The 56,900-nt window shown below is 60.0% G+C and carries 57 protein-coding genes and 1 tRNA gene (1 of these 58 running past the window's edge); 37 read left to right on the forward strand and 21 right to left on the reverse strand.

The features are described from left to right. Both ABH15_RS11460 and ABH15_RS11465 read left to right on the forward strand, forming a co-directional pair. The coding region (locus ABH15_RS11460) for a hypothetical protein (RefSeq protein WP_206633454.1) at nt 1-597 on the forward strand (597 nt) is incomplete at its 5' end. A gap of 26 nt (nt 598-623) precedes the next feature. After that, nucleotides 624-884, forward strand: coding sequence for a hypothetical protein (locus tag ABH15_RS11465; protein ID WP_128694526.1), 261 nt, complete (start codon nt 624-626; stop codon nt 882-884). A 34-nt stretch (nt 885-918) separates the two neighbouring features. Here ABH15_RS11465 and ABH15_RS11470 read toward each other — a convergent pair whose 3' ends face one another. The 6 genes from ABH15_RS11470 to ABH15_RS11495 all read right to left on the reverse strand — a co-directional run bounded on the left by ABH15_RS11470 (nt 919) and on the right by ABH15_RS11495 (nt 8,131). Beyond that, the gene (locus tag ABH15_RS11470) at nt 919-3,165 is read right to left on the reverse strand and encodes an efflux RND transporter permease subunit (protein WP_128694527.1); all 2,247 of its coding nucleotides are present in this window, start codon (nt 3,163-3,165) and stop codon (nt 919-921) included. A gap of 195 nt (nt 3,166-3,360) precedes the next feature. Beyond that, nucleotides 3,361-3,984 (reverse strand): hypothetical protein, encoded by a 624-nt coding sequence (locus ABH15_RS11475; RefSeq protein WP_128694528.1) that lies wholly within the window; start codon nt 3,982-3,984, stop codon nt 3,361-3,363. Nucleotides 3,985-4,072: 88 nt separating this feature from the next. After that, nucleotides 4,073-5,014, reverse strand: coding sequence for a UbiA family prenyltransferase (locus ABH15_RS11480; protein WP_241648100.1), 942 nt, complete (start codon nt 5,012-5,014; stop codon nt 4,073-4,075). Nucleotides 5,015-5,066: 52 nt separating this feature from the next. Then, nucleotides 5,067-5,963, reverse strand: coding sequence for an ion transporter (locus tag ABH15_RS11485; RefSeq protein WP_128694529.1), 897 nt, complete (start codon nt 5,961-5,963; stop codon nt 5,067-5,069). Nucleotides 5,964-6,043: 80 nt separating this feature from the next. Further along, nucleotides 6,044-6,568 (reverse strand): hypothetical protein, encoded by a 525-nt coding sequence (locus ABH15_RS11490; RefSeq protein WP_128694530.1) that lies wholly within the window; start codon nt 6,566-6,568, stop codon nt 6,044-6,046. A 738-nt stretch (nt 6,569-7,306) separates the two neighbouring features. Then, complete coding sequence (locus ABH15_RS11495) at nt 7,307-8,131, reverse strand: helix-turn-helix transcriptional regulator (RefSeq protein WP_128694531.1); 825 nt, start codon at nt 8,129-8,131, stop codon at nt 7,307-7,309. 255 nt (nt 8,132-8,386) lie between these two features. Here ABH15_RS11495 and ABH15_RS11500 point away from each other — a divergent pair, with 255 nt between their 5' ends. The 9 genes from ABH15_RS11500 to ABH15_RS11540 all read left to right on the forward strand — a co-directional run bounded on the left by ABH15_RS11500 (nt 8,387) and on the right by ABH15_RS11540 (nt 16,126). Then, nucleotides 8,387-8,962, forward strand: coding sequence for a dihydrofolate reductase family protein (locus ABH15_RS11500; protein WP_241648101.1), 576 nt, complete (start codon nt 8,387-8,389; stop codon nt 8,960-8,962). Between the two features lie 178 nt (nt 8,963-9,140). Further along, a complete protein-coding gene (locus ABH15_RS11505) occupies nt 9,141-11,786 on the forward strand; it encodes a PAS domain S-box protein (protein ID WP_128694532.1) in 2,646 nt (881 codons plus the stop codon). Between the two features lie 219 nt (nt 11,787-12,005). After that, the gene (locus ABH15_RS11510) at nt 12,006-12,593 is read left to right on the forward strand and encodes a class I SAM-dependent methyltransferase (protein WP_128694533.1); all 588 of its coding nucleotides are present in this window, start codon (nt 12,006-12,008) and stop codon (nt 12,591-12,593) included. Nucleotides 12,594-12,596: 3 nt separating this feature from the next. Beyond that, entirely contained in the window at nt 12,597-12,857 is a 261-nt protein-coding gene (locus ABH15_RS11515) for an AbrB/MazE/SpoVT family DNA-binding domain-containing protein (protein ID WP_128694534.1), read from the forward strand. A gap of 56 nt (nt 12,858-12,913) precedes the next feature. Continuing rightward, nucleotides 12,914-13,897: an ATP-binding cassette domain-containing protein gene (locus ABH15_RS11520; protein ID WP_128694535.1), complete on the forward strand. Its 984-nt coding sequence runs from the start codon at nt 12,914-12,916 to the stop codon at nt 13,895-13,897. A 2-nt stretch (nt 13,898-13,899) separates the two neighbouring features. Further along, entirely contained in the window at nt 13,900-14,649 is a 750-nt protein-coding gene (locus tag ABH15_RS11525; RefSeq protein WP_128694536.1) for an ABC transporter permease, read from the forward strand. Between the two features lie 48 nt (nt 14,650-14,697). Next, the gene (locus ABH15_RS11530; protein ID WP_128694537.1) at nt 14,698-15,231 is read left to right on the forward strand and encodes a MarR family winged helix-turn-helix transcriptional regulator; all 534 of its coding nucleotides are present in this window, start codon (nt 14,698-14,700) and stop codon (nt 15,229-15,231) included. Nucleotides 15,232-15,323: 92 nt separating this feature from the next. Further along, nucleotides 15,324-15,872 (forward strand): GNAT family N-acetyltransferase, encoded by a 549-nt coding sequence (locus ABH15_RS11535; RefSeq protein ID WP_206633455.1) that lies wholly within the window; start codon nt 15,324-15,326, stop codon nt 15,870-15,872. A gap of 59 nt (nt 15,873-15,931) precedes the next feature. Further along, nucleotides 15,932-16,126 (forward strand): rubredoxin, encoded by a 195-nt coding sequence (locus tag ABH15_RS11540; protein ID WP_338323537.1) that lies wholly within the window; start codon nt 15,932-15,934, stop codon nt 16,124-16,126. A gap of 25 nt (nt 16,127-16,151) precedes the next feature. Here ABH15_RS11540 and ABH15_RS11545 read toward each other — a convergent pair whose 3' ends face one another. Then, nucleotides 16,152-16,589: a GNAT family N-acetyltransferase gene (locus ABH15_RS11545; protein ID WP_128694538.1), complete on the reverse strand. Its 438-nt coding sequence runs from the start codon at nt 16,587-16,589 to the stop codon at nt 16,152-16,154. Between the two features lie 90 nt (nt 16,590-16,679). Here ABH15_RS11545 and ABH15_RS11550 point away from each other — a divergent pair, with 90 nt between their 5' ends. The 7 genes from ABH15_RS11550 (at nt 16,680) to ABH15_RS11580 (ending at nt 23,770) form a co-directional block, all read left to right on the forward strand. Further along, nucleotides 16,680-17,315: a hypothetical protein gene (locus ABH15_RS11550; RefSeq protein WP_128694539.1), complete on the forward strand. Its 636-nt coding sequence runs from the start codon at nt 16,680-16,682 to the stop codon at nt 17,313-17,315. A gap of 183 nt (nt 17,316-17,498) precedes the next feature. After that, the gene (locus tag ABH15_RS14030) at nt 17,499-18,854 is read left to right on the forward strand and encodes a PAS domain-containing sensor histidine kinase (RefSeq protein WP_241648102.1); all 1,356 of its coding nucleotides are present in this window, start codon (nt 17,499-17,501) and stop codon (nt 18,852-18,854) included. 460 nt (nt 18,855-19,314) lie between these two features. Beyond that, on the forward strand, nt 19,315-20,439 hold the full coding sequence (locus tag ABH15_RS11560) for a chloride channel protein (RefSeq protein ID WP_128694541.1): 1,125 nt from the start codon (nt 19,315-19,317) through the stop codon (nt 20,437-20,439). Between the two features lie 372 nt (nt 20,440-20,811). Further along, complete coding sequence (locus tag ABH15_RS11565) at nt 20,812-21,816, forward strand: radical SAM protein (RefSeq protein WP_128694542.1); 1,005 nt, start codon at nt 20,812-20,814, stop codon at nt 21,814-21,816. Between the two features lie 272 nt (nt 21,817-22,088). Continuing rightward, the gene (locus ABH15_RS11570; RefSeq protein WP_128694543.1) at nt 22,089-23,291 is read left to right on the forward strand and encodes an aldo/keto reductase; all 1,203 of its coding nucleotides are present in this window, start codon (nt 22,089-22,091) and stop codon (nt 23,289-23,291) included. Between the two features lie 9 nt (nt 23,292-23,300). After that, nucleotides 23,301-23,597 carry a TetR/AcrR family transcriptional regulator gene (locus ABH15_RS14160; RefSeq protein WP_128694799.1) on the forward strand — a complete coding sequence of 99 codons (297 nt, stop codon included), beginning with the start codon at nt 23,301-23,303 and terminating at the stop codon, nt 23,595-23,597. Next, nucleotides 23,558-23,770, forward strand: coding sequence for a hypothetical protein (locus ABH15_RS11580; protein ID WP_128694544.1), 213 nt, complete (start codon nt 23,558-23,560; stop codon nt 23,768-23,770). Before ABH15_RS14160 ends, ABH15_RS11580 begins: the two co-directional genes overlap by 40 nt. Here ABH15_RS11580 and ABH15_RS11585 read toward each other — a convergent pair. Then, entirely contained in the window at nt 23,751-24,026 is a 276-nt protein-coding gene (locus ABH15_RS11585) for a hypothetical protein (RefSeq protein ID WP_128694545.1), read from the reverse strand. The genes ABH15_RS11580 and ABH15_RS11585 overlap by 20 nt on opposite strands. A gap of 94 nt (nt 24,027-24,120) precedes the next feature. Continuing rightward, nucleotides 24,121-25,119, reverse strand: a complete 999-nt coding sequence (locus ABH15_RS14115; protein WP_128694546.1) for a protein-S-isoprenylcysteine O-methyltransferase — start codon at nt 25,117-25,119, stop codon at nt 24,121-24,123. Between the two features lie 220 nt (nt 25,120-25,339). On the opposite strand from ABH15_RS14115, the gene ABH15_RS11595 reads away from it, so the two are divergent. Beyond that, nucleotides 25,340-28,603: a PAS domain S-box protein gene (locus ABH15_RS11595; protein ID WP_128694547.1), complete on the forward strand. Its 3,264-nt coding sequence runs from the start codon at nt 25,340-25,342 to the stop codon at nt 28,601-28,603. On the opposite strand, the gene ABH15_RS11600 is transcribed toward ABH15_RS11595, so the two are convergent. Continuing rightward, complete coding sequence (locus ABH15_RS11600; protein WP_128694548.1) at nt 28,577-28,831, reverse strand: hypothetical protein; 255 nt, start codon at nt 28,829-28,831, stop codon at nt 28,577-28,579. The two genes, ABH15_RS11595 and ABH15_RS11600, sit on opposite strands and share 27 nt — an antisense overlap. 444 nt (nt 28,832-29,275) lie before the next feature. On the opposite strand from ABH15_RS11600, the gene ABH15_RS11605 reads away from it, so the two are divergent. Continuing rightward, nucleotides 29,276-29,761: a PEGA domain-containing protein gene (locus ABH15_RS11605; protein ID WP_164913746.1), complete on the forward strand. Its 486-nt coding sequence runs from the start codon at nt 29,276-29,278 to the stop codon at nt 29,759-29,761. Between the two features lie 570 nt (nt 29,762-30,331). On the opposite strand, the gene ABH15_RS11610 is transcribed toward ABH15_RS11605, so the two are convergent. The 7 genes from ABH15_RS11610 to ABH15_RS11640 all read right to left on the reverse strand — a co-directional run bounded on the left by ABH15_RS11610 (nt 30,332) and on the right by ABH15_RS11640 (nt 37,285). Further along, a complete protein-coding gene (locus ABH15_RS11610; protein WP_128694550.1) occupies nt 30,332-30,751 on the reverse strand; it encodes a HEPN domain-containing protein in 420 nt (139 codons plus the stop codon). Further along, nucleotides 30,748-31,293, reverse strand: coding sequence for a nucleotidyltransferase domain-containing protein (locus ABH15_RS11615; RefSeq protein ID WP_128694551.1), 546 nt, complete (start codon nt 31,291-31,293; stop codon nt 30,748-30,750). The genes ABH15_RS11610 and ABH15_RS11615 overlap by 4 nt, the downstream gene beginning before the upstream one ends. A gap of 255 nt (nt 31,294-31,548) precedes the next feature. Continuing rightward, complete coding sequence (locus ABH15_RS11620; protein ID WP_128694552.1) at nt 31,549-32,478, reverse strand: hypothetical protein; 930 nt, start codon at nt 32,476-32,478, stop codon at nt 31,549-31,551. Between the two features lie 412 nt (nt 32,479-32,890). Next, entirely contained in the window at nt 32,891-33,925 is a 1,035-nt protein-coding gene (locus ABH15_RS11625) for a DUF1848 domain-containing protein (protein ID WP_241648104.1), read from the reverse strand. Between the two features lie 69 nt (nt 33,926-33,994). Continuing rightward, the gene (locus tag ABH15_RS11630) at nt 33,995-35,233 is read right to left on the reverse strand and encodes a hypothetical protein (RefSeq protein WP_128694554.1); all 1,239 of its coding nucleotides are present in this window, start codon (nt 35,231-35,233) and stop codon (nt 33,995-33,997) included. 236 nt (nt 35,234-35,469) lie between these two features. Next, nucleotides 35,470-35,554: transfer RNA gene (locus ABH15_RS11635), tRNA-Leu, on the reverse strand. Between the two features lie 45 nt (nt 35,555-35,599). Next, nucleotides 35,600-37,285: an AMP-binding protein gene (locus ABH15_RS11640; RefSeq protein WP_128694555.1), complete on the reverse strand. Its 1,686-nt coding sequence runs from the start codon at nt 37,283-37,285 to the stop codon at nt 35,600-35,602. Nucleotides 37,286-37,412: 127 nt separating this feature from the next. On the opposite strand from ABH15_RS11640, the gene ABH15_RS11645 reads away from it, so the two are divergent. Continuing rightward, a complete protein-coding gene (locus tag ABH15_RS11645; RefSeq protein ID WP_128694556.1) occupies nt 37,413-37,967 on the forward strand; it encodes a TATA-box-binding protein in 555 nt (184 codons plus the stop codon). 18 nt (nt 37,968-37,985) lie between these two features. Here ABH15_RS11645 and ABH15_RS11650 read toward each other — a convergent pair whose 3' ends face one another. Genes ABH15_RS11650 through ABH15_RS11660 form a run of 3 tightly spaced genes read right to left on the reverse strand, consistent with a single transcriptional unit; the run spans nt 37,986 to nt 42,207 of the window. Then, a complete protein-coding gene (locus ABH15_RS11650) occupies nt 37,986-40,715 on the reverse strand; it encodes a DEAD/DEAH box helicase (protein ID WP_128694557.1) in 2,730 nt (909 codons plus the stop codon). Beyond that, the gene (locus ABH15_RS11655; RefSeq protein WP_128694558.1) at nt 40,663-41,424 is read right to left on the reverse strand and encodes a metallophosphoesterase; all 762 of its coding nucleotides are present in this window, start codon (nt 41,422-41,424) and stop codon (nt 40,663-40,665) included. Before ABH15_RS11655 ends, ABH15_RS11650 begins: the two co-directional genes overlap by 53 nt. A 9-nt stretch (nt 41,425-41,433) precedes the next feature. Next, the gene (locus ABH15_RS11660; RefSeq protein ID WP_128694559.1) at nt 41,434-42,207 is read right to left on the reverse strand and encodes a hypothetical protein; all 774 of its coding nucleotides are present in this window, start codon (nt 42,205-42,207) and stop codon (nt 41,434-41,436) included. Between the two features lie 177 nt (nt 42,208-42,384). Here ABH15_RS11660 and ABH15_RS11665 point away from each other — a divergent pair, with 177 nt between their 5' ends. The 12 genes from ABH15_RS11665 to ABH15_RS11720 all read left to right on the forward strand — a co-directional run bounded on the left by ABH15_RS11665 (nt 42,385) and on the right by ABH15_RS11720 (nt 53,454). After that, nucleotides 42,385-43,353, forward strand: a complete 969-nt coding sequence (locus ABH15_RS11665; RefSeq protein ID WP_128694560.1) for a replication factor C small subunit — start codon at nt 42,385-42,387, stop codon at nt 43,351-43,353. 10 nt (nt 43,354-43,363) lie between these two features. Then, nucleotides 43,364-45,466 (forward strand): minichromosome maintenance protein MCM, encoded by a 2,103-nt coding sequence (locus ABH15_RS11670; protein ID WP_128694561.1) that lies wholly within the window; start codon nt 43,364-43,366, stop codon nt 45,464-45,466. Nucleotides 45,467-45,635: 169 nt separating this feature from the next. Beyond that, nucleotides 45,636-45,989 carry a dihydroneopterin aldolase family protein gene (locus ABH15_RS11675; protein WP_128694562.1) on the forward strand — a complete coding sequence of 118 codons (354 nt, stop codon included), beginning with the start codon at nt 45,636-45,638 and terminating at the stop codon, nt 45,987-45,989. Beyond that, nucleotides 45,961-46,791, forward strand: coding sequence for a TatD family hydrolase (locus ABH15_RS11680; RefSeq protein WP_128694563.1), 831 nt, complete (start codon nt 45,961-45,963; stop codon nt 46,789-46,791). The genes ABH15_RS11675 and ABH15_RS11680 overlap by 29 nt, the downstream gene beginning before the upstream one ends. 46 nt (nt 46,792-46,837) lie before the next feature. After that, a complete protein-coding gene (locus ABH15_RS11685) occupies nt 46,838-47,131 on the forward strand; it encodes a DUF424 domain-containing protein (RefSeq protein WP_128694564.1) in 294 nt (97 codons plus the stop codon). Between the two features lie 4 nt (nt 47,132-47,135). Next, nucleotides 47,136-48,179 carry a 60S ribosomal export protein NMD3 gene (locus ABH15_RS11690; protein ID WP_128694565.1) on the forward strand — a complete coding sequence of 348 codons (1,044 nt, stop codon included), beginning with the start codon at nt 47,136-47,138 and terminating at the stop codon, nt 48,177-48,179. Between the two features lie 2 nt (nt 48,180-48,181). After that, nucleotides 48,182-49,051 carry a class I SAM-dependent methyltransferase gene (locus tag ABH15_RS11695; RefSeq protein WP_128694566.1) on the forward strand — a complete coding sequence of 290 codons (870 nt, stop codon included), beginning with the start codon at nt 48,182-48,184 and terminating at the stop codon, nt 49,049-49,051. Continuing rightward, nucleotides 49,048-50,187, forward strand: coding sequence for a bifunctional phosphopantothenoylcysteine decarboxylase/phosphopantothenate--cysteine ligase CoaBC (gene coaBC, locus ABH15_RS11700; RefSeq protein WP_128694567.1), 1,140 nt, complete (start codon nt 49,048-49,050; stop codon nt 50,185-50,187). Before ABH15_RS11695 ends, coaBC begins: the two co-directional genes overlap by 4 nt. Then, a complete protein-coding gene (locus ABH15_RS11705; protein WP_128694568.1) occupies nt 50,169-51,026 on the forward strand; it encodes a pantoate kinase in 858 nt (285 codons plus the stop codon). Before coaBC ends, ABH15_RS11705 begins: the two co-directional genes overlap by 19 nt. A 2-nt stretch (nt 51,027-51,028) precedes the next feature. Further along, complete coding sequence (locus ABH15_RS11710; protein WP_128694569.1) at nt 51,029-51,760, forward strand: 4-phosphopantoate--beta-alanine ligase; 732 nt, start codon at nt 51,029-51,031, stop codon at nt 51,758-51,760. Further along, nucleotides 51,747-52,763, forward strand: a complete 1,017-nt coding sequence (locus ABH15_RS11715; protein ID WP_128694570.1) for an AAA family ATPase — start codon at nt 51,747-51,749, stop codon at nt 52,761-52,763. Before ABH15_RS11710 ends, ABH15_RS11715 begins: the two co-directional genes overlap by 14 nt. After that, entirely contained in the window at nt 52,738-53,454 is a 717-nt protein-coding gene (locus ABH15_RS11720) for a class I SAM-dependent methyltransferase (RefSeq protein ID WP_128694571.1), read from the forward strand. Before ABH15_RS11715 ends, ABH15_RS11720 begins: the two co-directional genes overlap by 26 nt. Here ABH15_RS11720 and ABH15_RS11725 read toward each other — a convergent pair. Continuing rightward, nucleotides 53,451-54,788 carry an AIR synthase-related protein gene (locus tag ABH15_RS11725; RefSeq protein ID WP_128694572.1) on the reverse strand — a complete coding sequence of 446 codons (1,338 nt, stop codon included), beginning with the start codon at nt 54,786-54,788 and terminating at the stop codon, nt 53,451-53,453. The genes ABH15_RS11720 and ABH15_RS11725 overlap by 4 nt on opposite strands. A gap of 98 nt (nt 54,789-54,886) precedes the next feature. Here ABH15_RS11725 and thiD point away from each other — a divergent pair, with 98 nt between their 5' ends. The 4 genes from thiD to ABH15_RS11745 all read left to right on the forward strand — a co-directional run. Next, a complete protein-coding gene (gene thiD, locus ABH15_RS11730) occupies nt 54,887-55,696 on the forward strand; it encodes a bifunctional hydroxymethylpyrimidine kinase/phosphomethylpyrimidine kinase (RefSeq protein WP_241648106.1) in 810 nt (269 codons plus the stop codon). 192 nt (nt 55,697-55,888) lie between these two features. Further along, nucleotides 55,889-56,329 (forward strand): Lrp/AsnC family transcriptional regulator, encoded by a 441-nt coding sequence (locus ABH15_RS11735; protein ID WP_128694573.1) that lies wholly within the window; start codon nt 55,889-55,891, stop codon nt 56,327-56,329. A gap of 15 nt (nt 56,330-56,344) precedes the next feature. Next, on the forward strand, nt 56,345-56,623 hold the full coding sequence (locus tag ABH15_RS11740) for a hypothetical protein (protein ID WP_128694574.1): 279 nt from the start codon (nt 56,345-56,347) through the stop codon (nt 56,621-56,623). Nucleotide 56,624: 1 nt separating this feature from the next. Further along, on the forward strand, nt 56,625-56,900 hold the 5' portion of the coding sequence (locus ABH15_RS11745) for a hypothetical protein (protein ID WP_128694575.1). The gene runs 171 nt beyond the window's last position; 276 of the gene's 447 nt are visible here — the first part of the coding sequence; its start codon is at nt 56,625-56,627; the stop codon falls past the right edge of the window.

Consider the following 56,900-nt stretch of genomic DNA (forward strand, 5'->3'; position numbering starts at 1 on the left):
AACGTGACCGACAACCAGACCATGGGCAACGTGACCGACAACCAGACCATGGGCAACGTGACCGACAACCAGACCATGGGCAACGTATCGACGATGCAACTCCAGCTCTACGAGGGATGGAACTTCATCTCGATCCCGACCGAACTCACAGAAGGGAACGATACGATAGAAGCCGTCTTCCAGGATGTCGATATGGCGGGACGGGAAGTGTACAGGTTTACCCAGGCTTCAGGCTGGGAAACGCTCGCAAATGACACCGTCCTTGAGGTGCTGGATGCCTACTGGGTCTATTCGAGCGAAACGACGAACGTCACCTTAAACGTCAGCACCGATCCGGTGAATGTTCCTGCGAGCAAGGATCTCGCCGAAGGCTGGAGCGGTATCGGACTTGCCGATACACAGCCCCGATCGGCGAACGAAACCCTGCAGTCGGTCGAGGACAACTGGGTCTACCTGCTCGGATACAATGCCGAGACTCAGCAGTACGAACAGGTGATCATCAACGGTGCGCAGGGTGAGAACCAGACGATGGTTCCGATGAAAGGCTACTGGCTCTTCATGCGGGATCCGGGCAGCCTCGGCGCCCTCACCGTATAACCCCACACATTTTTTCGGTGCGAACCATGGACGGGAGTCTCCGCGCTACCGGCATGCATCTGCTCCTCGCAACCCTCATCATCGCGGGCGTTGCAGTTCCACCGGCATCGGGCCAGCGGATTGTCTCCGACGACGGTGCGGCATCCTTATCGATCCCGCCCGGCGGGATGGTGAAAGGCGATGGCACCACGGCAGGTAGCGCGACACGGCTCGATGCGCTCAGCAGACCGGAGGTGCTCGCGACTGCAGCTCTTGCTCTCCTCTTCTGGGTGAGGCGGAGACGATAGACTGTGACTGCCGGCCGTCACGAACAAAAAAGGGTTACCCGGTCGGCTGTTCCTCGTGCGCCGCCCCTGCCGGGGCACTCTTCGAGAACCGCCCCATCAGGGAGAGGACGGCAGGCATCACGAGGATCGCGCCTATCAGCGAGAATCCGACGGTAATGACCGTCACCACGCCGAAGTTCTTGATGATATTGAACGTCGAGAGCAACAGGGCTGAGAACCCGAAGACCGTTGTCATGCCCGAGACGGTGATGGCAGTTCCGATCTTCTGCACGGCCTGCCGGATGGCCTCGACCTTTTCCCTTCCACGCGCACGTTCCTCCTGGTAGCGCTCCATGATCAGGATCGTATACTCCGAGGCCACACCGATCGTCATCGACCCGAGTGTTGCCGTCATCGGCGAGTAGTCGATCCCGAGGATGAACATAATCGCGCCGTTCCAGCCGACGATGAATATAATGGGGATGATCGGGGAGATGGCCGTAAACTTCCGGTAGACAAAGATCAGGAAGAGCAGGATCAGCCCGAACCCGAGGAGGGTCATCGTGGTCTTGCTCTCCGAGATATCGTTCATAAGGTTCGTAAACATCTCGAGCATCCCTGTCGGGGTTGCGGTGATGCCCGGCGGCGGACTCATCCAGGCGATATCGTCAGTCATCCGCTCTACGAGCGAGAGGGCGACATCGTTCTCCATCTCCACGAGCCCGAACTCGATTATCGCCTCGGTATTGCCGCTGATATACTGATCACGCGTCGCTTCCGGTATACGCTCAAGCACCTCGGCCGCTTCGCGATCCGTTGCGGGCATGGTGCCGTTGTTGTACTGCAGAACATAGGTGACAATGCTCGTGGCGGACGTTATCTTGTCATTGTGCGCCAGTTCATAGTCCTGGAACTCCTTCATCCAGGTCAGGCCGTCAAGCTCCGTCACCCCGTAACCGCGGACGAAGATCGGCATGCTCTCGGTCGACCCCATCACCCGCGAGACTTTATGCAGATCGACCACCGCCGGCATATCGGAGGGGACGAAGGTCTCCTCGTCGGAGTTGATGGGAATCCGGCTGTCAAGCTGGACGCCAGCGACGGCAACGATACCGAGGATAACGATGAGAGGTATCGGATTCTTCGCGATCTTTCCGGCGACGTTCCCGAGGAAGCGGTCGTAGACCTCCATGGTCGCACCGCCGGCGACCCCTCCCGTGGCTTTCGGCCGGTACTTGATCAGGGTACCGAAGGTCGGGACGATGATAAGCGCCGCGAGGTAACAGCTGATAACCCCGATGACACAGATCAGCCCGAAGTCACGCACCATCGGCACCGGCGAGATCCACATGGCGATGAAGCCGAGCGAGGTTGCCACCATCGCGTAGAAGATCGCAGGCCCTGAGTTTGCCACGGTGGTGACGACCGCCTGCGGTATCGTCGAGGACTGCATCTCTTCGTCGAACCGGGACTGGAATTGGATGGCGTAGTCGATCCCGATACCGATCAGCACCGGAAACGCACCGATGACCACCATACTGATCGGGATACCCACAAGTCCCATGATGCCGAACGTCATGATAAGGCCGGCAGCGACGACGAAGACCGGCAGGAACCGGTAGCGGACGTGGCCGAAGAGAAGGGCAACGGCGAGCACCATCAGCAGCATGGCCGCTCCGATGAGGACGCCCATACTGGTGCCCATCTCTTCGCTCATCTGCTTGCTGAACGCGGCATCACCGGATACGGTCACCTTTACGCCTGGCGGCATATCGGAGAGGCGGATCCGCGACTCCATATCGTTGAGCACTTCCGTCTTGACCTCCATCGTGAGGCCGGGTTCAAGCGTGACGATACCGACCGTCATCAGATTCGACGGGGCGAACCGGTTGAGTTGTTCTGCGGGCACGCGCTCCTTGGCGGCGATGATGTCCGCTTCCGAGGTGGGGAGGACGCCTCCGTTGACCTGCTTGACGAGATCGACGATGCTCGATGTTCCGGTGACGTGCCGTGCGCCGGCGATCTCCGCCTGGAGGCGGTCGAGGTATGCCAGCGTCTCCGGGTCGAGGATATTATCGGACTCGACGAGCAGCATCACCGCGTCGGATTTGAACGTATCCGTATACGTATCGAGCAGAGCACCCCGCGTGGTGTCCTTATCGATGTAGGTATCGCTGCCCGTCTGCATCGTAGTCTGGCCCATGCCGTATATCGCGATGACAAAGACGAGCATGAAGACTGCCGCTACGGCCAGAGGCCTGCGATTGATCAGATCGGCGATCAGATGAAATAGTGACTTCACGCACTTCCTCCGCTTGGCAGTAGGGTTGACCACGAGGACTCATAAAGGGTTTGTTGCGAACGAGACAACAGATCGGAGTATGGCAGCAACGCATGTTTCCGCCTCCTGCTTCTGCGAGTGCGGTTCTGCCTGAACTGCGGTCCGGGAGCGGCCGGAAACCGGGCTGTGAGATGGGAGAAAAGGAGGAACCGGGGATTATCCCAGGCTCCCGAGACGCTGATAGTCAATCGCGTTGGCGAACGCCTCAAGGTCGCCTGCCGTCCCGTCCTCGACAGAGACGATCACAATGAACCGGTCATTCACCCCGACCCATCTGCCGTAAGAGGCCGGCTTTGAGTAGACTTCCCAGGAGGGATAACCGCCGGTCGTGCCCTGCCGGTAGTAGCCTTCGGTCGTCTCGATGGACGTGAGCGTATCCCATACCGCCCACTGCCCGACCTCCTGATAGGCAGAGTCCTGGATCGAGACCGTCGCCGTCACGTCACCTTTGGTGTAGTCGCGTGCGGCCCAGCTCCACGCCGCGTCGGCAGCGTTCATGCTCCCGCCGACCGGTTCGTCCGCCGTCCAGCCGGCAGGTGCGGCAGGCAGGAGCGCGATGAGGCTTTCGTAGTCGACTGCAGTAGCAGTACCTGCAGCGGAGGCTGAAGAGCCCGCCTCTGCCGTCGGCACCACGGCTTCACCGACCGGTGTTACGGTCGGATTCGTCGTCGTTACCGGCTCTTCCGTCGGGCTCGAGGTGCAGCCCGCGGTAAGACAGAGGCCAATCCCGAGCAGAATAGCAAGTTTCGGGAGAATCAGGTTCATATGAGACGATTTCATACGTATCACGTCCTTTATACGGGGTATGCAGGCTAAAGGAATACTTATGAGTTTCTATTTGACATTCAACCGTCGGGGAACATCGGTATTACGGAACCACGGCAGCGGTGATGATCGCGACGATATAGATGAGCAGGGAGGCGTGAAAGAGCGGGAGCGCCCGCATCGCCGCACCGGCAGTCTTCCCGCTCAGGATACGATAGTTCGCCAGAATGAGGAGGGTAAATCCGAGGGCGAATCCGCCGGCGGCTATAGGCCCGAGAGCCCAGGCGAAGATGACGGCGAGGAGCCCGTGGGCTACCGTGAAGAGGAGCACCCACCGCGCCGCGCCGCTCATCCCGTAGAGCACCGGGATCGTCGCCATTCCCTTTGCCCTGTCGTTCGTGATATCCGCCAGATCGTTGACGGCAAGGTGTGCGAGCGTCCAGGGATAGAAGAAGAGAAAGTAGAGCAGGGCAGTGGTATCCGGACTGCCCGCCACGAGGTAGCCGGCGACCGGGAAGAGTGCGAAGTCCGTTCTCCCGAGCACCTGGGCGATGGGAACCGTCTGGTCTCGCTTCTTCACCTGGTAGAACGACTCGGCGGCGTAGGAGTACGCCATGATTCCGGCGACGTACAGGGAGTGCGGGTAGGGAAGGAAAGCAATCAGGACAGCGGCGGCGGCCGCGAGCAGCAGAAAGAGGCGGAGCGCCGCTTCGGAGGTTATCTTCCCCGACGGCAGCGGCCGCTCGTGAAACGGCCGCCAGTAGCGCGTAAGGGTTCCGTCGACATCCCGTCTGTCGAGGTTCCGGTCGATGTAGTCGTTGAGGACAAGCCCGGCCTCAAAGCCGAAGAGGCCGATAAACGCCGCCAGAATCAGCGTCCGAAAGGAGAAGCCACCATAGGTGTCTAATGCGAGCAGGAGGCCTGAACAGAAGAGCAGAGGCCAGATAACGATGAAATGGGCTCGCGTCAGATCGCCGAGCGCCCGAAGTGTCTGTATCGTACCGTCGCCCGTCGAATCGCTTCCTGCAGGTGAAGGAGGTCTCACAGTCTTCTTTCAGTGATAGACCGCCTGGCAGAAATACCTTCCACCGGAGCGATCACTTCCCGAGAATCCGGCGTTTCTGAGCGAGGAACTCCTCTTCACTGATGCTGCCTGCCTGTTTCAGGCTCGAGAACCGTTCGAGGAGATCCGCAATCTCTTCAGGCGTTCTCACGGCCGGTCTCTCCTCGCACCCCGATCGCCTCTTCTGAACCTCCTCCATAAATGCAGAGGTGAAGACGCCCGCAGGCAGAGCGAACATTCCGATGCCGATGAGGGCTATCACGCCCCCGAGCAGTTTCCCGAGCGGTGTAATCGGGTACACGTCGCCGTAGCCCACGGTCGTCAGCGTGGCCACCGCCCACCACATTGCAGCCGGAATACTCGAAAAGGCTTCGGGCTGCGCCTCATACTCGGCGTAGTACATCAGACTCGAAGCGAAGACCAGCAGAATGAGGAGGCTGCAGAAGATAATGGCGATGACCTCCTTCTCCCTGTTGATCGCCCGCACGAGCATGTCGCTTGCATACGAGTACCTCCCCATCTTGAGAATACCAAAGACACGCATCAGCCGGATCGCCCGGATGAACCGGAGGTCGAGCGGAATGATCATCGGGATGAGGAACGGCAGTATCGCGAGGAGATCCACGAGAGCGAGCGGGGTTGCCGCATACCGGAGTCTGCCCACGACTGCACCCCGGAACGCCGGGTTCGCCGTGCACGTCCAGAGGCGAAGGACATATTCTATCACGAAGACAGTGACGGAGAAGAGGTCGAAGGCGATAAAGAATGATGCATACTGCAGAGCAATGCCGTCGACCGACTCGAGAACCACCACGAAGACGTTGGCGACGATAAGCGCCATGATGAAGATATCGAAAAATCTGCCGGCGCCGTCGCTTACGGGATGCGGCTCGAGGGATTCGTAGATCGTCGACTTCAGCTGGCGGTACATCTGCTTGTCATTATGAGTTGGTCATATTCGGATAATAAGTGCTGGTGTGAGGCAGGCGGCGATGAACCCCGCCCTCTCCGCTACGGTGCGGGCCAGGGTTCCCGGTGGTACAGGAGATCCATCTCTGCCGCGAGGCGCTCCCAGATGAGGTGGTTGAAGAAGCGGGTCTCATCTCCGGGAGGGATCCGCTCACGGGCGGCGATGCCGAGAAGGGTGATCCGGAAGTGCAGGTAAAAACGATAGTCGCCTTCGATCTCCCGGTACTTTGCTGCAATGGCATCCGCCCCCGGCCAGCCATGATTCCCGGGCCTCATCGAGTAGGTGAACCTCTTTCCGACGACCCGTATCTCCCGAAGGTCGGCCTCAGCCGCCTTTGTTACATCCCCGAGCGAGAAGGAGTTCGTGTAATCCCCGGTATGGTTGTGGGTGAGGATGTTCCCTGCCATCAGCAGAAACTCCTCTTCGGTGAACCCGACACCGAAGATATAACTCTGGGTGATCCCGCCTTTCAGGAGAGTATGGTAGTCCTTAAAGATACACGCGACTTCATGGTTCCGGGACCGGATACGGTTTTCGCACTCGAAGATATCGCTGCAGGACGGCATCCAGGTTGACAGCACGGTGCCGGTATCTCATAAAGTACTCTCCCGACAGACCGGCACGCCGCATGACACTGCCTCATGCATCCAACAACAGCGAGGAGAAAGCCCTCCCGCAGACCGGATCCGCTTACCGGAATACTCTTAGCGAGCAGGCGGGGTGCAGTATCAGCCGGCAGTCCACGGAATGGAGTGACTTGAGCATGTAGAGATGTGATCGCCACGAGACCCGGGCGATGGAAAAGCAGTGCCCTTACAGGTGACTGCTCGGGGACCTCTGTGACGCCCTGCTAAAAAAAGAATGGCCGGATCGGCCGGAGGTAACGTGTATAGAGGTTATGGGGCAGGTAAAAAGTCTCGTTACGGGTAGCTCGATCTGCAGACAGTAGTCCCGTTCCGGCTCATAATACGGGCAGGCAGAGTACCTGCACCGTCCGGGCAGTTCTTCCATTGCTGCCTTTCCGCCGTTCTCTTCACCTGAATGAAGATCTTCTGGCATCGTTTTCACAGAACCTCCCTGCATGTCGATAATCATAATGCGGTTGGTGGTGGGAACCGCATCAGTCTGCTATCCGTACCGACGATGAATAGTTAGTCCGTTCGGATAATATTCACCGTACAGATGAATTGTAGTGCATAACGGGATATAACTGTATCGTTTGTGTCCAATCCCAAAAAGAACAGATAAAACACCATGAAAAAGATCCCGGAGGAAGGTCGGATCCATTCTGGAGCCCGAAGCGGTCACTCGAGGCAGAATTTCTTTGCTCCTGCCTTATAATGCTGAAAGAGCTGCTCTCCCCACAAGAGCGCCCGTGGATCGCTGCTGACAAGGTCGGAGTCAAGGTCATATATCTCAGTACCCCGTTTATAGAGGCCAAGAGAGAGATAAGAATCGGTGGCGGTCATTCCGAGCTGAAAGGGTTCGGGAGATACGTACAGTGCGAACGTATCGATACCGACCAGATCGCCTTTCATATCCGCATAGGGCGGGCTCAGCAGTTTCTCGGCAAGGGACTCGGGGACGACCAGTTCGATAGGCGTGCCCCTTAAAGCGAGGTTTCGGAGCACCTCGGCAAGATTGGGAGTCGTTATCGATGATACTGCGTGTATCCATTCCGCCCGGTTGAGGATCTGCAGAAACTGCGTGTGTACATTGAGGATATTCTCCGCGACGGCACGGATGACCGTCGCGTCGTAGAGGTCTCCGAGACTCTTCCGGAACGGTTCGGGGATAGAGGCAATGTCATGGGTGACCCAGAAATCCCCGTGCTTATGGATACCGGCCATTAACCGGACGAGGTGCCCGATCTCATCCACCACAATCTCCCCGAGCGGCGTCAACGCGCATCTGCCGGGTTTCGACTCGACATAGTGAAGTGACTCAAGCTGCCGGATCCGGGGAATGAGGGTCTGAGAAGAACTGCCGGTGATCGTTCGCAGATCGGCAAGGGTCTGCTCCCCGCTGTAGAGGGCGATCAAGATCTGCGTAAGGATTCCCGATCGGAAGATGGCCTGAATATCATCACAGAACTCCCCGTAGATCTCAATTAAGCCAGGATCTTCCATATTCCATATAGACGTTCATTTTCACTGCTTAAGCCTTTTATCATCCTTGCTCGCAGATGCCTCCGGATGCTGTAGGCCACCTTCTATCGACCTCATATGCCGGGCAAGAGGTTGAAACCGCCCCGATGCCATTTTATCTCAGGTTTGACAGGTACATCCCAAAGCATCACCGGATGCGGACCGCTCCGGAACACCCGGTGACTCTGGAGACGTAGCATCAGGTGAAATAAATAAAAATCCGCCCAACCAGTCTCCATGCACCCGAACGTCATCGTTCACACCACCATCAGCCTCGATACCGCGTTTACCGGTTTTGCCATCGACCTTGAGAGGCATTACGCCGTGCTGATGTCGTTTGAGCCGGATGCGGTTCTCACGGGGTCGGCTTCGGCAGCAGCGAGCATCGATGCCGCTCCGTGGAGGTTCCCTCCGGAGGAGGCGTCCGACCGCCAGAGATCCACCCTCCGTCCCGGTGACAGGCGTCCGGTCGGCGTCTTCGTCGACAGCGGGGGGGTGCTGAAAGATCGGCTGCATTTCTTCAGGCGACTTGAGCATATCAGGGATGTCATCGTCCTCGTCGCCGACGAGACGCCGCAGGAGTACCTGGACTATCTTGCGGAGCGGGAGTACCCGTTTATCCGCTGTGGCCGAAACCGCGTCGACCTCCGGAGCGCCGTCCGGAGGCTTGCGGACGAGCACGCCCTCTCGTGCATCGTCTCGGACAGCGGCGGCGCACTCACCGGCGCTCTTCTCGAGGAAGGCATTGCCGGTGAGATCAGCCTGATCGTGTCACCGGGGAATCGCGGGAGACCGGCAGAGAAAGCTGTTTGAATCCGTCACGGACCGGTCGGTCTCGAACTGATACGCTCGACGCCGCTCGCCGGGGGTGCCGTCCACCTGCTCTACCGGGTGACCGGAACCCCCGCACCGGTAAAATCTATGAATACAAGTTTTTCCGAGGAGTGATGCGATCGATAGGATTATGTCCGGCTTGTAACTATTACTCACTATGGTTCCCGACGGGGCATGCTCGGCGGTCATCTCCCTTCTGTACGTCGACGACGAACCAGCCCTGCTCGATGTCGGGAAACTCTTTCTGGAGCGGTCAGGCGATATCGCCGTAACGACGACGGCGAACGCGCCCGAAGCGCTCCGGCTGCTCGACCGGGGCGGATTCGACGCCGTCGTCTCGGACTACCAGATGCCGGGGATGGACGGCATCGACCTCCTGCAGCACCTCCGGGGGCGGGGCGATGATATCCCGTTCATCATCTTCACCGGCAGGGGCCGGGAAGAGGTGGCCGTCGAGGCGCTCAACAGCGGCGCCGACTTCTACGTCCAGAAGGGCGGCGATCCGAAGGCGCAGTTTACCGTGCTCCTGCACAAGATCCGCCACGCCGTCGCCGGCAGGCGTGCCGAGCAGGAACTGCAGCGGAGGCACGATGCGCTGCTCCTCGCAAACGAGCAACTCGCCGCCGCAGAAGAGGAGATGCGTCAGCAGGTCGAGGAGATCGGCGCTGCACAGCAGGCACTGCGGGAGTCGCGGAACCAGTACCGGGGAATATTCGAGAACACGGGTTCGGCGACGATCATCATTGAGCAAGACATGACCATCTCCCTCGCGAACAGTGCATTCGAGCGTCTCTCCGGGTTTTCACGGCAGGAGATTGAAGGGACGAAACGGTGGACCGACTTTACGCACCCGGACGACCTGGAGCGGATGAAGCGCTATCACAAGAGCCGGAGAGCCGGCCTTCCGGACGTGCCGAACCGGTATGAATTCCGATTTTGCGACCGCTCCGGGGAGGTGAAGCATATTCATTTGACCGTCGGCATCATTCCGGAAGCGGATCAGTCGGTCGCCTCTCTCGTGGACATCACCGAACAGAAGCGTGCAGGTGAAGAGAGAAAGATCCTGACCCGGATCGTTGACGCCGCACCGTGCTCCATCACCGTGCACGATCTGGAGGGGCGATTCCTGTACGCCAACCAGCGCACATACGATCTGCACGGCTACACCAGAGAGGAGCTTTTCGCTATCAATCTGCACGACCTCGACGTACCGGCATCCGCCGACCTGATCGAGCCCCGGATGCAGCAGTTACAGGAGATGGGCGAAGCAGTCTTCGAAGTCGCACACCGGCGGAAAAACGGCACGACCTTTCCGCTCCTCGTGCACGCCCAGGTGGTCACCTGGGGCGAGACGCCCGCAGTCCTGAGCGTGGCCGAGGATATCACCGAACGAAAGCGGGCGGAACAGGATCTTGAGGAGAGCGAACGGCGTCTCTCGACCCTGTTTTCAAATCTTCTCGGGATGGCCTACCGCTGCAGAAACGACCGCGACTGGACGATGGAGTTTCTGAGCGACGGTGCGGTCGATCTAACCGGTTACACCCCGGATGAGATCGTCGGGAGCCGGAAGGTCGTCTACGGCGACCTGATCCACCCGGACGACCGCGAGCGGATCTGGCAGGAGGTGCAGGCGGCGCTGGCGGAGCAACGGCCTTTCCAGCTGGTCTTCCGCCTGATCACCCGGGACGGCGAGGAAAAATGGGTCTGGGAGCAGGGGCGCGGGATCCTCAACGCGGGCGGCGAGCTTGTCGCCCTCGAGGGCTATATTACCGACATCACCGAACGCATGCGCTTTGAGGAGAGGCTCAGAGAGCAGACGGATGCCATGGAGACGGCTATCGATGGCATGGCCATCTTCGACGCCGATCGGAATCATATCTACATGAACCGGGCTTATATCGGGATATACGGGTATGACAGTCCCGGAGAACTCATCGGGAGATCATGGCGGGTTCTGTATGATACCGAGGAACTCCTGCGGTTCGAGCGAGATATCCTGCCGGCGTTCGTTCACGCCGGGAACTACCGGGGCACCGCCAGGGGGAAGAAGAAAGACGGAAGCACGTTCCCCGCGGAGGTATCGCTCACTGCCCTCGAGAACGGGGGGCTGATCTGCGTCTTGCGGGATATCACCGAACGGAAACGGGCCGAAGAGGCACTGCAGCTCGCCAATCGGAAGCTTCACCTTCTCTCGGCGATCACCCGGCACGACATCCTCAACCAGGTGACCGCCCTTTCAGGATATCTCGCGTTTGCGCAGGAGCGGAGCACTGATCCTGAGCAACTCGACTACCTCCGGATGCTTGAGAAGATTGCAGAGACGATCCGGCAGCAGATCGAGTTCACCCGCGATTGCGAGCAGGTCGGTGCTGCGGAACCGGCGTGGCAGAGCGTCTCTGCGGTGATCGCACGGGCATCCTCCGGAGAACTGCCGGTCAGATGCGACCTTTCCGGGCTTGCCGTCTATGCGGATCGTATGCTCGACAAAGTCTTCGCAAATCTGATGGACAATACGATTCGCCACGGTGAGCGGGCGACCGGGGTACATGTGCACTGCCGCCCTGCGAGCGAAGGGGTCGTCATCGTCTGGGAGGACGACGGCATCGGGATACCTGTCAACCGGAAAGAGAAGATCTTCACACGCGGGGTCGGCAGGAACCGGGGCTACGGCCTGTTCCTGATACGCGAGATCCTTGCAATCACCGGGATGACCATCAGGGAGACGGGCGAGAGCGGCGAAGGTGCCCGGTTCGAGATAACCGTGCCGGAGGGCGCCTATCGGTTCGAGGGAATAACTGAGTAGGCTTCCCGATTCATTCTACAGGTGTCTCCAGAGCGGATGCTCTTTTTTCCACCTGCCCGGTCGCGGCGGAGCTCCGGGTATGCTGTCTGCCGAAACCGGTATATAGTATGCTGAAGCAGATTAGTATGAAAAGTATGAATTGTGTTCAAATGAGGATAAGTATGTATAAGGATCACCACAGTGGCTTACCAGAGCCTGCAGAGGGAGAGGGGGCGACAGATGGCCGCACCTGCATGTAACACCACAGAAAAGGTCTTTCGGATGCCCGACGCCCATTTCAGGCTGATGTCGCTTGCGTTCCGCATCAGGGACAGCATCATACCCCCGGAACGGATGCTTGCGACGTTCGGGGTCAGGAAGGGCATGACCGTCGTGGACTACGGCTGCGGACCGGGGAGCTACATCAAAACGGTCTCCGACCTCGTCGGCCCGGACGGCACCGTCTACGCCGTGGACATCCACGAACTCGCCATCGAATCAATCTCGCAGCGTATCAAGCAGAAAGGGCTTGCAAACGTCATTCCTACCCTGGCAAAGGGATACGATTCCGGCCTGCCTAACAGCGCCGCCGATCTCGTCTGCGCCTTGGATATGTTCTTTATGATCCCGGATACCGATGCATTCCTCGCAGAGATCCGGCGGATCACAAAGCCGGACGGCGTCCTGATCATCGATGACGGACACCAGTCACGGGAAAAGACACGGAGCGCTATCCAGACGTCGGGGTCATGGACGATCGAGGAGGAGACCCGTGGATACCTGCGGTGCCGGCCGGTGCAGCCCGCGATCATACAGGAGGCGACCTAGAAGATGTTCCACAACCACCACTGCAACCACGACAACGACGAGAAGAAGCACATCTTCGGGACGGTCAAGGTCGGTGAACGCGGCCAGATCGTCATCCCGAAAGAGGCACGGGAGATCTTCGATATCAAACCCGGCGACACCCTGATGGTTCTCGGCAACGAGGCTCACGGGATCGCTCTCGTCAAGGCGGATAAGTTCCGCAGGATCGCTGAAAAGATGCTCCAGATCTTCGAAAAATCTCCGGAAGAACCTCCTGAAGAGTGAACCAGGGAACAAACTGCAACGAAATACCAGACAGGTACCACCAGAGAATAAGATGCATGCCAGCGATAGACGTACATAACCTGACAAAGTCCTTCGACGGGCTCGTCGCCGTCGACGGCATCTCGTTTGCCATTGAGAGCGGCGAGATCTTCGGGCTGCTCGGCCCGAACGGAGCGGGAAAGACGACGACCATCTCCATGCTTTCGACGATGCAGAGACCCACCTCGGGCACGGCGACGGTCAACGGCCACGATATCGTGACCGAAGAGGACAGTGTCCGAAAGTCCATCGGCATCGTCTTCCAGGATCAGAGCCTGGACGAAGAACTGACGGCATACGAGAATATGGACTTCCACGGCCGCCTCTACCGGATCGGCGGTGAGACGCGCCGGCAGCGGATCGGCGAGCTCCTGACCCTCGTCGGGCTCGACGACCGGAAAGACGACCTCGTCAAGACCTATTCGGGAGGCATGCGCCGCCGCCTTGAGATTGCCCGGGGGCTGCTCCACGAGCCGACGGTGCTCTTCCTCGACGAGCCCACCCTCGGCCTCGACCCGCAGACGCGAAACCACCTCTGGGAATACATCGAGCGGCTGAACAACGATAAGGGCATCACCATCATCCTCACCACGCACTACATGGAGGAGGCCGACCGGCTCTGCGACCGGGTGGCGTTCATCGACCGCGGGACGATCATCGCGCAGGGCACCCCGGCGAACCTGAAGGCCTCGATCGGCGGCGACGTCATAACCATAGCCTCGCCCGACCCGGATGCAATCACCGGGCTCCCGAACGCACCGTGGGTCTCCGGGATCGAACAGCACGATGACTCGGTGATCATCCGCCTGCAGGATGCCGACCGGCAGATCCCCGGGATAGTGACCGCCATCCACCAGAAGGGGATCGGCATCACCTCGCTCTCGGTGAGGAAACCAACGCTCGAGGATGTCTTCCTGCACTATACGGGGAGGACGATCCGGGAGGAGGAGGCAAGCGGCAAAGAGGCGATGCGCATGTTCCACCGGGCCGGGAGGCGGTAGGCGTGGATATCGTCTACACCATCTGGCTGCGGAGCATCAAGCGCTACCTGCGGTCGAAGAGCAGGATCATCGGCAGTCTCGGGATGCCGCTCTTCTTCATGCTGGTGCTCGGGTTCGGGCTGAACTCGATCGTCCGGATACCGGGCATGGAAGGGGACTACATGAACTTCATCATCCCCGGCGTCGTGGCGATGAGCGTCCTCTTCACCTCGGTCTTCTCCGGGATCCAGATCATCTGGGACAAGCAGTTCGGGTTTCTGAAAGAGACGCTGGTCGCCCCGGTCTCGCGCCTCGAGATCATGCTCGGCCAGACGCTCGGCGGAGCGACGACGGCGGTCATCCAGGGGCTGATCATCATGGTGCTTGCACTCTTCATCGGGCTCGAACCCACCGGGATTGCAGGTTTCCTGATCGCCGTTCTGTTCATGGCTCTGATCGGCGTGCTCTTCACCGCGTTCGGCATCGCGATCGCGTCGAGGATGGAGGATATGCACGGCTTCCAGCTCATCATGAACTTCGTGATCTTCCCGATCTTCGGACTCTCGGGAGCGCTCTTTCCCATCGACAGCCTGCCGGGCTGGCTGCGGCCGCTGACGCTCGCCAACCCCCTGACCTACGGCGTCGAGGGGATCCGCTACGGCCTTTCAGGGACAGCCCAGATCCATCCGCTCGTCAGTCTTGCCGTCCTCGCCGGGTGCGCCGTGCTCATGACCGTCGTCGGGGCGTACCTCTTCCGGAAGATCCGTATCTGAAGGGCGGCAACCTTCAGATACCAGGACGGCGCACCGGATACCGTATACATGATACACAATTCAGGTGAGGCGGGTTCGGAGGCGGCCGCGACCGAGATCGTGGATCTGATCGCCCGGCTCCTGAACAAAGCCGCGGCGATCGAGCGGGAGCCGATCGATATCGGGCACGGCGTCCTCTTACACGCCTCCGAAGTCCACCTTATCGATGCGGCCGGACGGCATCCGGACGAGAGCGTCTCGGAGATAGCGTCCCGGCTCGGCATCACGAAAGGCGCCGTTTCACAGACAGTGAAGAAACTCGAAGCAAAGGGCTACCTCGAACGGGGTGGCAGGGAGGGCGATAGAAAGACCGTCGTGCTGCACCTGACCGATCGGGGGCGGGAGGCGTTCGCGTGGCACCGGCTCTACCACGAGACCGTGAACAGGAGGATGGCCGAAGAGATCGCCGGATTCGATCAGGACGCCGCCCGAAATCTGCGGCGTGTCCTCGAGGAGCTCGAAGGGATGCTCGAATCCTGCCCTGCAGTGAGAAAAGCCCTCACGGAGCAGTTTCTGGAAAGCAAACGCAAAACCCCGGAGTAACAACTTTTTCCACCGCCACCCGCCCTCACAGGGCAGCGAATCTAAATAGTTTAGCAACTATACCATTTTTCGATACAGGAACCCACGATAGCATGACTTCCGATGCACAGACAAACCATGACACCGCCGATGACGGGGTGTCCGCACTGCCGGAGTACTCGATGCGGCCGATCGAGGCCGGCGACCAAAAAGCGGTCATCGACCTCTTCAACTACTACGTCGAGAACACCTTCGCAGCATATCCCGAGCAGACAGTGCCGTATGAGTTCTTCGACTTCTTCCTCGCGATCGCGAAAGACTACCCTTCGGTTGCGGTAGAGGACGCCGACGGCAGGCTTCTCGGATTCGGGATGCTCCGGCCGCATAGTCCCATCCCCGCGTTCGCGCACACCGCCGAGATCACATACTTCATCGATCCGGCATTGACCGGGAAGGGGCTCGGGTCACGGATGCTCGGGCACCTGGCGCAGGATGGGGCAAAGAAGGGCATCACCTGTATCCTCGCCGGCATCTCGTCCCGCAACGCAGGGAGCATCCGCTTCCATGAAAAGAACGGGTTCACCGAATGCGGCAGGTTCAGAAACGTCGGCAGAAAGGGCGGCGTGGCCTTCGATGTCGTCTGGATGCAGAAGGAGATCTGAAAAGCACCCCTCGCCACACCCCTCACCTATTTATCCCTGCGGCGGGTAATCCTCTCCCGATGACCATGGCTATGTACCAGTGCTCCATCTGCGGGCACATCTATGATCCGAAGAAGGGCGAGCCGTCCGAGACGATACCGGCAGGAACCGCTTTTGAGGACCTGCCCAACACCTGGCGCTGTCCGGTCTGCCTTGCGGAGAAGGACAAGTTCGTCACATACGAGATTCCGACATTCAGCAGGCTCTCGAAATAAGGAACTGACACCCGGGCGAAGGCCGTTACAGGGAGATGACAAAACCCGTCTTGACCCCCCGCGAAAAGCCGGCGTTCTCGTAGAACCGGAGAGTGCCTTCATCCTTCGCCCCCGTCAGGAGCATCACCTTGTAGCAGTCCCGCTCCCGTGCAATACGGATCGCCTCGTGCAGCACCTCTGTCCCGTAGCCCCTGCGCCGGTACCCGGGGTGCGTGATGACGTTCTCGATCAGTCCATATGGTCGGAATCCCCGCGTGAGGTTCTTAATGACGGCGAGGGTGCACGACGAGACCGGCATGCCGTCTTCTTCGTGAACGATGCAGAAGAGGTTTGGGTCGTCGCATATCTCACGCCAGAGCGACTCCAGGCGGGCGGCATCGGTGCAGACCGGATCTTCCGGGTGCAGAATCCGGTACAGCCGGAGCAGGCCGTCCAGTTCGTCGAAGCGGATAAGTCGGGCCATCAGGTATCAGTATTCTTCCGGCGAGCGATAAAGAGCAAGGTTTTGATGTACTCTTCCCCCGGCACGGGGAAGAAGAGATGATCAGGACCTTTGCACCGCCTGCTCCACCGCATACCCGATCCCGACGGCGATGATCGGGATCATGAGGTAGCGAAGGCCGATCTCTGCCATATAGGTGCCGGCATCCATCCCGGAAAGCGGCAGGAGGACGGCGGCGTCGAGCACCCAGTTGATCAGGAGCCATGTGCCGCCGAGGAGCGCCCCTTCCCGCTCAACAATATCCAGGACCTGCCTGTCCTGAGGCCGCCGCCGGAGCAGGGATACCACCTCGTCGATCTGAGCCGGCAGATTCCGCTGAAAGAGGGCGGCGAGTTCGTCATCGCGCTCGGGTTTGCAGCACAGGACTATGCGGCGGATATCGCAGAACCGCTCGTCTACGTCGCTTCCGACACATCACAGGCCAACGAGACCTACCGAACACCGTCAGGGCCGGCGGACGGGAGGTGCGGGTGGAAAGACTGCGCAGCCCTGCATAACGGAAGCATCTTTTACGTGCAGGGTTTCACGGCTGCGCCAAGGCAGCATGCACCACTTTTTGCCCCGATCACCGGTGCCGCCTTATCCTGGCAGAGAGCGTTGCGGGGTATCGGCCGGTCGCACCATTCACCAAAAACCCGGCATGTGTATACCTGCACTCCCGAGGAAGGCTTATCATATCGCGGGTGAGAATGCGATCGCGCAGCGGTCCGGGAACCGTCCTCCGGTTCCTGCCCCGATATGCAGAACGGGGTCTGCAGGAGAGATTACCGCGAGAGCGGACATGACAGGTGCTGCGCTGCACGAAACCCCCGTATACCGACGGCATCCGGATATGCAGGGACGACTGCACGACTCTGGCGAGGGGCACGCATGAAGAGAGAGTTCCGGCCATATAACCTTTATCTCACGCTCGGAAAGGTGGGAGTGTTCACATTCGCCCTGATGAGTATCTATCAGGCCATCAAGGATTACCTCTATCCCGATATCAGCCTCGCGGACTCGCATATTCATACCATTATCTTCACCACCGTGCTGGCCACGACCGCCGCATACTTCGCCCTTCGCAAACAGCAGACCCTCCTCACAATGCTGGTAGCCGAAACAAACGAGCGGCAAGAGACGGAAGAAGCCCTGCGGAAGAGCGAGGAGAAGTTCCGCTCCATCGTAGAGATGGCAAACGAGGGCATCCTGCAGGTTGACAAACGCCATGTGATCACCTACATCAATCAGAGAATGGCCGACATGCTCGGCTATTCGGCCCCGGAGATGCTCGGACAGCCGGTAACCAATCTTCTTTTTACGGAGGATCTCGAGAGCCACCGGAGCCGGATGACGCAGAGAGAGCAGGGTCTTGACGACAGATATGAATGCCGCCTCAGACACAGGGACGGCAGCGACCGGTGGGTCATGGTCTCTGCAACTGCTCAGAAGGACGGGGAGAGCAGGTTTGCCGGATCCTTTGCCATGTTCACCGATATCACCGAGAGGAAGCAGACCGAGGAGGCGCTCCAGCGCCATACGGAAGACCTTGCCCGACTCCACCGGCAGCTCGGCTCGGCGAACCGCGAGGCGAACCTCTACCTCGATATCCTCACCCACGACATTCGCAACACCGAGAACGTCTCGAACCTCTATACCGACCTCTTGATCGAGACCCTTGATGGGGATGCACGGACACACACGGAGAAACTGCAGCGAAGTATCCGGAAAAGCATTGAAATCCTGGGAAACGTATCCACGATCCGGCGGATTCATCAGCCATCGGGCGGGCACAAGCGCATGGATCTGGATGAGGTTATCCGCGAAGAGATCGCGCAATTCCACAGGAGCATCATCCATTGTGATGCGACCCGGTGCCAGGTTCTGGCCGACGACCTCCTCTCGGAAGTCTTTGCAAACCTGATCGGCAATGCCGTCAAGTTCGGCGGCCCCGACGTCGAAGTTGTTATCCGGACGGAAGAAAAAGACGGGTTCGTCCGGATCTCGGTCGAGGATACCGGCCCCGGGATCCCTGACGCGGATAAGCAGGCGGTCTTCCACCGGTACGAACAGCAGAAACGGGGCGTCGGTGAAGGACTCGGCCTCTACCTCGTGCAGGTGCTCATCGAGCGCTACGGCGGTACCATATGGGCGGAGGATCGGGTACCGGGTCATCCGGAGGCAGGGGCGGCGTTCCGGTTCACACTCCGGACGGTCGCCCACGGCAGCCCGGGAAAAGGCGTTTGAACAGACTGTATTCGGTCGGTTTTCAGGCATTCATCCCGGTGGCAGGCGTCCTCTCTTTTACATCAGCACCATGCCCGGTATGCTCTTCCTGCACAGGATGACACGTTCGTCATCGTGGCCGGCTTTGCGGCGGTCGATCATCCTCGATCTGTCGAACGATTCGGTGCGGCACTCTTCCGGATCCCATGGTGCCGGGCATCTTTATCACCGTGCAGGCGATGGACAATCCGCCGGCCTCTCCGTTGAACCCACCCTCATCGGCGCCATCTCTGCCATGTTCCAGGAGCCCCTGATCACCCGGTTTCCAGCAAAGCCACCATTTACTCTACCTCGTCATTCATCCCCGCTGCTGTCACCGAATCGCTTTCGCGGTTGACATATATACCTGCCCGATCAAAGAGGGGATTGTGATAAGCCCCTGCGACAGAACCGGAGCAGGCCGCCCGGAGGCGGGTCTATCGTGAGGAGATCAGACGACTCCACCGGCCGCGAATCTCTCCGCTTCATCCTCATCGCCGCCCTGATTGCTCTCGCAGCTGCCGGAGGAATGGTGGTCTTTCTCGAGGTGCAGAGTGCCGCGGAGGCTCTGATATGGCCGGAATCTCCTCCCATCCCTTTTTTTGCCCTGCTCCTCACAACCGCCGGCGGCCTCCTCGTGGGGCTCTGCCTGCACCACTTCGGCGATCACGTGCTGCTGCTCCAGCAGAGCCTCGCAGCATTCCGGAAGACCGGCCGTTTCGAGCCCCGGCACCTCCCCGCCGGACTGCTTGCCATTTATCTCTCACTGATCTTCGGGGCGAGTCTCGGGCCTGAGGTGGCGGCCATCGATATGGGCGGGAGCACGGGCACCCTGGCTGGCGATCGGCTGCAGAGCCGGGTGCGGACGCTCTCGATCGCCGGTATCATCGGTGCCCTGGCCGGGTTTGCTATCTACCTCCAGATCACCAAGACCGCAGGCGGCGCCCTGTATCCGCTTCCCCCGATGGGGGAGTTTCTCCCGCTCTACCTGCTCTACGCCGCGGTTCTCGGCCTCGCCGGTGCTGCGGCGGGCGTCCTCTTCGTCGCCGCCTACCACTTCTTCAGCCGCCTGCTCTCGCCTCTCGCCGGGCGGCACCTGATCCTGGGGGTGGCCGGGGGCGTGGGACTCGGCATCGCCGGGACAATCTTCCCACTCGTCCTCTTTTCCGGCCAGAACGAGTTTAAGACTGTCCTCGAGACGGGAGCGGCCGCCGGTGCCGTCGTGCTGCTGCTGCTCGCCGCGGCGAAGATCTTCGCCAGCACCTGGTGCATGGCAACGCTCTTCAAGGGCGGGCCGATCTTTCCCCTGATCTTTGCGGGGGGCACGCTCGGACTCGCCGTAAACGCCCTCTTTCCAGCCGTTCCGCTCGCTGTCGCCGTCCCCGCCGTCATGGCAGGGATGATCGTCTGCGTGCTGAAGATGCCGGCCGCGGTGATCCCTATCGTGGCGGTGATCTTCCTGCAGTGGGAGATCCTGATCGTCGTCGCCATCGCCGCCCTGGCCGGGTACTACGCCACCCGGAGCGTCATGATGTTTCCTCCCGAGGGCGAAGGAGCGGGAAAATAAGCAGGATAAGGAATGTCGAAAAACGGCATCCGGTCAAGCGTGCTGAGAGAGCGTTCCGGAGAAAGAGGGCACGGCGTAGATCGAACGCTCACGAAACGGTTCCCGGCACCCTGATCAAAAAAGACGGTGGGGGTTCTGCCCCGCCCCGATCATGCAACAACGGGCGTATCCCGAACATCACCCGGAACCTTCATGTGAAAGATCTTGAGATATAGGCAGGTCTCCTTCTCGAAAATGTATTTTTCCACTTGATTGAGAATGTTCTCGAATACGGAAGCAACGAGAAGACGGTAAAGTGGATCACGCCGGGGCTCCGGGTGAGCCGGATCTCCGGAGATAAAACATATCGGCTTTCATGAGAATACCGGGGTGATGAGGCTGGACTACCTCAGGGAACTGGAGCACTGCAACTTGTGCGAGTGGCGGTGCGGTGTCAACCGACTGGACGGGGAGCGGGGGGTCTGCGGGATCGGCATCCCCGAGGTCGCCGCCGCGATGCTCCATCCGGCACCGCCGGCGAGCTACACGATCTTCCTTGCCGGCTGCAACTTCCGGTGCCTCAATTGCCAGAACTGGGAGATCGCGCACTATCCCGACACCCATGAGACCGTCAGGGGGTTCGTGGATCCTGGGAGCATGGCAGAAGAAGCCCTGGCCGCCATCCGGTCGCTGAGGGGGAGGCTGATCGGTGCCGACCGGATATTCTTCAGCGGGGGATCACCCGACCCCTCGCTTCCTTTCGTGGAAGAGGTGGTGAGGGAGGCAAGGAGGCGGGACAGCGGGGTGAAGGTCAACTACGATACCAACGGCTTTGCGACCGAAGCATCCCTCGCACGGGTGCTCGCGATTTCCACCTCGATAACCTACGATATCAAGGCATACCACGACGACGTCCACCGGGCGTTGACCGGCGCTCCCGTCGCTCCGGTACTGAGAAATGCTGCTGAAATCGCACGGAATGCCCCGGAAAAACTCTGGGAGTTCCGGTTCCTCGTCATCCCGGGTATAACGGTGAACGAAGTTGCACCGGTAGCAGCGTTCATTGCGGATATCGACGATGAGCTCCCCTTCAACCTCCTTGCATTCCGCCCGAACTTCGTCCTCGAGCGCCACCCTCCCGCCATCCAGTACCTGATGGAGGAGGCGGTGCGGGAGGCACGGTCGACCGGTCTCGTGGACGTCAGGGTGCACGGGTACCCGGCGGTTGCCGGTGAGCGCCCAAAAGAGCGTGCATCGCCCGTGAGGGAAAGGGGAGGCGAACTTGCCCGGAGCATTGCAAAACGTGCCGGATGCCCCGCCGATTTCCGCGACTGCGGAAGCTGCGGGTTGCGGCAGAGCTGCCCGATCAAGCGGTACCGGGCGCGGAGATCGGTGTAAGCGGGCGTATTGCAGGCGGATGCACAGAGAAGCAAGTGTATTACCATATGGCCTATCATAGGAATGATAATACTGACTGAATGGTCAGTCGATGCGCGGATGCGGCCGGGTATACCGGCCAGACCGGTGCGGGCTCACCCGATCATCGGCCAGGCGGAGGCATTCCCAGCCAAAGGGGAAGTATCCATCTCCCTTCTGCAGCGTTCGACGACCATCACCGTATTTCATCACGCAATCAGCTCCACCACTCAACCGTCAACGATGTGATGCCCGTGCAGTATAGAACAGTGCCCAAGAACGGCGATGAGCTCTCCGCCCTCGGCTTCGGCGCCATGCGCCTTCCGACGCGTTTCGGCCGGGTAGACGAAGCCCGTGCGATCCGGCAGATCCGGAGCGCCATCGACAGCGGCGTCAACTACCTCGACACCGCCTACCCCTACCACAACGGCGAGAGCGAGAAGATCCTTGGAAAGACACTCCGGGACGGCTACCGGGAACGGGTTAAGATCGCCGACAAGCTCCCCCACTGGGCGGTCAAAGCCCGGGAGGATATGGACCGGATCCTCGACCTCCAGCTCCGGCGGCTCGAGACGGACTGCATCGACTACTACCTGCTCCAGTCGCTCGACGCGAAGTCTTGGCAGAAACTCATCAAACTGGATGTCTTCGCGTTTCTGGAGGCGGCGCGGGACGCAGGAAAGATCGGGAACATCGGCTTTTCCTTCCACGGCGACCGCAAAACCTTCCGGGAGATCGTCGACGCCTACGACTGGACGTTCTGCCAGATCCAGTACAACTTCCTCGATGAGGAGAACCAGGCGGGGAGGGAGGGGCTCGAGTACGCCGCCGCAAAGAACATCGCCGTTATGATCATGGAGCCCCTGCGGGGCGGGATGCTCGCCGCAGGCCTCCCGAAAGACGTGCAGGCGATCTACGACGCCTCCGGGATCGCCCGGTCCCCGGCGGAGTGGGCGCTCCGGTGGATCTGGGATCACCCGGAGGTGACGGTCGTCCTCTCGGGCATGAACGACGAAGCACATATCGCGGAGAACATCCGGACCTGCGAAGATGCCCTGCCCGGGTCCCTGAGCGATGCCGAGCACGCCGTGGTCGATGCGGCGGCGGCATCCTACAAGAGCAGGATACGGGTTCCCTGCACGGGATGCGCCTACTGCATGCCCTGCCCGTTCGGCGTCAACATCCCGCAGTGCTTCCACTTCTACAACCAGTATTACATGGCCGGCAACCGGATGCTGACCAGAGGGTTCTACATCGCCCAAGTAATCGGTTTCGACGATCACCCTGCAAACGCCGCCTTCTGCAGGAACTGCGGCAGGTGCGTCGCGGCGTGCCCCCAGGGGATTGCGATCCCTGAAGAACTGCAGAAGGTCTCACGTGACCTCGACGGCTGGCAGACAAAGCTCATGAAACCGCTTGTAAAGATGATGATGACGCGGCAACAAAAGGAGGAGTGATGCGAGAGTCTGCCCCACAAGGAGACGACCCGGGACAAACTCCTCCGCGCAGCGCTGTACCTCTTCACCACGCAGGGGTTTCACGCCACCCCGACGGCGCAGATCAGCCGTGAGGCGGGGGTTTCCACCAGGATCCTGTTTCGCCACTTCAGGGACAAGGAAACCCTGGTAAACGAGATCTACCTCTCCATCAAAAAGGAGATGGCGGTGACGATCCGGCCCTTCCTGCCAGGGAGCGGATCACAAACGCCCTTCGGACATTTATCATGTGGGGGCTCGCCCACCCGGAGGAACGGGCGTTTCTAAACCTCTTCTACCACTCCCCGAACATCTGCGAAGAGGTGAAGGAGCAGGCCTATGCAGACTTCGTGTGGATGGGGGAGCTGTATGCCGGGGCGGCGAAGGCGGGCATCGTCGTCGACCTCCCCCTCCCCCTCGTCTCCGCTATCGTGCTGCGGGTCACAGGTGCCCGGGGATGACGACGGACGAGAGCATCGACGCAGGGCTCCGGGTGCTGTGGGAGGGCATCGGGGCGTAGGCGTCTTTCCGAGTATCAACAATATTTTTTGGACACCGGCGGAACCGCGACGGCCCGATTAAGGATCGCCTCCCCGGCCCGGGGATCGTATGGCGGAGGCTCAGGTCCGTCTGACGTCCGGGGTCGTCTTTCGGGTGCAGGAGTTCGCAGAGCGTGTACCCGTCCGGTGAGACATTGACGCCGCAGGTGGTTGGCACCGTGCGCGTGCCGGATGGTGCCTTCAGCTGAGCGGCGTCGCATGGAATAAAATTGGAGAAAAATCCCGGTCTTCGCCGGGACGACCGGTGACGACTATTTTTGCGAAAAGAACGAGATATTGGGCACGAGAATACCCGTCCGGTCCCGATAGGTCCGGTACTCGTCACCGAACTCCTCGAGCATCATCGCCTCCTCCCGGGGGATGCGGACGACACAGAACAGCGCCCATACAGCGATGCCGTAGATGCCGACAAGCCAGTTTGCGGTGAGAAAGAGCTGGCCTGCCATCATGAGGGTGAAGGCGGTGTACGTCGGGTGGCGGACAAAGCGGTAGGGGCCGGAGGTGACGAGCCGGTGGTTCTCCTTGAGCTCCACGCCCATGGACCAGTCTCCCCCGAGTTCGCGGAGTATCAGCAGCATGAGGACGAGAGCAGCGAGATAGACGGCGCCCCCTGCGATGCGGAGCGCGTCGGGCATCGGGACGGAGAAGGGCGCCAGGATCGGTGTGAGCGAGTAGAGGAGCGGGAGGGCGGCCATCCCGATGGTCGTAAGCAGGAGAAGCATACGGTCCACTGTGCTGCCCATATTCACCACCGTCTCCCGGGTATAAGATTTGTATACATAGGGTGCCCTGACAAACAAAAAGAGAATCAGGAGCCCGAGAAAAACGGACTGATAAATGGATTCTTCCATGTGGAGAGAGGTTCCTCGATGACCGGCATAAAGGTTCCCGGGATACGGGAGGGAGGCGATTGGATGAGCAGGAGTGGGGCGGGGTTTGGTCGAGGGGCTCGGCAGCCGGATCCGCCCCATGATCGTGCCGGAAGGGAACCGGGGATGACCAAGGACGAGATAGTCGACGAGGGGCTCGGCGTGCTGCAGCACGGGACCGGGGCGAAGATGCAGAATGAATCCTTCGGTGAGAGAAAAACGCAAACGGCGATGCTCCATACCGGACGTTCGGTTCCGCAACCCAGGAATGCGGGGCGTGGTTCTCCCCCGGCGGTCAGACCATTTTTGACAGCCGGGCATTTTTGGCAGGCTCGCGCTGCTTTTCCGGGCACCGGCGGGGGCTGTATGGCCGACAGGCATTCAGAGAGGTCGAGTCAGGTTCTCATGTAGCCGGCTCATGAGCATCCGGTGACCGGTACAAACCCTTATATTTCCATGAACAGATGTCCCACCGTTACTTGATCGGCTGTGATTTCGAAACGTGGGAGAGGACTCTCCATTTCTTTCAGCCAGCCGTTGGAATGCGGTATGAAGACGGGCACACCCGGGTTCTGATCGAACGCCGTGGAGAGGAAGGCACATGAGCACGCAATCCCCATCCGATGCAATTCTGATCATCGACGACGACCCTGCCAGATCGGGAACGCTCGCCGGGTACCTGACAGGTCATGGTTTTAAAGTGCTGGTGGCCGGTAACGACGAGGCAGGGATCCGGATAGCCAGGGACGCTCATCCCGCCCTCATCTTGCTGGACGTGTCGATGCCGGACATGGACGGTTTTGAGACGTGCCGCCGGTTGAAAGCAGACGAAACCACGCGGGACATCCCGGTGATCTGTATAATCCCCCGGACCGCGACGGAGGAGGAGAAAAAGACGGGATTTCACGCAGGGGCGGCGGACTATGTCACGAGGCCTTTTCAGCACGAGGAGGTTCTGGCACGCGTTACCACCCATCTGCGCCTGCGGAGTATGATACGCGAGCTTCGGGAGGCGGACGCCCGTCTGCGTGTACTGATCGACAAACTGCCTATCGAGTTCTGGGCCCTGGACAGCAGCCTGCGCTATACTATGCAGAATGCGGTCAGCCGTGCGCACTTCGGCGACGTAGTTGGCAGGCGGATCGAAGACCTGGGACTGCCACCGAAGGTTGCGGCCCTGTGGCTTGAGCAGGACGAGAGGGTGCTGCGGGGCGAAGTCCTCCGCGGGGAATACGAACGGACGCTGGCAGGCGAAAAAAGGGCGTACGAAAATCTAGTGGCTCCGGTCAGTGTTGATGGAACCGTCGTCGGCATTGTCGGTGTGGCACTGGACGTGACCGACTGTAAGCGGGCGGAGGAGGCGAGGGAGAGCGCTCTTGCAGAACTCCGGGAGCTGGAAACGATCATCAACCGGAGTCCGGCCGTTGTGTTTCTGTGGCGTGCGGTAGAGGGGTGGCCGGTCGAGTACGTATCCGGCAACGTCACCCAGTTCGGCTATACGCCGGCCGACTTCATGTCGGGCCGCATTCTCTACGCCCGGATCATCCACCCCGACGACCACGAACGGGTGGCAGCGGAGGTTTCCCGCTACAGCCGCGAAGGACGCGACAAGTTCGTTCAGGAGTACCGCATCATCACGGCATCCGGCGAAGTTCTCTGGCTTGACGATCGGACCTGGATCCGCCGTGATCCGGACGGAACCATCACCCACTACCAGGGGATCGTGATCGACATCACAGAGCGCAGGCGGGCGGAGGAGGCACTGCAAAAAGCCCGAGACGAGCTGGAACACCGGGTAGCAGAGCGTACCGCCGAGCTGGCCCGGGCCAACCGTATGCTCAACATCCTCAGCGCGTGCAACCAGGCCGTCGTACGGGCCACGGAAGAGCCCGCACTTCTGCGGGAGATCTGCCGTATCATCGTCGATGTGGGCGACTACCCCCTGGTATGGATCGGTTTTGCCGAAGAGGACGCCGCCCGGACGGTGTGCCCGGTAGCCCAGTCGGGTTTTGAGGACGGATATCTGGATACCGCCGAGATTACCTGGGCCGACACCGAGCGAGGCCGTGGGCCGACCAGCACGGCGATTCGTTCAGGCAGGCCCAGCATTGCCAGGGACGTCAGGACCGATCCCAACTTCGCTCCCTGGCGGGAAGAAGCGATCCGGCGCGGCTATGCGTCGTCCATCGCGCTGCCCCTGCAGGGCGAAGGCCGGGTCTTCGGCGCGCTGAACATCTATGCCGCAGCACCGGATGCCTTCCACGCCGAAGAAGTACGCCTGCTTGAGGAACTGACCGGCGATCTGGCGTTCGGCATCACGTCTCTGCGGGAACGAACCGAGCGCAGGCGGGCGGAAAAAGCGCTCCGGGAGAGCGAAGTGCGCTACCGGTCCCTCGTCGAGCTCATGCCGGATGCCGTCATCGTGCATCAGGACGGCACCATCGTCTACGTGAATCCTGCCGGCGTCCGGATTGGAGGCGGAAAGAGTCCCGAAGACTTCGTGGGCAAACCGGTTTACCTGTTCGTTCACCCCGATTACCGTGATCACGTCGCCGGGCAGATCCGCCAGATGCACCAGGAAGGCAGAGGTACCCCGCCATTCGAAGAGAGGCTCCTGACCGTCGACGGGCGGCCAATCGACGTTGAAATCACCGCAGCCCCCATACACTACCAGGGCCTGCCTTCGACGCTGGTTGTTTTCCGCGACATTACCGAGCGCAAGCAGGCGGAGGATGAGTTAAGAAAAACTCATCGCCGCCTTGAGAGTACTTTGAAATTTATCGAGACGGTCTTTTCAGCCGTTCCCATCCCCTTTTTTTATAAAGATAGGGACGGCCGCTATATCAGAGTAAACGATGCATTTGCCGACGTCATGGGTTTCACCCCCGATTATTATAAGGGAAAGACCGTGATGGAACTCTGGCCCGGTGAATTGGCGGAAATGTACCACAAAAAAGACCTGGAGCTGATGGAGAATCCCGAAAAACAGATCTATGAGTTCCATGTACGGGATAAGAACGGAGTGATCCGTCCGGTCATTTATGGTAAAAATGTCTTTTATGATGAAAACGGACAGATTGCAGGGATTGTAGGAGCTTTTCAGGACATCACCGAGCGCAAGCAGGCCGAGGATGCGCTCCATCGCCACGCCAGAGACCTCGCCCGGCTTCACCAGAAGCTGCAGATCGCAAACAGGGAGGCGAACCTCTACCTCGACATCCTCACCCACGACATCGGCAATACCGAGAACGTCTCGAACCTCTACGCCGACCTGCTCATCGGCTCTCTGGAGGGAGAAGCGGTCGGGTATGTGAAGAAACTTCAGCGCAGCATACAGAAGAGCATTGAGATCCTGCGCACCGTCTCCACCATCCGCCGGATCCACCGGGAATCCCCGGAGCTCAAGCCGATGGATCTCGATGCGGTCATCCGGAAGGTTACCGAGGACTTCCCGGGTAGCACCATCCACTACGAAGGGGCGCACCAACCAATCATGGCCGATGATCTCCTCTCTGTTGTCTTCACCAACCTTATCGGCAACGCCGTGAAGTTCGGCGGCCCCGGTGTCGAGATCGCAGTCCGCGTCGACGAACGGGATGGCGAGGTGCTGGTCTCGGTCGAGGATACCGGTCAGGGCGTCCCGGACGACGAGAAGTATGCGATCTTCCACCGTTACGAGCAGCAGAAACGGGGCGTCGGCGAAGGGCTCGGCCTGTATCTCGTGCAGATCCTCATCGAACGTTACGACGGGAAGGTCTGGGTCGACGACCGGGTGCCGGGCCACCCGGAGGAGGGGGCGGCGTTCCGGCTCACGCTGCGGAGTGCCCCGGACCGGCCGTCACGACCGGGAGAAGGCGGGACCTGACGGGGGCGAACCCGGCACGGCGGATCGCTCCATGCTCTCCTGCACCCATCGCCTTCCCGGACCTGCGACGAGCGGCACGATGAAGAGTGCCGCGATGCCAGCAACCCCGCACCACCACTCAGGAACCGCCGGGTACGCGATGATCCGCAGGCCGATGTAGAAGAGAAAGATGACGAAGGATACCGCCGATACGGCCACGTACTGCAGCGACCGCTCGTGCGGGGTCACGATTGTAGCAGGGTTGCAGCACGTTATGCCACAATTCTCGAGATTTTTGGCGCCCGGTTTTCCTGTCGACCATCGGGGTGACTCTATCGAGAGTTCACGTACAGCATCCGGGAGATCATAAGCACATTCGGCAGGAGAGGCACTCACAGACCCCGTGCTGTGTGCCCCCTCATTCTGCTGTTGTGCATAAAAGATACGGACTTTCCTGTCCATCGGTGAATGTATGCCCATTTTTTCACAAATGATAAATACCTTACAGGGAACAGAGTTCTCTATTGGAAGTGTTCATTAGCCGTTACATGTCCGGGGCCTTACCGTTATCGCAGATCGCCATTCTTCGGGGTGCGCACTCCCGGAGGTGAAGGGCTGCAGACGGTTGCAGCGGCAGATACGCCCCGAATGCAGGATACAAACAGAGTATCACAAACGTATGGAGTGCTGTATATGCAGTTCAATCAAAACAATGCTGGCAGGATCCTTTCCGCCCTGCTCATTCTCCTGACCGCCGCAATTCTCATATCAGGCTGTACTGACATCCTTTTTGAGCCATCAGAGAGCGGAAGCGGTTCCCTGGCGGGAGCGTATTCCGACTACGGGTACATCCAGATCTGGACGTGCCCTTCAGGGGCGTCCGTCTATGTCAACGGAGAGTACCTGGGGGAGACAACCGACGTGGATGACCTGTTCGTTCAGGTCGGTTCCGGATCGCATAAACTGGAGATATATAAACAGGGATACGAGCCATACCTCGAATACCTGTATATCAGTCCCGGCGAGACCGTGGCCAGGGATATCTTCCTTGAGAACAACTATTACAACCCGTATCCCGATTCCGACCCGGTATGGACACCTGCCCCGACATGGACATGGGAGCCTGACCCGACTTATTCGGGCCCAGTGTACGTGGCACCCACCCGTCCCATATATTAACCTCTTTTCAGGTGATGCACAGGCGGCCTGGACAAACCAATTTTCTCTCCTCCGGAGAGCGCCGGGCAGGCTCGGTCGCCCAGGGCGGAGAGGCCGAAGCGAGCGATACCGGATCTCCTCGTTGGATGCTTCACCGTCATCGAGCTCGAAGAGTGCCGCTTGCGCTGCCTCGACGCTCCTCGGCAACTCGATGGCTGCGGGCGACCGCGAAATCGGGGAGCCGCGACCGGGTAACCGCAGGATGCGGTCGCCAAGAACCTTGAGATCTTCGGGGAGGGGGCAGACAACCCTCCCGGGCACCATTCTCATACTAACACCTTACAGCCCGCCCTCCGGTTTCGGCATCTTGGGGAGCGTGCAGTGAAGGTACCAGAAGAGAAGCCCGATACCAATACAAGCGTATCGGACGGTGCTCGAGGGGTTTATTGTGGGGAGGCCTGCGCAGCGGTCGGCCCGGGCTTGAGATCGGCATACATCGATCCGGTCGCGAGCGAGAAGAGAAGTGCTGCCGGGGTCGCCCATGCTTGAGCGGTGGAGGTGTGGGTTCTCTGCGGGGATGGTGCCGAGACCTTATCCTAACCGCCGTCGGGCAAGGTCGAAAGCCTGGCAGGCCAGCCGGGTGCAGAACGCCGCTTCCTCTTCGCAGACAAGCGATCCGCTGTACTGAACGTTGTGTCTGGCGATCCGCAGTTTGTCGAAAGCGTTCAGCAGATCTGCAACTTCAGGGTCGTCACCTGCCGCATACCGCACTGCAGTAACCAGACAGGCGTGGCTCCGTTCGACGTAGCCTGCGGCATACAGAAACGCCCGGACGCTATGGAACGCGCTGTTGTACGCAGCGAGGTGAGCCATCTCGTACTCTTCGATCACCACGTTCTTCTCCGCAGCCCGCAGGAACCGTGCCGCGGATTCGAGTGACCCGGGGACACGCTCCTGTGCCCCGGGAGCGGAGCGGATGAGACCCCTGTCGAGGCACTCCTTCCACCTCATAACAGAACTCCCCGGACGAGCACGTGATTCTTCAGAACGCTGGCAACGAACGGGTCGCCCTCCGCTTTCATCTGCTCCCACCGGTAGTAGGGGACTGCCGTCACCTGCACCTCGCGGCCGGTCTCCTGTTCCAGTGCCGATACCCGGCTCAGGTCGACCTGACTTCCGTCGCCGATGACCAGGATATCGATGTCGCTCTGCTCATCGAAGGTTCCTGCCGAAGTGCTTCCGTAGATCGCGACCGCGATGCTCCCGGGCGCGATCTCTTCGATTCCGGCCTCCGCGAGGAGAAGAACCATGCAGGCCCTTTTCAGTTCCCGGGCGACGAAGGAGTCGTTGTCAAGGGAGAGGAGTTTTGCTGTGCCGAGGCGGGTGACGGTGAGCAGTCCGTCCCGCTCGAAGGTATCGGCATACGACGTAACGCTCCCGGGGCTGACGCCTATCTCCCTGGCGAGCCGGTTGATGTGGATCTCGCCTGTGGGGTGAGTGAGGAACCAGGCGAGGATCCGAAACCCGACGAACTTCTGGAACTCCTTGATCATACAATATAATGAATGATCGTTCAGTGTATTAAACAGTTGCGGGGGTGGGGCGCCGGAGATGCGACGGATTCAGCTGGGCTTGCGGGCGTCCGAAAAATCGGTGTTCCGGGACCGGGTAGCTGCAGAGGTTGAGTATGCCTGAGCGGTCTGATGTCTCTATCGTTGGAATAACTGCCATCCTATCATACGGCACACTTCACTTGCACCGAGAATTTGCTACATCATCTTTCCTGCCTAGCATCATTTTAGCATAGTTTAATGGATCTTTCTGGCAACAAATGAATGGTATTTTACGGTTCGCTTTAAACTGAAATTGGATGCCAACTGGTGCCCTCTGTATATATCGGGAGCGATTTCTTTGGGTGCTCCAGTTGATGGACTCTTTATTACTTCCCCTTCAGGACTCGCTCTGATGTACCTGCAAATCCTGTTGAAACTCCCTCGTACGTCAATTATCTCAGATGGATTTGATAGCAGAGGAATATCAAACAAAGGTACATCAATCCCAATCAAAATCGAGCCCTCCTTAATTTTATCAAAAAATTGGCACATGAAATTAACGTACTGATCCACACTTTGGAAGGAATACATCAAATCTGTTGCGCAGTTTTGCATGACATGCACATCCGAATTTTGTAATAACTTCACTGCACTAGCGCTGCCAAAAATACTTCCAAGGTTTGAGGTCAGTGTATTGCCAGAAATAAAATATCCTTTCCAATAGTCCGGAACCATATGCTCATATGCGTACGCTCTGAAGTCTTCCCAATTATTATTGTCGACATAATGCGATCTAACCGACTTTACTGAAGGATACTTTTTACCAATAAACTTTAACAGCCCTAGTAACTCAGGTTCTGCTCCACCGCCATAGATAGATACATCTAAATTCGTTCTTCCCTTCCAACCTAGTTTATCTCCAACGGAATTCTGATTTTCCAACAAAAGTGGAGGGCGTATCGCAGTTAAGAGGACATCCTCAATAGGGTCTATATAGAGAGGATAGTATGCCATTAGGTATGCTGCCTGAAAGATAGGGTCACTATAAGCATAAGAAATAAAATCACTTGCAAAGAAGGTTCTCTGCACATATGCGATTTGGGAGCTCAAATCAGCAGTTAGTTGAGTATTGTATTCGAGGCCCAAGTAATTGATGACATGTCCATACGGATCATGCTGCTCCATGTAATCAAATACTAAGTACTACACTATAAACAGTAAGGTTTCCTCTTTCCATTTCAAAGATCTGCCTATGAGTGACGACTTATTGTGAATCTATTGGATTAGGATGATTTTTCAGAGGTGGATTACCCCCAAAACTTCACATGTGATGACCCATGCCGGGTCGAGCAAGACGTGGCAATGAGGTCCTTAGTACTCAAACCAAAAAGTCAATCTGATTAAGGTCCGTAAGAGGTTGGAAGCCGTATAATGGCGGCTCACTCCTAATGGTGTTCCAGATTGAGCCAAGACACCTAAATTAAAGCGATTCCATTTGGAACACCCAATCGATTGTTATAATGCGCCTGACCGTATTTCTTGTTGTAGGCGGCCCCTAGGAATCCGTGGCTACTCTCTTGGAAAAATGGGCAAGTTATTAAGAGTCCTTATTGAAACGGTTCAATGTGGGATTTTTTCTCGCTTTGGCAACAATTTTTTCAATCCATCTTTCATCGGCGTTTATTGTTGGAGATGATGGGTTTTCTTTATGCTTCGTAAAGTTATTCTCTACAGTCTTTTGTGAGTGATTTGCATAGCAGTACATACATTTATGCATACAGGTATTATACTGACCAATATCCTTACTTGCAATGCAACCACAATATTTTCGCTGTCCTGTATCCTTAACATTACTCGTCTTTAAGAACTCAATTAGCTTTAGATCATCTGGAAAGAGCCTCTTCATTAGACATCCATCAACACATTTGTTGTGCTCGATGCCCATGGCCCGCAGGTCGATAGATTCACAACATGTAGATACCGAAAGATTCCATTGCTGATTAAACACCATGATTCTATTAGCAATATCACAGATTTCATCACGGGTTAATTCACGATAATCAGAGAAACCCTCTCTATCTAAGTTGCCCTTTACCTTTTTGTAACAGTTAATATCAGCGAAACTGATGACTAACTTTTGAGTATATGGAGCAACTTCATCCCCTATACGCTTAATCTTTCCAGCTAGCTGATCTATAGTTAAGCTTGGTGAGAGTAATAAAGGATCAAATCTCCAAATGACTTTGTCTTTTCCAATTTTATCAGATAGTTCCTTGAATGTTTCAATCCTCTTCGCTAATGGTGGGACATTTGGTTCTAGTTTCTCTTCTTCGTAATCATTGAGCGTGAATTGGAAATAGTAATTAATTCCCATTCTGCTTATTTCACCTAAATATTTCATCAGTGGCCGGGGATTTTTTGTCCAAAAGACTATCATTCGAGTTTTTTGGAACGAAATAACTTGAGGCTCCTGATTAAATGGATTTATCCAGACAGTGTAGCCTTCTAATAGTCTCCGCATAAACCATTCTGGATAGAATGCTGGAATATCCGTTGATCTACTAGCAGAGATAACTTGTGGTGCTATCGCATCAATTTCAACCTCTTTTTCGAGTAAATTGTCGAAGTTCAACCGCAACTTAATAGTATCCCAACTTTTAAATGCCATTGTATCGTAGACCTTTCAGCATTATTGTCCATATTAACACTTTTTAGCAATACAGTAACTGAAACCGACCCTTTTTCGGGGTTCTTTTCGGGCTTCTCTGTACCACCCGTCTATTACGCTGTTAACTTCAGGATGCCTAATAACTTCTGGACTATACTCGTCTGCATTATACTTGACATCGAGAAGAACTATGTCATTCATTTCTAAGAGTTTCTTCTTTAATTTGAGGAGAATCTTAAAAGAGTCACCTTTCCCAATAAAATCATTAATGAGAATAATGCTACCAGGTTTCATTACTTCAATAAAGTTTAGAAAGATTGCTAAAACACTATCGACCCTTCTAGTTGCTTGAAATAGTTCCGTTGCACAATTTTGGAAGATATGAAGATTTGAATCCATTACGGGATTGAAAGACTTTAAATACTCAACCCTATCGCACTCAAGTAAATTAAAAGAACAGTGGTGAGGGTTAATACTGATTCCATCACAGTAATTTTGCGCTAGTTCTCCAATGCAAAAATCCCTCCACTTTTCCCATCCACCTCTCTCGAAAAAATAAGGATCGATAGTGGACACTTCCCCTCGGAAATGTCTGTTTATGTATGCGAGAAGTCCAAGAAAATCTGGAGCTGGACCACAACCGTAAAGGCTAACCATTAAGTGCCCTTCGAACACATCACGAAGTTGCTCAAGGTCAACGAAACTCAATGTTTGAAAGACGTTTTCTATATACGACGGGAAATAGCACAGCATATAGGCTGTTTGTATATCTAGATCATCATAATTAATATTAGAGAGATTTCCTTCGCGGTAACCTGAGATTAACTTAATCGCTGCCTTCCGATATACTTCAAGCTGGCTCCGAATATCTATACTACTCCCACTGATCGACAGATATCGGCATAGAGCTGAGTAGTAATCATGACGAGGCATATTGTTCGTGGAATCGCGCTCTTCAATAATTTGACTTATGGGTTTTTGTGCTGAATTATCAATGACAGCTTTAACGAGGCGTATCGGAGTAGAGTAGCTTGTTACCTCCTCACCGCAATAAACGTCCAAATATAGAGCTCCACCATTGGACGACAAATACATCGTTCCAATCTCCTCTCGCCTATTATTAAATATAGACTCCTCAAGCGAAGAGCCAGCTATAACCGCCCGTACACTATCAAGTGGAATGACTATCACTAAATTCTCAACATTGAGAATATCAATTTGGAGTTCAGTGGGACGTTTGTGGATCCAGCCGATATTACTGACGAACTTCATTTAACATTGGAATCACACTACAGCATATATACCTGTCGAAAAATAATTACCCTAGAATATCCTTTATCAGCGATTGAAAAATTTGCAGTCGCTTCGCGGCGGGCTCAGACCCATTATCTGGAGTACCTAAGTATCAGTCCAACTAAAAAGCACAGATTATCCAAACATAAGACGATTACTAACAGCCACTAATTTCGAACCTTACATGACAAAAGATATGCCACAAAAACCGAAAATGCGAGAGGCCGGATTCGAACCGGCGAACCCCTACGAGAATAGGCCCTGAACCTATCGCCTTTGACCTGGCTCGGCAACCCTCGCGCTCAATAGAGTTGTATCTTCAACAAAATAAAGGTGATTGTTCCTTCAGGAGGAACCGCTGGTACTATTGGAGTCTAAGAACCGCTTCATCTCCATCTCGCGCAGCTCGCTCCGGCGGATCTTGCCGGAGATGGTCTTCGGGAGCGACTCCACGAACTCGATCGAGCGGGGATACTTGTAGGGCGCCGTTGTCTTCTTCACGTGGCTCTGGATCTCCTTGATCAACGACTCGGACGGCCGGTAGCCCGGCTTTAACACGACGAACGCCTTGACGATCAGCCCGCGGATGACGTCGGGCGACCCGACGACCGCCGTCTCCTGCACGGCGGGATGCTCCATGAGCGCGCTCTCGACCTCGAATGGCCCTATCCGGTAGCCCGACGACTTGATCACGTCGTCGTCGCGGCCGATGAACCAGAAGTAGCCGTCGTCGTCCATGTAGGCCTTATCGCCCGTGTAGTAGTAACCGTTCTGGAAGACCTTCCGGTTCTCCTCGTCGTTGTGCAGGTACTCACGGAAGAGCCCGACGGGGCGCGGGTCGAGCTTGATCGCGATTCTGCCCTCTTTGTGCTTCCCGACGTCGTTGCCGTCCTCGTCGTGGAGCTCGATCTGCCACCCGGGCGAGGGGCGGCCCATCGACCCGAACTTCGGTTTCATCCCGGGGAAGGTGCCGATGCAGAGCACCGTTTCGGTCTGGCCGTAGCCCTCGTAGATAGTATTCCCGGTGCCCTCCTCCCACGCCCGGATGATCTCGGGGTTTAGGGGCTCGCCGGCGCTCACGCTGTGCCGGAGCTCCGAGAGATCGAACTTGTCGAGGTCGGCGAGGATCAGCATCCGGTAGATCGTCGGCGGGCAGCAGAACGTGGTGATCCCGTAGTTCTCGAGCAGCGGAAGGATCTCCGTGGCGTTGAACCTTCCGCGGATATCGTAGACGAAGACGCAGGCACCGATGATCCACTGGCCGTAGAACTTGCCCCACGCGCTCTTCGCCCAGCCCGTATCCGAGAGGGTGAAGTGGAGGTCGTTCGCTTTCAGGTCATGCCAGATCCCGGCGGTGACGATATGGCCGAGCGGGTAGCTGTGGGTATGGACGACCATCTTCGCCTCGCCGGTCGTGCCGGAGGTGAAGAAGATGACGAGCGGGTCGGTCGCCTTCGTCCGGTGCATGCCGGGGAGATTGACGAGCCGGTGGGAGACCGGAGCGGGGTAGTCGAGCTCGACGGGGTAGCTGACCCAGCCCTCGCGCTCGCTGTCGATCACGAGGCGCACGGTGAGCGAGGGGCACTCTTCCCGGATCGCCTCGATCTTATCGGCGTGCTCCTCGGAGGTGATGATCATCTTGATGTCGGCGGCCTGTATCCGGTACTTCAGGTCCTTCGGCGTCAGCATCGTCGGAGCAGGACAGTACACCGCCCCGATCTTGATCAGCGCGATCGTGAAGATCCACCACTCCGGGACGCGGGGGAGCATGATCATGACGCGGTCGCCCTTCTTGATCCCCTGCTTGATGCAGATGTTGACGGCCTGGTTCGAGCGGCGCATCAGGTCGTAGAAGGTGAACTTCTCCTCGTTGCCGTCCTGGTCGGTCCAGATCATCGCGAGCTTATTCCGGTCTTTCTTCGCCCACGCATCGACCACATCGAACCCGAAGTTGTAGTACTCGGGGACGTCGATCGAAAAATTCGCGTACCACTCGTCGTAACTCGCGGCACCCTGCTCATTCTCGCCCATAAAACGATCAATACCGTTTGGCCCGCAGGTTTTTAAGCGTATAGCCAGCTGCCGCACCGATACGATAAGCAGGTACCCATAAAGATATTCCATTAGTATTATGGTTTAAAAAACGATACTCATATCGATGGATGAAAAGGGATACGAGTCACTGAAAATCGAGAACATCGTAGCCTCCGGTGTTATTGCTGGCTCAATAGACCTCGCGACCGTTTCCGAAAAAATAAAAAACTGCGAGCTGAACACCAAGAGGTTCCCGGGCGCCGTCTACCGGATCGAGAATCCCAAGATAGCATCCCTGATCTTCTCATCCGGCAAAGTCGTGCTCACCGGTATTCGGAACAAGGAAGACCTGCACACGGGACTCAATATCATCATCGAATCTCTGAAGGAGGCCGGCGTCGACGCCTTCGACGAGCCGCAGGTCGCGATCACGAATATCGTCTGCTCGTACGATATGGGGAAGTACATCAACCTCAATAAAGTCGTCATCACCTTAAACCTCGAGAATATCGAGTATGAACCCGAACAGTTCCCGGGACTCGTATACCGCATCGAAAACCCGAAGATCGTGGCCCTCCTCTTCAGCTCCGGCAAGATCATCCTGACCGGCGGAAAGAATATGGACGATATCAAGCAGGGACTCGACTTCCTCGAGCAGCGCCTCGAGAGTATCCTCTAATCCCTTCGATACTTTTCTTCACCAGTAACGGTGTGTTTTGACATAGTTCCGCTCGGCCTTCAGGATCTCCCGGTAAAAGGAGTCTCCTTCGGCGAGCGTCGCGAGGATGCGCGAGGCGACCTCCGGCCCGACGCCTTTCGCCGCGAGAGCCACGACCGCCTTCTTCCCGCTCGAGAGCACGATATTCGCGTTCCGGAGCAGTCGCACCTCGAGAGCTCGCTCTTCCTCGGTCTTCTTCTGCTTCTTTGCGGCGGCGATCATCGGCTCGTCCCAGGGCTTTAAGGCCGCTACCAGCCGGGCGTTGCAGAGCGGGCACTGCGGTCTATCCGGCACCCGCTCGACCGTCGTTTTGCTCTTCCACTTCCGGCAGTTCATGCAGAAGAGGATGACGTCCTCTTTCTCGAGGCGGCGCATCAGGGTGCCGATCACCGCCTGGTCGACCGAGAGGGGAGCGATCATATCGCGTGAAGACGAGAGCCCCTCGCTCCCGAGGGGGCTGAGTGCCCCGATTGTAACCGCGATCCTGCCGTCGTGAATCGCGGCAAGGATAGCCGCCGCCGCGTCAACGTCCATGTAGTCGCTGAAGAGCTCCCGGTAGGCCTCCGCTGCGACGACCGTATCGTCGAAGAGGTCGATGAGCCGGTGGATGCTGATCCGCTCGTAGTCGGCATCGGCGTCGATGGCGCCGAACTTCTTCGCGACCTGCACGAGCTTCCATTTAAAGAGCGCCGTCCGCTTCAGCGCGAGCTTCAGGACGCCGCCGACGTGTGCCGGATCGAGCCCGGCAAGCATCTCCTGCACCTCAAGCGCACGGACGCCCGACGGGAGTCGGAGCAGGATCCGGTAGGCGCCGACCTCGATCCCGACGCTCGTCCCGTACCGGGCCGAGATCAGGACGGAAAGAGCGCGGGCAAGAGCCTCGTTCGCTTTGTGCCCGCCGCAGATGTTGCAGACCACGCCCTCCGTCGTATTCTCGAGGGTGACGAGGGTATCGGACGGCACCGGGAAGTGCCCGCCGTCCACCCGGGCGAGGAAACCGGCGGCGTACCGGACGGCATGCGGATCGGCGGCGTACCGGAGGAACTCCCGGGTTCTCCGGAGAGCCCCGACTTCGTCTGCCACGGGGTAGGGAACCGGGATCTGCTCGCCTTCCCAGGACGGAACCTCGCCTTTCGCCTTCGTCGCCGGCTCGACCGAGATCTTGCCGCTCTCCATATCGAGCACCCGCCAGAGCTGGCCTTTCGTGATGAAGACGGCGCCGGTATGCACCCACCCGATCACGAACGACTCATCAAGCGTCCCGACTGTCCGGCGGGAGACGATATCGAAGATCTCGACCTTCCGCTCGTCATGGATCATCGAGAGGTTCTCGGTGAGGTAGCGGCGTGCCCGCGCCGTCCTGATAATCCGGGTGCCGTCCCGCCGTATCAGCCGGTGTTCGGCCATCTGGGTGCAGACCGATTCTAAGAGCTCGCTGCAGTTCTCAAAGCAGCCCGACCCGGCGAGGATCTGCTCCACCCGGGCAAGCTCGATCTCGCCGTACTCGACCGCGATCGCCGCCACCTGATTCGCCATGACGTCGGCGGCGTTCACCGGCGGGCGGATATCCTCGCACTCGTTCGCCCGGGCGCGGCGGGCGATGACCAGCGACTCGAGCAGGTCGTCAAACCCCGTCGCGAGGACGGTGCCGTGCGAGATCGTATCGAGACGGTGCCCCGCCCGGCCGACCCGCTGGACGAGTCGTGAAACCTGCCGCGGCGAGCCGAACTGGAGGACATGCTCGATATGCCCGATATCGATCCCGAGCTCCATCGACGAGGTGCTGATGAGCGTGCGGATGGCGCCGCGGCGGAACCGGTCCTCGGCATCGACCCGGACGTCCTTCGAGAGCGAACCGTGGTGCACCTCGACGTCGCCCCGGGTGAAGAGGTGGTGGCCGAGCGCCTCGGCGGTCACCCGTGTGTTGACGAAGACCAGGGTCGAACCGAGCCGGTCGAGGCACTTTCCTACCGACCGCGCCTGCGCCGAGAAGTCGTCGCCGATGAACCGGACGGAGATATCGAGGTGCGAGGCGACCGGCACCTCGACGAGCGAGAACGGCCGGGCGCCGACGAGGAACCGGCCGATCGCGGCGGGGTTCCCGACGGTCGCGGAGAGGCCGATCCGCTGGAACTCACCGGCGTGGGCGGCGATGCGTTCGAGCGCCACCGAGAGCTGGGCTCCGCGCTTGCTGTCCGCAAGTTCGTGGACTTCGTCGACAATGACGTAGCGGACGTTTTTGAGGTGCTTTTTGAGCCGCGAGCCCATGAAGAGCGCCTGGAGGGTCTCCGGCGTCGTGATCAGGAGATCGGGCGGCGAGAGCGCCTGCTTCCGCCGTTCGTTCTGCGGCGTGTCCCCGTGCCGCACGCCGACCGAGAGCCCGAGCTCTCTGCACCACCACTCCATCCTTGATAAGATATCGCGATTGAGGGAGCGGAGCGGCGTTACGTAGATCGCCTTGAACCCCTCGCCGACGGTCGAGAGCAGTCGGCTGAAGACCGGCAGCATCGCGCTCTCGGTCTTCCCGGTTCCGGTCGGGGCTATCAGGACGAGGTTATGATTGTCGAGGAGGAGCGGGATCGCCTGCTCCTGCGCCTCGGAGAGGCTGGAAAAGCCGCGCCGCTCGACGACTTCCCGGATCTTCTCATCGAGCAGGTCAAGCGCCGTCGTCGGGACTGAGCGAGGCCGGGGTTCCGAGATAGGTTCCATCTGCCAGGTATACCTCTGCGGTTGTTTCGTTCATGCACCGGGAAAGCGGCCCGAGGCCGCTTCCCCTGATTCTGAGAATATCGATCCCGCCCGAGAACTCGTTGAACGCGGGGACGAAGAGCAGCCGTGTTGCATCCCGCTCCGGGCACCACTCCTTTCCGAGCAGGCACTCCTCATCGAGCCCGGCATAGCAAAACGCAGGCCGTGCACGGGCACAGCACCCGACCTCGTCCCGGAGCGAGACGACCGGGTGGAGGTGCCCGAGGACGATCAGGCGGCCGAAAAGGTCGGCGGCCGGCCGTGTATGCCCGTGGAGGTAGCCGACGCCGTCGATGACCGCTCCGTCCGCAGGGAGGAGTTCTCCCGGCTCGAGGAACCGGTCGATCCCGCCGTCGTGGTTCCCCGGCACGACCTGGAGAGGCACGACCTTCCGGAAGCGGTCGAGCAGACCCGGAAGTTCGGCGAACTCCTGCCTGCTCGTAACGGGCACGTTGTGCTTGACGTCCCCGAGGAGGAGGAGAAGGTCGGGATCGGTCTCGCGGATGCAGGAGAGCACCCGCTCGACCCTCCTGCTGCTCCGGCTCGAGACGTGCACCCCGTGGCGTGCGAGGCCTGACTCGATCCCGATGTGGAGATCGGCGACCACGAGGACGCGGCGGGTATCCTCGACGAGGAGGGCGGGGCCTGATTCTATGAAGTGGAGGTGCATAATTCTGGACTAGATTCGGCGTATCATCCCGGGAGACGGCGAGTAGCACTCCCCCTCGGCGAGGAGGGCATCGATCGCCTCACCTGCCGCGGATGCCGAGAGGCCTGCCATCACGGCCCGTGCGATCGCGTCGCTCCGGGATAGCCCCCGGGGCCCACTCCCCGCCTCGAGGATCTCCGTGACAACCTCGGCAGCGGTGCGGGGCGCGACTTCGCCGACCGTGATATCGGGTCTGACGCTCGCGAGCGCCGCCCTGACCATCGCCGCCTGTTCGGCGACGAGCGTCGTGCCGCTGCCGTAGAGCCGCAGCGCCGTCTCCAGCCGGTCGTCCCGGTCGGTGCCCCTGATAACCGCCTGCATCATCTCAAGACGCTCGAGCGTCCGTTCGGCCGTCCGCAGGACCCAGAGATCCCGGACCGTGCGGTCGACGACCGTGAGCGTTTCAGGGGTGACGAGCGCCCGTGTCCGCGACCCGCTGCCCATGAGGGATGCCTGTCCCGTCACGGCGACGAAGGCAGGCGGATCAATGTACCCGAGCGTGGCGGCGACGTCCGGACTCTGCCGGCCGGTTGTCAGGGAGAACGCCCCGGTGGGATCGGCTAAGCGGGCATGCATGACGTCGCCGGAGCCTTTTCGTTCGGTCAGCGCACCGACGATGAATATCCGGCGGCACCACGCTCCTCCCGGTGTCACGAGATAGCAGGGGCTCCCCGGCTCGTCGCCGTCCACCGTATAGCGCGATGCGTTGAAATCCCGGGCAAAAACCCGTACTGCCGACTCCATCAGGCTGCTCCCATGCCGCCGGGGTGCGGGGCTCGTACTTCCACGCGCACCCCCGGCATTTCCACAGATACCTCTTTCATATATATCTGCCCGCGGACCTCTAAAAGGGATCTTCCCACGGATACTTTCCCGCTCCGGCGATGCCTTTACGATGCCCGGGACCTAACGCTAGAGCAAATGGAAGGGAACCACACGATCTGGATTGAGAAGTACAGGCCGCGGAAACTCGACGACATCGTGGGGCAGAAAGAGATCGTAGTCCGCCTTCAATCGTATGTGAAGAGCGGCAGCCTTCCGCACCTTCTCTTCACCGGGAGCGCAGGTGTCGGGAAGACCACGGCGGCGGTGGCTCTCGCACGTGAGTTCTTCGGCGAGGCCTGGCATATGAACTTCCGGGAGATGAACGCTTCGGACGAGCGCGGGATCGACGTCGTCCGGAACCAGATAAAGCAGTTCGCCCGCACCTCCCCGCTCGCCGGCGCCACGTTCAAGATCCTCTTCCTCGACGAGGCGGACGCACTGACGACCGACGCGCAGGCGGCCCTGCGGCGGACGATGGAGACGTATGCGCACACCTGCCGGTTCATCCTCTCCTGCAACTACTCCTCGAAGATCATCGACCCGATCCAGAGCCGGTGCGCCATCTACCGGTTCAGGCCGCTCGACCGCGACGCGGTCGTCGAGGAGGTGCAGCGGATCGCGGCGGCAGAAGGGCTCACCGTCACCGAGGGCGGGCTTGACGCCGTCGTCTACGTCGCGCAGGGAGATATGCGAAAGGCGATCAACGCACTCCAGGGGGCGGCTATCGTCTCTCCCACAATCGATGAAAGCATGATCTACGCGATCACCTCGACGGCACGCCCCGAAGAGATCAACGAACTCCTCGACCTCGCCGTCGCGGGAGACTTCGACGGGGCGGAGCGGTCGCTTGAGGATCTCGTCCGCGGCCGCGGCATCGCACCGAACGAGCTCATCAACCAGTGTTACCGCACGCTGATCAAGCGCGATATGAACAGAACGCTCAAAGTCGAGATGATCGACGCTCTTGGAGAGACCGATTTCCGCCTGAGCGAAGGGGCAAGCAGCGAGATCCAGCTGGAGGCGATGGTCGCCCGGTTTGTCCTCTCCGCACAGAAGTATACATGAGGAAGGATACGTGCCCGAAGAACTGGAAGTAGAAGTCACCGACGTCGTCAGCGAGTGGACGAAGTTTTTGAAGAAGCAGTACAAGCGGGAGCTTGCGGAACTCGCCCGCGAGTACCCGCACAAGCGGTCGCTCTATATCGATTACCGCAAGATCCTGAATAACAAGCTCGCGTTCGAGCTTCTCCGGGTTCCCGGCAAGGTCATCTCGGATATCAAGGACGCCATCATCCAGAACCGGCTCATCAAGCTGAAAGACGGGCGGGAACCGTCGGAGATTAACATCCGGTTCAACAATCTCCCCCAGAAGGTGAACGCCCGCGATATCCGGGCAGACCAGATCAACACCTTCGTCAGTATCGAGGGGATCCTCCGGAAGACCACCGAGGTCCGGCCGCGGCTCGTGGATGCGGTCTTCCGGTGCAAAGCCTGTGGGAAGAACACCGACCCGCTCCCGCAGAACTACTCCAGGTTCGAAGAGCCGGAGTTCTGCCCGCACTGCGAGCGCAAGACCAGGATGGATCTCGTCCTGAACCGGTGCCGGTTCGTGGACGCCCAGAAACTCCGTATCCAGGAGTCGCCGGAGGGGCTTCGCGGCGGCGAGCAGCCGCAGACGCTCGATATCGACGCCACCGACGATCTGACCGGGATGGTCGCCCCCGGCGACCGCGTCGTGGTCAACGGTATCCTCCGCTCGATCCAGCGGATCAACTACGGGCAGAAGAGCACGCTCTTTGACATCTACGTCGAGTGCAACTCGATCGAGGTGGCGGAGAAAGAGTTCGAGGAGGTCGAGATCTCCGAAGAGGACGAAGAGTCGATCCGGTCGCTCGCCCGCGACGGTTCGATCTACAAGAAGATCGCCCGCTCGATCGCCCCGACGATCTACGGAACCGACGATGTGAAGGAGGCGATCGCGCTCCAGCTCTTCGGCGGGATCGCAAAGGAGATGCCGGACGGCTCCCGTCTCCGCGGCGATATCCACCTGCTGCTCGTGGGCGACCCGGGTATCGCGAAGTCCCAGATCCTGCGTTACGTGGTCAAGCTCTCGCCCCGCGGGATCTACACGAGCGGCAAGTCCTCGACGTCCGCCGGTCTCACGGCAACCGCCGTAAAGGACGAGTTCGGCGACGGCCGCTGGACGCTCGAGGCAGGAGCACTCGTCCTCGCCGATATGGGTGTCGCAGCCGTCGACGAGATGGACAAGATGGCGAAGGAGGACCGGAGCGCTCTGCACGAGGCGATGGAGCAGCAATCTATCAGCGTGGCGAAAGCCGGGATCACGGCGACGCTGAAGTCGCGGTGCGCCCTTCTCGGTGCGGCGAACCCGAAACTCGGCAGGTTCGACCAGTTCGTCCCGATCGCCGAGCAGATCAATATGCCGCCCTCGCTCCTCTCCCGGTTCGACCTCATCTTCGTGATGGCCGATCAGCCCGAAGCCCAGCGGGACGGGGCGATCGCGAACCATATCGTCAAGACGCACGCGGTCGGCGAGCTCATCAAGCAGCACGCCTACAATCCGATCCCCGACGTCGACGAGGCGTACATTCAGCGGGCGCTCGCGCCGGTCATCCCCGATATCGACCCGGTGCTCCTCCGGAAGTATATCGCCTTCTCAAAGCGGACGTGCTTTCCCATTCTCTCGGAAGGCGCGAAGGATGCGCTTATCCAGTACTATATGAAACTCCGAAACCTTGCGAGCGGGAACAAGCCGGTCCCGGTCACCGCCCGGCAGCTCGAGGCGCTCGTCCGTCTCGCCGAGGCGAGCGCCAGGATGCGCCTTTCGAACACCGTCGATACCACCGACACCGACCGGGTGCTGCGGATCGTGGATACGTGCCTCCGGCAGGTGGCCTACGACGCCGAGAGCGGGAGCTTCGATATCGACAAGCTCGTCACGGGCGTCTCGAAGTCGCAGCGCGACATAATCCGGACGGTCAAGGAGGTCATCAGAAGCGCCGCCGGCGACGGCGGCATGGCCCGCACCGAAGATGTCTTCGATACCCTCGTCAAGCAGGGTTTCGCCCGCGAGAAGATCGAGGCCGCAATCGAACAGCTCCGCCGCGGCGGCGAGGTACTCGAGCCCCGGCACGGGTTCGTGAAGGTTATCGGGTAGGCAGGGCCGACAGGACACCATTTTTTGGCTCTCAATTTCCATCACTGAGCTGCCAGAAGAGCACGTCATCGCCTTTCAACCGGACGGACGAATACAAAAATCCGTTCCGGAAAAATCCCCCAGACCCCATCCCCAATACTATTTACTTGAAAGGTGCGTACCTGTATCCATGATTACCGACCGCGAAAAGGCGGCCTTCGAAGCCGGAATCAAGCTCGGGGCGCTCTACCACCAGTTCGTCGGAACGCCGATAGCACGGGAGACCGCCGGGGCAGTCGAGACCGCCATCGAGCAGGCCGTCGGGCTGCAGCCGTTCGTGCAGGAGATTACCGTCCGGCTGAACCGCGAGATGATGGTCTCGAACCGGTTCGGCTACTCCGAGCTCGCCGGGAAGATGTTCGACGTCGCGATCCGGACGGAGGTCGGCGCCGCGTCCTGCAGGGCGACCCTCCGGCTCGAAGACGACTACCCCATGATGGCGATCACCGAGATCCATGAAGCCCCCGGCAATACCGATCACTGACGATCATATCCACATCGACCCCGTCAACGGCCGGGGGCTCGAGGCGGCGAAAGACTTCAAGCGCTCCGGCGGCACCCATATCTTCCTCGTCACGAAGCCCTCCTGGTCGCACGGCGTCGAGCCGTCTTCGGGCGAGGATTACCGGGAGGTCTATGAGGCGACGCTCCGGACGGCGGAGCTCGTGCGGGAGATCGGTCTCGTTGTCTTCCCGGTGCTCGGCGTCCACCCGGCGGAGCTCACCCGCATGGCCGACCGGCTCGGGGTAACCGGCGCGGCCGATGTGATGCAGGCAGGGCTCGATACCGCGGCGGAGTACGTCCGCGAAGGCCGTGCCGTCGCCCTCAAGAGCGGGAGGCCGCACTACGAGGTTTCGGCCGAGGTCTGGGAGGCGTCGAACGGCGTCCTTGCCCATGCCCTCGCCCTCAGCGCGGAACTCGACTGCGCCGTGCAGCTCCACGCCGAGAGCGGTCCCTGCGCCGACGTCGTGGAGATGGCAAAACGTGCCGGAATCCCGCTCACCCGGGTCGTCAAGCACTTCGCCACCCCCGACACGCCGCTCATGCCGTCGTTCATCGCGAAGCATGAGGCTATCCCGACCCTCGCACGGGAAGGGCGGGCGTTCACGATGGAGAGCGACTACATGGACGAACTCAGCCGCCCGGGCGCCGTCATCGGCCCGAAGTCGGTGCCCCGGTTCACCCTCCGCTACTTGCAGGAAGGGTTGATCACGGAAGAGGACGCCTGGCGGATACACCGCGACACCCCGGGCAGGACGTACGGCGTCGCGATCGAGCTGCCGTGATCGGGGCGGCTCACCTTTTTCACCAATCCCGCCAAACGGATCTGCGATGTATTTAAAAGTGCACCACATTTCGGGTTCCGGAGACGTGGTGGCAGTCTGCGACCGTGAGTTGCTCGACACAACCCTCTGCCACGGCGACGTGGAGGTCTGCGTCACCAGAGGGTTTTACGGGTCAGAGACCGCCACCGAAGAGGAAGTCAGGCGTGCTCTCAAGGGCGCGGCGAACGTCAATCTCATGGGGAAGCGCGTTGTTGCTATCGCCATCGACATGGGCCTGATCACCCGCGAAAACTGCATTATGATCGGGGATATTCCCCATGCCCAACTATTCAGGATCTAACGATATGGATATCCAGAAAGCATTCTGTCCGCGCTGCGGAGAACCGGCCGAAGAGGGGCTCTGCCCCCGGTGCCGGGTGGCCGATACCGAGTGGCTCGTCTGCGAGCCACGGATAACGACAATATACTGTCCGACCTGCGACTCCCAGAAACGCGGCAAGACCTGGTCGGACCTGCAGATGGAACGCTCCGAGCTGATCGGCGATCTCGCCGTCTCGGCGGTTCACCTCCACGAGGACGTCAGGAACGTCTCGATCACCATCCGGTCGGAAGAGCCGACCCCGAACCGGACGAACGTCAGCGTCGGGATCGACGCGACACTCTACGGGCTCCCGGTGAGCGGCGCCTGCCAGGTTGAGATCGTCTGGCAGCGCGAGCAGTGCGACCGGTGCAGCAGGATCAGCGGCGGATACTACGAAGGGATCATCCAGGTCAGGGCAACCGACCGGAAGATCAACGCCTACGAGCGGGAGGTCGCCGCCAGCATCGCACAACAGGCCGAAGACTCGCTGCAGGAAGGCGGCGAGCGGCTTTCGTTCGTCACCAGCATCGACGAGACCCGGGACGGCGTCGATATCGTCGTCGGGTCGCAGCGGATCGGGCAGTATATATCCCAGATGATCACGGGAGCGCTCGGCGGGAGGTTTACCACGCACCCGAAACTGGTCGGCGAGAAGGACGGCAGGACGCTGTACCGGGTCACCTACTCGATCAGGCTCCCGTTCTACCAGAAGGGAGATGTCGTCGTCGCCGGGAAGCGCTACTACGAGATACGGAGCGTCGATACCCAGCATCTCAGCGTCTTCGACCTCGCCACCGGGATTCCGAAGACGCTCCGCGAGGCGGATATCACCCGCCGGATAGGGAACATCCGCGACGCCGAGTCGGCGATCGTCGCCTTCACACAGGGGAACACGATCGGGCTCCTCGACCCGAAGACCTACCAGACGCGGGAGGTGAACGCCGTTCCCTGGCTCGATATCGCCGAAGGCGCTCCCATCCGGGTCGTGCGGGACGAGGAACTGGAGCAGCTCGTCATCGTCGGATAGGCATGAACGCACGGAAAGTTCCGCTCGAAGAACTGCCGGCCCTTGAGGGCGCCGCATGGGTCGACCGGACGCGAAGGCCGTACGTGGAGGGCGGTGTCGCCTGGGTGCCGGTGAAGAACGGGTATCCGGCCGATGCACTCCTTCCCGAGCGGGTGCGGTATGCCGGCAGGGGCTACCACCTGATCGGCGATATCGCCGTCCTCCACGGGCTGCCGGCGACCGGCGACGAGGTCGCCGCGATCGTTCGTCACTGCCACCCTCGCGGCGTCGTCAGGATAGCCGCATACCGGGGGGAGAAGAGGGTTCCGGAGGTCGAGGTGCTCTACGGCACCACCGGCGAGACGGTGCACCGCGAGCAGGGCTACATCTTCCGGCTCGATCCGGCGAAGGTGATGTTTGCACAGGGAAACCGGATCGAGAAGGCCAGGATGGCGGCGGTGACGGAGCCCGGCGAGCGGGTCGCGGACATGTTCGCCGGGATCGGCTACTTCACCATCCCGGTCGCGGCGAGCGGCGGTTTCGTCCATGCGATGGAGCTGAACCGGACAGCCTTTGAATACCTACAGAGCAATAGTATTGCAAACCACGTAGAGGAGCGGGTGCGTGCAGAATGCGGGGATTCCCGGACGCTGCTCTCCGGCTGCTACGACCGGGTTATCATGGGGCACTTTGACGCACCGGCGATGCTCGCGGCTCCCCTCGCCCACGTCCGGCCGGGGAGCGTGCTGCACGTCCACAGTATCGGTTCGGCCGAAGAGGCGATCCGGCAAAGTCTCGCAGAGGCGGGGCTCGCCGGAACGATCGCCGCTCGCCGGATCAAGAAGTACGCGCCCGGAGCGTGGCATATGGTGCAGGATGTGACGATCTCGTGACGATACCGCAGACCCTGAAAGGAAAGACGATCGTTCTCGCGGTGACGGGGAGCATCGCCGCCGTCGAGACGGTGAAACTCGTGCATGCCCTCCGGCGGCGGGGTGCGACGGTGCAGGCGGTGCTGAGCGAAGCGGCGGCCGGGATCATCTCTCCCGACGCCCTGACCTACGCCACCGGGAGGCCTGCGCTGACCCGGTGCGGCGGCCTCGTCGAGCACGTCGTCTACTGCGGAGAGGGCGGCGAGGCCGATCTTCTCCTGATCGCGCCCTGTACGGCGAACACCATCGGGAAGATCGCCTGCGGTATCGACGATACCCCGGTCACGACCTTCGCCACCACAGCACTCGGTCGGGGGCTGCCGGTCGTCCTCGCACCGGCGATGCACGAGAGCATGTACCGCCATCCCGCAGTGACTGCGAACCTCGAGCGGCTCCGCACCTTTGGGATCGATCTCGTCGGCCCGAAGGTAGAGGAAGGGAAAGCGAAGATCGCCGATACCGAGGACATCGTTCTGCACGCCGAACGGGCGCTCTCCAATAGATCGCTCGCGGGGCGGAAGGTGCTGATAACGAGCGGCGCCTGCGCCGAACCGGTCGACGACGTCCGTATCCTCACCACCCGATCGACCGGCCGGATGGGCAGGGAACTTGCGCTCCAGGCGTTCCGGCTCGGGGCGGAGGTGACGGTCGTGCACAGCGGCGAGGTGCCCTGCGTCCGGAACGTCCGCATAACGAGCGCCGCCGATATGCGGGATGCGGTGATGCGCATTCTCAGCGAAGAGGGGGCGGATATCTACATCAGTGCGGCGGCGATCTCCGACTTCGCACCGGTGCGCCGTGAGGGGAAGATCCCGAGCGGTACGCCGGAGACGATCCGGCTAAAGCCGCTCCCGAAACTCCTCGACGAAGTGCTGAAAACCGCACAGCCCGTCACGGTCGCGTTCAAGCTCGGCTGGAACGAGGAGGCGAAAGCCCGCTCGATGCTCGAGAGGGGAGTTCGGATGGTTGTCGTGAACACCCCGCCGGTGATGGGTGCTACGGAAGGTTCGTTCCTCCTCGTGACGGAGGAGGGGAGCGTTCCGGTCGTCGGGGATAAGAGCGAGGTTGCGGAGGCGATATGGACACGACTGCTGTAGCCTTCTGCCCCGGCCACATCTCCGGCTATTTCAGGCGGGTTGAAGGCGATACCCCGGCGACCACGGGGAGTATCGGTGCTGGGATTGTCGTCGACGAGGGCGTGCGTGCCGAGGCTGCCCGTGCCGAAACGGCGAGCGTGACGGTCCGGCGAAGGAGCCGTGCCGGTGCCGTCATCGAGACGATGACCGGGTCGCCCCCGGTGGAGTACGTCCTCGAAAGGCTCGGGGTGACGGCGGCAATCACCACCGAGTGCAGGCTTCCTATCGGCGCCGGATTCGGGATGAGCGCCGCCGCCCTCCTCGCGGCGACGACGGCGATCAACCGCCTTCACAATCTCGGGCTCTCCGCAGGCGAGGTTGCAGCGTTCGCACACGAGGCCGAGGTCGTCCACCGGACGGGTCTTGGGGACGTGGCCGCCTGCCGGGGCGGGGGGTTCGTCTGCCGGAAGGGGCCCGGTATCGACGCCGAGATCGTCCGGCACTACGAACCCGGTGCGGTGATCACCGCGGTGACGCTCGGCCCCCTTTCCACAGCCTCGGTGCTCTCGTCGCCCGGCCGGATGGAAGCAATACGGGCGGCCTATCCGGAAGGGTGTCCGGAGACGCTCGAGGAACTTTTCAGTTTTTCACGAGGGTTTGCCGAGAAGAGCGGGCTTATCTCCCCGGAAGTCCGCTCTGTTCTCGCCGCCTGCGACGAGGCAGGGGTTCTCGCGAGCATGACGATGCTCGGGAACGGCGTCTTCGCCTACGGCGAGGGAGCGGAGGAGACCCTCGCCGCGTTCGGGGAGGTCTTCGTTCTTCGAACCGCCGACCGCGGCGTCCACATACCGGAGGAATGAAGATGATACCGAAAGACCATCCCCGCTACCGTTCCCTGATGGTCAGGGAGCGTCTTAGCCAGTGCGCCAAAGAAGGCATCGTCGCCCTCGAGGGTTTGGCCGCCCACGGACGGGGGGAGGCGTTTGACTATCTCCTCGGAGAGCGGACGACGCCGAGTGCACTCCAGGCAGCCCGCACCGCCGCCGCCCTGCTTCTCACCGCCGACCGGGCGGTTATATCCGTAAACGGCAACACCGCCGCGCTCGCCACCGCCGAAGTCGGGGCTCTTGCGCGGGCATCGGGAGCGGCCGTCGAGGTGAACCTCTTTCACAGGACGGAGGAACGGATCCGGCGGATTACCGCACTCCTCGAGGAGCACGGGGTCGACGTTCTCACCGGCACCCCCGAGCGGCTCATCCCGCTCTCGCACGACCGGGCCTGGTGCCTGCCTGAAGGCATCGGGAGCGCCGACGTGGTGCTCGTGCCGCTCGAAGACGGCGATCGCTGTGCCGCGCTCCGGGCGATGGGCAAACAGGTGATCACGATCGACTTAAACCCGCTCTCCCGGACGGCGCGGACGGCGACGCTCACGATCGTCGACGAGCTGACCCGCGCGCTCCCGAATATCACCGCCGCCTGCAGCGAACTCGATTCAGGAACGGCCGCGAGGCTGGCCGGGTCGCTGGATAATGCATATCTGCTCCGGGCGGCAATAGAAGAGATACAGGAAAGACTCGACCATGCTCTGGATTGAGAAATACCGGCCGAAGAACTGCTCCGAGATCGTCGGCCAGGAACAGGTGATACGCCACCTCGCTTCGTTCGCCGACTCGGGAAACGTCCCGCACCTCCTCTTCACCGGGCCGCACGGCACCGGCAAGAGTGCGAGCCTCGAGTGCTTTGCCCGCCGGCTCTACGGCGATTCCTGGGAGGAGAACACGAGCATCTTCAATGCCGTCGAACTCTTCTCGCGGGGGAAGAGTTACCTTGAGTCGGAGGAGCGTTTTGCCCATCTCTTCCGGAAAGACCAGAGCCTGATCACGAACGTCAAGCAGATCATCAAGTGGTATGCGGCTCTCCGCCCGCTCGACGCCGAGTTCAAACTGATGGTCTTTGAGGATGCGCAGGAACTGACCTTCGAGGCGCAGCAGGCGCTTCGGCGGATCATGGAGCGCTACAGCGCCACCTGCCGGTTTATTTTCCTCACCACCAACCAGTCGGCGATCATCCCGGCGATCACCTCGCGATGCCTGCCGCTCTTCTTCCTCCCGATCGAGACGGAGACGATCCGATCCTGCATGGAGACGATCCTCGCCCGGGAAGAGGCTACAGGAAGGATTGCGCCCGACGACCTCGACCTGATCGCACATGCGGCAGGCGGGGATCTCCGAAAGGCGCTCCTGTACCTGCAGGTCGCGGCCGAGTCAGGAGGGGAGTTCGACCTCGTCGCGATCTCGGGGTCCGAGACCGGGGCGGTGACGGCCTCAGCATTCGAGGCGCTCCGGAACGGAAACTACGAGGCCGCCCGGAAGATCGTCGAGTCGCTGATGATCGACTACGGGCTCACCGGACGGGAGGTCATCCGCGGGCTCGCCCGGGTCGCAAAGCGGGAGTATAATCACCCCCGCATCGCCATCGAACTTGCCCGGGCGGACTACGCGCTCGGCCGTGCCGCAAACGAGTTCGTACAGATGGACGCACTGATCGCAGATATTGTAAGGGAGGCATTCCGTGAAGAAAGTTCAGCAGCACTATGACGACGTCGCCGACATCTATGACGACCGGTACGATCGCGATCAGGGAAGATACTACCATGCGCACATCCGCAGCCAGATAGCGTGCCACCTCCCGAACGAAGGAGTCCTGCTCGACCTCGGGTGCGGGACGGGCCTCTTCGTCCAGGAGTACGTCAGGGCCGGAGGACGGGCGGTCGGGCTCGATATCAGCCCGAAGATGGTCGAGAAGGCACAGCGGCGGTGCAGGGAGAGCGGTTTTGTCGTCGGGACGGCCGATGTCCTTCCGTTCCGCGACAACACCTTCGATGCGCTTGCAAGCCTGCTCGCCTTCAGTTACGTTCCCGACCCCGAGGGCATGCTCAAAGAGGCGTACCGCGTCCTCAAACCCGGCGGCTCGATCGCCATCTGCACGCTCGGCCACAATATCTTTACGAGCGCCGTCCCGTTCATCTACCAGGTCGGCGAGAAGGTCGGGTTAAAGAAGGTCGGCGTCGGGGATTTCGGGGAGCACTACTATAGCGAAAAAGAGATTCAGGAACTGCTCGCCGGAGCGGGGTTCGTCGACGTGGATACGAACCGGTGTTCGTTCGCCCACCTCGCCCTGCGCGGCCCGGTCTTCCGCCTTGCCCGGAGCGTGGAGCCGTTCGTCGAGGAGCATATCCCCTACCTCGCCTACAACGTCTGCGGGTCGGGGAGAAAACCGGAACGTTAGGAGCCGTACTCGGCTCGGAGCCGCTCCAGAATACGCTGTTTCTTTTCGGACGCCGCCGCTGCCGCGCGTTCGACGCCCGCCTTCATCTCCTCGAAATCGCGCTTGTCCTCGTCGACGACTTTCTTCACCGGGGTGTACGCAGACTCCCGGAAACGCGGCGTGAAGTCTGTGATCTCGCCGCCGACGGAGAGGACGGACTCCGGAGCGCCTTCTTCCACGTAGCCGACCTCTTTCATCCGGACACCGGCGGACTCCACGATCCTGATGATCTCCGCCGCCGCTTCACGGGGTGCGACGACGAGGAGGGCGTCGAGCGAGACGCCGAGGTAGTCGATCTCAAGGGCGTCGAGCATCTCGAGCACACGCGGCTCGACGAGGGTGCGGAGGTCGTCCTCGACGACGACGATCCGGCAGCCCGCGGTCTCGGCCATCTCGTAGGCGTCGCCGCGGAGCCCGCCGTTCGTGACGTCGGTCATGGCGTGGATGGCGGGGAGAATATCGCTCGCGATTAAAGCCTCGGCGGCTTTGAGGAAGTGGAGGTTGATCGTCTGCTCGACGACCTCCGGGAACCCTGAGTAGATCGCGGCGGTGGCGATGGTGCCCCCGCCCGCACCCTCGGTCATGAGGAGGACGTCGCCCGGCCGGATCGCTTTCCGGGCGGTGAGGTGGTCGGTTACCCCGACGGCACCGACGCAGCCGGTCATCCGGTTCCCGAGCACCATATCGCCGCCTATCCGGAGCGTCGAGCCGGTGACGAGGGGGACGCCCATCGCTTCCCCGACGGCGCTGACACCTGCGGTGTAGTCGAAGATCTTCGCGACGTCACCGTCGTCGGCGACGTGGATATCGGAGAGGAGCGCTATCGGGCGGGCTCCCATGACGTAGACGTCCCGGAGCGTCGCCCGGGTGACGTGAAACCCGGCGAGGAAGGGGAAGTCGGAGAGGCGGGAGTGCATCCCGTCGACGGTGGTGATGATGTAGGTGCCCCCCGCACTGACGGCGCCGGCGTCGTCCATCTCGTCGACGCCGACCGCCGCCGAGGTGCTGCCGATGATCCGTGCGAGCTGCCGGTGCGCGAAGAAGTCGCCGGAGCCGCGGGATCCGACGCCGAACTCTCCCATCGAGGATCCGGAGGGCTGGAACTCAAAGAGATCGCCCGTCAGCCCGGAGGAGTTCTTCACCTCGGTCAGGACGGCGCGTGCGAAGGCTTCCGCATACGCCGCAGGGACGCGGCCCTGCTTCACCTCCAGGATCTCGTCCCGCAGCAGTTTCACAATCTCATCGTCAGGGATACCGGCGGCAGCATGCCGGCGGCCAAATTCTTCGACGTCCATCCCTAGAGTGGTCGGTGCGGAATACCATAAATGAGGCGGCTTATGCCCTTCGGGGTACGGGTAAAGGTTCTTGCTGTGGAGCGCCAACGAGAATGAGGATGACTGAATCGCGGATGATTGCAGCCTGCAGTATCGCCGGGTCGGACTCGGGCGGTGGAGCGGGTATCCAGGCCGACCTCAAGACCTTCACGGCGATCGGGGTCTGGGGGCTGACGGTGGTCACGGCCGTCACCGCCCAGAATACCCGCGAGGTGCGAGGGAGCTGGATGCTGCCCGCGGAGGCGGTGGCCGCCCAGATCGCAGCCGTCTGCGACGATTTCTCGATAGGTGCGTTCAAGACGGGGATGCTCGGGACGCGGGAGATCGTGCGGACGGTGGCGGAGCGTCTCCCCGAAGGGATCCCGCTCGTCGTCGACCCGGTGATGATATCGACCTCCGGCCACCGTCTGCTCGATGAAGCGGCGGTTCTGGATCTCGCCCGGTTCCTCATTCCCCGCGCCGACGTCGTCACCCCGAATATCCCGGAGGCGGAGGCGCTGACCGGGATGGCGATACTCTCGCTCGATGATATGGCCGAAGCGGGGCGGCGGATTATCGACCTCGGCGCTGCGGCCGTGGTGGTGAAGGGCGGGCACGGTGCCGGCGACGGCGTGACCGATATGCTGGTCGACGCCGCCGGGACGGTGCGGCTTTCCGGGCGGCGGTATCCCTATGCAGTGCACGGTTCCGGGTGCTGCTTTGCGGCGGCGCTGGCGGCCTACCTTGCCCGCGGGATGCCGTTGCGGGAGGCCTTCGCTTCTGCGCGGTCGTTCGTGGACGGGGCGATCGCGGCGGCGGCGGGAGAAAGCGGGAGCCTCCGGATCGTTAACCCCGGAGGCACTTCTTTTGCCGGGGAGCATGGCCGGTAGCGACTCTGCGACCGCCCGAGCGGTGAAAATACGGCCGTTCTGCGTGCCGCCGGTGCGGCGCGGAGCCATATACCCATGCCCCCGCGTCACCCCAAATGTCAGACATATTGGCTGAAAAACGCAGAAAAGTTCAATTCTGACGAAATAGAAAAGAGAAATCTATTTAAGTAATTTCCTGCAACTACTTGGTAAATGGATGAGATTGACGGTGCGATAATACGGGAGCTGCAGCTTGACGGACGGATGTCCATGGCGGAGCTCGGCGGCAAGCTCGGCATCGCGCCCTCAACGGTTTTCAAGCGGATCGAGAAGCTCAAGAATTCGGGGACTATCGAGCGGTTCACCATCGTCATCAACCAGAAGTGCTTCGAGCATACCCTGGTCGCGTTTCTGAACGTCCGCGTCACCCCTGAGGAGAAGACGGACGTCGAGACGTTCATGGTGAACCTCCCAAGCGTTCTTGAGCTCTACGAGGTGCTCGAGCCCGGCGACTTCTTCGTCAAGGTGCGGGTGCAGAGCATCACCGAACTGAAGCGGGAGGTGCTTATTCCCCTCTCGGGACTGCCCGGCGTGAAGGATATCCAGACGATCATATCGGTCCGGAAAGTGAAGGAACAACTGCAGAACGGTTAGGAGGCGGATACTGATATGGAGATCCAACAGATTCAACAGATGCTCGCGCTCGTCTCGCTCCTGATGGGCGGGCTTTTGATCGGCATCATCTACAACGCGTACCGGATCGTCAAGCAGCAGACGCTGCTCTACTTCATCTACGGACTCTTCACGCTGATCGTGGGGATAGCGTTTGCGGATATCGTGAGCATCCTGACGCCGGATGCGTTCGTCATTCTCTGGTCGACGGTCTTCTCCCGCCTGGTGGTGATCATCGGCCTCGGCGTGATGACCTACGGCGTCCTGCGAGGCTGATATGCGACCTGGAATCTCGTTTGCGAAGGACTGGCAGCTCATCAAGCTCGCCCGATCCATACGGCGGCATACGGTCTCAGGGCCGATCTTAAAGCGGCTCCTCGACCGGGCGTCGGAAGACCTCGGGCGGGATATCCGCACCCTCGCATACGAGCTCGGCACCGAGGACGGCAGCGCTCTCCGGGGTCACGCACACGACCGGATGGAGCCCGCAACCCTGATGGAGGGGATCCTCCTGATGTGGGGCGTCTCGTCCGACCTCGAGGAGACCGAGGAA

The sequence above is a fragment of the Methanoculleus taiwanensis genome (assembly GCF_004102725.1).
Classification (GTDB): domain Archaea; phylum Halobacteriota; class Methanomicrobia; order Methanomicrobiales; family Methanoculleaceae; genus Methanoculleus_A; species Methanoculleus_A taiwanensis.

What these genes read in the sequence shown, in the direction of transcription:
- ABH15_RS11595 (WP_128694547.1), top strand. Translation starts at nt 25,340, where the DNA reads ATGAGCACGCAATCCCCATCCGATGCAATTCTGATCATCGACGACGAC.
- ABH15_RS11485 (WP_128694529.1), bottom strand. Translation starts at nt 5,963, where the DNA reads ATGTACCGCCAGCTGAAGTCGACGATCTACGAATCCCTCGAGCCGCAT.
- ABH15_RS11645 (WP_128694556.1), top strand. Translation starts at nt 37,413, where the DNA reads ATGGATGAAAAGGGATACGAGTCACTGAAAATCGAGAACATCGTAGCC.
- ABH15_RS11520 (WP_128694535.1), top strand. Translation starts at nt 12,914, where the DNA reads ATGCCAGCGATAGACGTACATAACCTGACAAAGTCCTTCGACGGGCTC.
- ABH15_RS11475 (WP_128694528.1), bottom strand. Translation starts at nt 3,984, where the DNA reads ATGAAATCGTCTCATATGAACCTGATTCTCCCGAAACTTGCTATTCTG.
- ABH15_RS11500 (WP_241648101.1), top strand. Translation starts at nt 8,387, where the DNA reads ATGCACCCGAACGTCATCGTTCACACCACCATCAGCCTCGATACCGCG.
- ABH15_RS11735 (WP_128694573.1), top strand. Translation starts at nt 55,889, where the DNA reads ATGGATGAGATTGACGGTGCGATAATACGGGAGCTGCAGCTTGACGGA.
- ABH15_RS11660 (WP_128694559.1), bottom strand. Translation starts at nt 42,207, where the DNA reads ATGGAGTCGGCAGTACGGGTTTTTGCCCGGGATTTCAACGCATCGCGC.
- ABH15_RS11545 (WP_128694538.1), bottom strand. Translation starts at nt 16,589, where the DNA reads ATGGCCCGACTTATCCGCTTCGACGAACTGGACGGCCTGCTCCGGCTG.
- ABH15_RS11650 (WP_128694557.1), bottom strand. Translation starts at nt 40,715, where the DNA reads ATGGAACCTATCTCGGAACCCCGGCCTCGCTCAGTCCCGACGACGGCG.
- ABH15_RS11705 (WP_128694568.1), top strand. Translation starts at nt 50,169, where the DNA reads ATGGACACGACTGCTGTAGCCTTCTGCCCCGGCCACATCTCCGGCTAT.
- ABH15_RS11565 (WP_128694542.1), top strand. Translation starts at nt 20,812, where the DNA reads ATGAGGCTGGACTACCTCAGGGAACTGGAGCACTGCAACTTGTGCGAG.
- ABH15_RS11675 (WP_128694562.1), top strand. Translation starts at nt 45,636, where the DNA reads ATGATTACCGACCGCGAAAAGGCGGCCTTCGAAGCCGGAATCAAGCTC.
- ABH15_RS14115 (WP_128694546.1), bottom strand. Translation starts at nt 25,119, where the DNA reads ATGCCTGTCGGCCATACAGCCCCCGCCGGTGCCCGGAAAAGCAGCGCG.
- ABH15_RS11580 (WP_128694544.1), top strand. Translation starts at nt 23,558, where the DNA reads ATGTGGGGGCTCGCCCACCCGGAGGAACGGGCGTTTCTAAACCTCTTC.
- thiD (WP_241648106.1), top strand. Translation starts at nt 54,887, where the DNA reads ATGACTGAATCGCGGATGATTGCAGCCTGCAGTATCGCCGGGTCGGAC.
- ABH15_RS11605 (WP_164913746.1), top strand. Translation starts at nt 29,276, where the DNA reads ATGCAGTTCAATCAAAACAATGCTGGCAGGATCCTTTCCGCCCTGCTC.
- ABH15_RS11710 (WP_128694569.1), top strand. Translation starts at nt 51,029, where the DNA reads ATGATACCGAAAGACCATCCCCGCTACCGTTCCCTGATGGTCAGGGAG.
- ABH15_RS11465 (WP_128694526.1), top strand. Translation starts at nt 624, where the DNA reads ATGGACGGGAGTCTCCGCGCTACCGGCATGCATCTGCTCCTCGCAACC.
- ABH15_RS11620 (WP_128694552.1), bottom strand. Translation starts at nt 32,478, where the DNA reads ATGGAGCAGCATGATCCGTATGGACATGTCATCAATTACTTGGGCCTC.
- ABH15_RS11540 (WP_338323537.1), top strand. Translation starts at nt 15,932, where the DNA reads ATGACCATGGCTATGTACCAGTGCTCCATCTGCGGGCACATCTATGAT.
- ABH15_RS14030 (WP_241648102.1), top strand. Translation starts at nt 17,499, where the DNA reads ATGAAGAGAGAGTTCCGGCCATATAACCTTTATCTCACGCTCGGAAAG.
- ABH15_RS11490 (WP_128694530.1), bottom strand. Translation starts at nt 6,568, where the DNA reads ATGCCGTCCTGCAGCGATATCTTCGAGTGCGAAAACCGTATCCGGTCC.
- ABH15_RS11685 (WP_128694564.1), top strand. Translation starts at nt 46,838, where the DNA reads ATGTATTTAAAAGTGCACCACATTTCGGGTTCCGGAGACGTGGTGGCA.
- ABH15_RS11505 (WP_128694532.1), top strand. Translation starts at nt 9,141, where the DNA reads ATGGTTCCCGACGGGGCATGCTCGGCGGTCATCTCCCTTCTGTACGTC.
- ABH15_RS11640 (WP_128694555.1), bottom strand. Translation starts at nt 37,285, where the DNA reads ATGGGCGAGAATGAGCAGGGTGCCGCGAGTTACGACGAGTGGTACGCG.
- ABH15_RS11515 (WP_128694534.1), top strand. Translation starts at nt 12,597, where the DNA reads ATGTTCCACAACCACCACTGCAACCACGACAACGACGAGAAGAAGCAC.
- ABH15_RS11695 (WP_128694566.1), top strand. Translation starts at nt 48,182, where the DNA reads ATGAACGCACGGAAAGTTCCGCTCGAAGAACTGCCGGCCCTTGAGGGC.
- ABH15_RS11530 (WP_128694537.1), top strand. Translation starts at nt 14,698, where the DNA reads ATGATACACAATTCAGGTGAGGCGGGTTCGGAGGCGGCCGCGACCGAG.
- ABH15_RS11495 (WP_128694531.1), bottom strand. Translation starts at nt 8,131, where the DNA reads ATGGAAGATCCTGGCTTAATTGAGATCTACGGGGAGTTCTGTGATGAT.
- ABH15_RS11655 (WP_128694558.1), bottom strand. Translation starts at nt 41,424, where the DNA reads ATGCACCTCCACTTCATAGAATCAGGCCCCGCCCTCCTCGTCGAGGAT.
- ABH15_RS11610 (WP_128694550.1), bottom strand. Translation starts at nt 30,751, where the DNA reads ATGAGGTGGAAGGAGTGCCTCGACAGGGGTCTCATCCGCTCCGCTCCC.
- ABH15_RS11665 (WP_128694560.1), top strand. Translation starts at nt 42,385, where the DNA reads ATGGAAGGGAACCACACGATCTGGATTGAGAAGTACAGGCCGCGGAAA.
- ABH15_RS11510 (WP_128694533.1), top strand. Translation starts at nt 12,006, where the DNA reads ATGGCCGCACCTGCATGTAACACCACAGAAAAGGTCTTTCGGATGCCC.
- ABH15_RS11615 (WP_128694551.1), bottom strand. Translation starts at nt 31,293, where the DNA reads ATGATCAAGGAGTTCCAGAAGTTCGTCGGGTTTCGGATCCTCGCCTGG.
- ABH15_RS11715 (WP_128694570.1), top strand. Translation starts at nt 51,747, where the DNA reads ATGCTCTGGATTGAGAAATACCGGCCGAAGAACTGCTCCGAGATCGTC.
- ABH15_RS11740 (WP_128694574.1), top strand. Translation starts at nt 56,345, where the DNA reads ATGGAGATCCAACAGATTCAACAGATGCTCGCGCTCGTCTCGCTCCTG.
- ABH15_RS11630 (WP_128694554.1), bottom strand. Translation starts at nt 35,233, where the DNA reads ATGAAGTTCGTCAGTAATATCGGCTGGATCCACAAACGTCCCACTGAA.
- ABH15_RS11725 (WP_128694572.1), bottom strand. Translation starts at nt 54,788, where the DNA reads ATGGACGTCGAAGAATTTGGCCGCCGGCATGCTGCCGCCGGTATCCCT.
- ABH15_RS11535 (WP_206633455.1), top strand. Translation starts at nt 15,324, where the DNA reads ATGACTTCCGATGCACAGACAAACCATGACACCGCCGATGACGGGGTG.
- ABH15_RS11680 (WP_128694563.1), top strand. Translation starts at nt 45,961, where the DNA reads ATGAAGCCCCCGGCAATACCGATCACTGACGATCATATCCACATCGAC.
- ABH15_RS11690 (WP_128694565.1), top strand. Translation starts at nt 47,136, where the DNA reads ATGGATATCCAGAAAGCATTCTGTCCGCGCTGCGGAGAACCGGCCGAA.